This is a genomic window from Bradyrhizobium sp. BR14999, assembly GCF_056106085.1.
Genome location: NZ_CM148536.1, coordinates 5,574,203 through 5,629,939 on the forward strand (window position 1 = coordinate 5,574,203; position 55,737 = coordinate 5,629,939).

Annotated in this window: 52 protein-coding genes and 2 pseudogenes (1 of these 54 running past the window's edge); 22 read left to right on the forward strand and 32 right to left on the reverse strand. The window is 64.3% G+C overall.

All coding sequences use genetic code 11. The features are described 5' to 3' along the window. Positions 1–138: 138 nt before the first annotated feature. Together efp and ACR9YP_RS26085 are read left to right on the forward strand one after the other, a co-directional pair. On the forward strand, positions 139–705 hold the full coding sequence (gene efp, locus ACR9YP_RS26080) for an elongation factor P (protein WP_028177546.1): 567 nt from the start codon (positions 139–141) through the stop codon (positions 703–705). A 24-nt stretch (positions 706–729) separates the two neighbouring features. Continuing rightward, the gene (locus tag ACR9YP_RS26085) at positions 730–2,352 is read left to right on the forward strand and encodes a M23 family peptidase (RefSeq protein ID WP_474217495.1); all 1,623 of its coding nucleotides are present in this window, start codon (positions 730–732) and stop codon (positions 2,350–2,352) included. Positions 2,353–2,447: 95 nt separating this feature from the next. Here ACR9YP_RS26085 and ACR9YP_RS26090 read toward each other — a convergent pair whose 3' ends face one another. Together ACR9YP_RS26090 and ACR9YP_RS26095 are read right to left on the reverse strand one after the other, a co-directional pair. Next, positions 2,448–2,951 carry a cupin domain-containing protein gene (locus tag ACR9YP_RS26090; protein WP_474217496.1) on the reverse strand — a complete coding sequence of 168 codons (504 nt, stop codon included), beginning with the start codon at positions 2,949–2,951 and terminating at the stop codon, positions 2,448–2,450. Positions 2,952–2,972: 21 nt separating this feature from the next. Further along, entirely contained in the window at positions 2,973–3,452 is a 480-nt protein-coding gene (locus tag ACR9YP_RS26095; RefSeq protein ID WP_091887877.1) for a carboxymuconolactone decarboxylase family protein, read from the reverse strand. Between the two features lie 54 nt (positions 3,453–3,506). Between ACR9YP_RS26095 and ACR9YP_RS26100 the strand changes: the two genes are divergently transcribed. Next, positions 3,507–4,031, forward strand: coding sequence for a MarR family winged helix-turn-helix transcriptional regulator (locus tag ACR9YP_RS26100; RefSeq protein WP_370987430.1), 525 nt, complete (start codon positions 3,507–3,509; stop codon positions 4,029–4,031). On the opposite strand, the gene ACR9YP_RS26105 is transcribed toward ACR9YP_RS26100, so the two are convergent. Beyond that, a complete protein-coding gene (locus tag ACR9YP_RS26105; RefSeq protein WP_091887880.1) occupies positions 4,028–4,279 on the reverse strand; it encodes a hypothetical protein in 252 nt (83 codons plus the stop codon). The two genes, ACR9YP_RS26100 and ACR9YP_RS26105, sit on opposite strands and share 4 nt — an antisense overlap. 172 nt (positions 4,280–4,451) lie before the next feature. On the opposite strand from ACR9YP_RS26105, the gene ACR9YP_RS26110 reads away from it, so the two are divergent. Beyond that, positions 4,452–5,681 (forward strand): lytic murein transglycosylase, encoded by a 1,230-nt coding sequence (locus ACR9YP_RS26110; RefSeq protein ID WP_474217497.1) that lies wholly within the window; start codon positions 4,452–4,454, stop codon positions 5,679–5,681. A gap of 6 nt (positions 5,682–5,687) precedes the next feature. Here the strand turns inward: ACR9YP_RS26110 and ACR9YP_RS26115 are convergent, their stop codons facing one another. From ACR9YP_RS26115 to recJ, 3 genes are all read right to left on the reverse strand, one after another. Then, positions 5,688–6,479: an aldolase gene (locus ACR9YP_RS26115; RefSeq protein ID WP_164935127.1), complete on the reverse strand. Its 792-nt coding sequence runs from the start codon at positions 6,477–6,479 to the stop codon at positions 5,688–5,690. Positions 6,480–6,575: 96 nt separating this feature from the next. Next, positions 6,576–7,385 carry an SDR family NAD(P)-dependent oxidoreductase gene (locus ACR9YP_RS26120; protein ID WP_474217498.1) on the reverse strand — a complete coding sequence of 270 codons (810 nt, stop codon included), beginning with the start codon at positions 7,383–7,385 and terminating at the stop codon, positions 6,576–6,578. Between the two features lie 34 nt (positions 7,386–7,419). Beyond that, entirely contained in the window at positions 7,420–9,261 is a 1,842-nt protein-coding gene (recJ, locus tag ACR9YP_RS26125) for a single-stranded-DNA-specific exonuclease RecJ (RefSeq protein WP_474217499.1), read from the reverse strand. Between the two features lie 284 nt (positions 9,262–9,545). Between recJ and ACR9YP_RS26130 the strand changes: the two genes are divergently transcribed. From ACR9YP_RS26130 to ACR9YP_RS26145, 4 genes are all read left to right on the forward strand, one after another. Beyond that, positions 9,546–10,622, forward strand: coding sequence for a methyl-accepting chemotaxis protein (locus tag ACR9YP_RS26130; RefSeq protein ID WP_438108559.1), 1,077 nt, complete (start codon positions 9,546–9,548; stop codon positions 10,620–10,622). Between the two features lie 390 nt (positions 10,623–11,012). Beyond that, on the forward strand, positions 11,013–11,756 hold the full coding sequence (locus ACR9YP_RS26135) for an SDR family oxidoreductase (protein ID WP_474217500.1): 744 nt from the start codon (positions 11,013–11,015) through the stop codon (positions 11,754–11,756). A gap of 40 nt (positions 11,757–11,796) precedes the next feature. Then, positions 11,797–12,213, forward strand: a complete 417-nt coding sequence (locus ACR9YP_RS26140) for a cupin domain-containing protein (RefSeq protein ID WP_438108561.1) — start codon at positions 11,797–11,799, stop codon at positions 12,211–12,213. 265 nt (positions 12,214–12,478) lie between these two features. Then, positions 12,479–13,771: an adenylate/guanylate cyclase domain-containing protein gene (locus ACR9YP_RS26145; protein WP_474217501.1), complete on the forward strand. Its 1,293-nt coding sequence runs from the start codon at positions 12,479–12,481 to the stop codon at positions 13,769–13,771. A gap of 88 nt (positions 13,772–13,859) precedes the next feature. Here the strand turns inward: ACR9YP_RS26145 and ACR9YP_RS26150 are convergent, their stop codons facing one another. From ACR9YP_RS26150 to ACR9YP_RS26175, 6 genes are all read right to left on the reverse strand, one after another. Further along, the gene (locus tag ACR9YP_RS26150; RefSeq protein WP_474217502.1) at positions 13,860–14,864 is read right to left on the reverse strand and encodes a 4-hydroxythreonine-4-phosphate dehydrogenase PdxA; all 1,005 of its coding nucleotides are present in this window, start codon (positions 14,862–14,864) and stop codon (positions 13,860–13,862) included. Then, a complete protein-coding gene (locus tag ACR9YP_RS26155; RefSeq protein WP_474217503.1) occupies positions 14,861–16,399 on the reverse strand; it encodes a tripartite tricarboxylate transporter permease in 1,539 nt (512 codons plus the stop codon). The genes ACR9YP_RS26150 and ACR9YP_RS26155 overlap by 4 nt, the downstream gene beginning before the upstream one ends. A gap of 11 nt (positions 16,400–16,410) precedes the next feature. Continuing rightward, positions 16,411–16,893 carry a tripartite tricarboxylate transporter TctB family protein gene (locus ACR9YP_RS26160; protein WP_474217504.1) on the reverse strand — a complete coding sequence of 161 codons (483 nt, stop codon included), beginning with the start codon at positions 16,891–16,893 and terminating at the stop codon, positions 16,411–16,413. Between the two features lie 238 nt (positions 16,894–17,131). Continuing rightward, on the reverse strand, positions 17,132–18,124 hold the full coding sequence (locus ACR9YP_RS26165) for a Bug family tripartite tricarboxylate transporter substrate binding protein (RefSeq protein ID WP_370987442.1): 993 nt from the start codon (positions 18,122–18,124) through the stop codon (positions 17,132–17,134). 50 nt (positions 18,125–18,174) lie between these two features. Then, on the reverse strand, positions 18,175–19,428 hold the full coding sequence (locus ACR9YP_RS26170) for a CaiB/BaiF CoA transferase family protein (RefSeq protein WP_474217505.1): 1,254 nt from the start codon (positions 19,426–19,428) through the stop codon (positions 18,175–18,177). A 10-nt stretch (positions 19,429–19,438) separates the two neighbouring features. Then, complete coding sequence (locus ACR9YP_RS26175) at positions 19,439–20,233, reverse strand: enoyl-CoA hydratase/isomerase family protein (protein WP_474217506.1); 795 nt, start codon at positions 20,231–20,233, stop codon at positions 19,439–19,441. 116 nt (positions 20,234–20,349) lie between these two features. Here ACR9YP_RS26175 and ACR9YP_RS26180 point away from each other — a divergent pair, with 116 nt between their 5' ends. After that, on the forward strand, positions 20,350–21,015 hold the full coding sequence (locus ACR9YP_RS26180) for a GntR family transcriptional regulator (RefSeq protein ID WP_474217507.1): 666 nt from the start codon (positions 20,350–20,352) through the stop codon (positions 21,013–21,015). A 150-nt stretch (positions 21,016–21,165) separates the two neighbouring features. Beyond that, positions 21,166–21,276, forward strand: a pseudogene (locus ACR9YP_RS26185) (MBL fold metallo-hydrolase); the annotation flags it as partial. 46 nt (positions 21,277–21,322) lie between these two features. Here ACR9YP_RS26185 and ACR9YP_RS26190 read toward each other — a convergent pair. Then, positions 21,323–24,469 carry an efflux RND transporter permease subunit gene (locus tag ACR9YP_RS26190; protein ID WP_474217508.1) on the reverse strand — a complete coding sequence of 1,049 codons (3,147 nt, stop codon included), beginning with the start codon at positions 24,467–24,469 and terminating at the stop codon, positions 21,323–21,325. A gap of 5 nt (positions 24,470–24,474) precedes the next feature. Next, entirely contained in the window at positions 24,475–25,677 is a 1,203-nt protein-coding gene (locus tag ACR9YP_RS26195; RefSeq protein WP_474217509.1) for an efflux RND transporter periplasmic adaptor subunit, read from the reverse strand. A gap of 184 nt (positions 25,678–25,861) precedes the next feature. On the opposite strand from ACR9YP_RS26195, the gene ACR9YP_RS26200 reads away from it, so the two are divergent. Continuing rightward, a complete protein-coding gene (locus ACR9YP_RS26200) occupies positions 25,862–26,566 on the forward strand; it encodes a TetR/AcrR family transcriptional regulator (RefSeq protein WP_474217510.1) in 705 nt (234 codons plus the stop codon). Positions 26,567–26,593: 27 nt separating this feature from the next. On the opposite strand, the gene ACR9YP_RS26205 is transcribed toward ACR9YP_RS26200, so the two are convergent. The 6 genes from ACR9YP_RS26205 to ACR9YP_RS26230 form a co-directional block, all read right to left on the reverse strand. Next, positions 26,594–27,010 (reverse strand): ASCH domain-containing protein, encoded by a 417-nt coding sequence (locus ACR9YP_RS26205; protein ID WP_474217511.1) that lies wholly within the window; start codon positions 27,008–27,010, stop codon positions 26,594–26,596. Positions 27,011–27,077: 67 nt separating this feature from the next. Further along, on the reverse strand, positions 27,078–27,797 hold the full coding sequence (locus ACR9YP_RS26210) for a haloacid dehalogenase type II (RefSeq protein WP_474217512.1): 720 nt from the start codon (positions 27,795–27,797) through the stop codon (positions 27,078–27,080). A gap of 151 nt (positions 27,798–27,948) precedes the next feature. Beyond that, on the reverse strand, positions 27,949–28,950 hold the full coding sequence (gene glpX / locus ACR9YP_RS26215) for a class II fructose-bisphosphatase (protein WP_035703675.1): 1,002 nt from the start codon (positions 28,948–28,950) through the stop codon (positions 27,949–27,951). Between the two features lie 161 nt (positions 28,951–29,111). Further along, complete coding sequence (locus ACR9YP_RS26220; RefSeq protein ID WP_474217513.1) at positions 29,112–30,428, reverse strand: homoserine dehydrogenase; 1,317 nt, start codon at positions 30,426–30,428, stop codon at positions 29,112–29,114. 28 nt (positions 30,429–30,456) lie between these two features. Then, complete coding sequence (locus tag ACR9YP_RS26225) at positions 30,457–31,677, reverse strand: LL-diaminopimelate aminotransferase (protein WP_370987448.1); 1,221 nt, start codon at positions 31,675–31,677, stop codon at positions 30,457–30,459. 234 nt (positions 31,678–31,911) lie between these two features. Beyond that, positions 31,912–32,187 (reverse strand): hypothetical protein, encoded by a 276-nt coding sequence (locus ACR9YP_RS26230; RefSeq protein ID WP_091887926.1) that lies wholly within the window; start codon positions 32,185–32,187, stop codon positions 31,912–31,914. Between the two features lie 254 nt (positions 32,188–32,441). Here ACR9YP_RS26230 and ACR9YP_RS26235 point away from each other — a divergent pair, with 254 nt between their 5' ends. The 4 genes and pseudogenes from ACR9YP_RS26235 to ACR9YP_RS26250 all read left to right on the forward strand — a co-directional run bounded on the left by ACR9YP_RS26235 (position 32,442) and on the right by ACR9YP_RS26250 (position 36,120). After that, on the forward strand, positions 32,442–34,262 hold the full coding sequence (locus tag ACR9YP_RS26235; RefSeq protein WP_438108582.1) for a PHA/PHB synthase family protein: 1,821 nt from the start codon (positions 32,442–32,444) through the stop codon (positions 34,260–34,262). 134 nt (positions 34,263–34,396) lie between these two features. Beyond that, entirely contained in the window at positions 34,397–34,795 is a 399-nt protein-coding gene (locus ACR9YP_RS26240) for an MAPEG family protein (RefSeq protein ID WP_438108584.1), read from the forward strand. Positions 34,796–34,815: 20 nt separating this feature from the next. After that, positions 34,816–35,681, forward strand: a pseudogene (locus ACR9YP_RS26245) (ornithine carbamoyltransferase). An 88-nt stretch (positions 35,682–35,769) separates the two neighbouring features. Beyond that, entirely contained in the window at positions 35,770–36,120 is a 351-nt protein-coding gene (locus ACR9YP_RS26250; RefSeq protein ID WP_474217514.1) for a hypothetical protein, read from the forward strand. 86 nt (positions 36,121–36,206) lie between these two features. On the opposite strand, the gene argC is transcribed toward ACR9YP_RS26250, so the two are convergent. From argC to ACR9YP_RS26265, 3 genes are all read right to left on the reverse strand, one after another. After that, positions 36,207–37,190 carry an N-acetyl-gamma-glutamyl-phosphate reductase gene (gene argC, locus ACR9YP_RS26255; RefSeq protein ID WP_474217515.1) on the reverse strand — a complete coding sequence of 328 codons (984 nt, stop codon included), beginning with the start codon at positions 37,188–37,190 and terminating at the stop codon, positions 36,207–36,209. After that, a complete protein-coding gene (locus ACR9YP_RS26260; RefSeq protein ID WP_474217516.1) occupies positions 37,187–37,852 on the reverse strand; it encodes an FMN-binding negative transcriptional regulator in 666 nt (221 codons plus the stop codon). The genes argC and ACR9YP_RS26260 overlap by 4 nt, the downstream gene beginning before the upstream one ends. Before the next feature lie 226 nt (positions 37,853–38,078). Next, positions 38,079–38,609 carry a DedA family protein gene (locus ACR9YP_RS26265; protein WP_091887936.1) on the reverse strand — a complete coding sequence of 177 codons (531 nt, stop codon included), beginning with the start codon at positions 38,607–38,609 and terminating at the stop codon, positions 38,079–38,081. Positions 38,610–38,882: 273 nt separating this feature from the next. On the opposite strand from ACR9YP_RS26265, the gene parE reads away from it, so the two are divergent. From parE to ACR9YP_RS26285, 4 genes are all read left to right on the forward strand, one after another. After that, positions 38,883–40,931, forward strand: a complete 2,049-nt coding sequence (parE, locus tag ACR9YP_RS26270; protein WP_474217517.1) for a DNA topoisomerase IV subunit B — start codon at positions 38,883–38,885, stop codon at positions 40,929–40,931. 436 nt (positions 40,932–41,367) lie between these two features. After that, positions 41,368–42,144 (forward strand): outer membrane protein, encoded by a 777-nt coding sequence (locus ACR9YP_RS26275; RefSeq protein ID WP_091887940.1) that lies wholly within the window; start codon positions 41,368–41,370, stop codon positions 42,142–42,144. A gap of 314 nt (positions 42,145–42,458) precedes the next feature. Further along, on the forward strand, positions 42,459–42,644 hold the full coding sequence (locus tag ACR9YP_RS26280; RefSeq protein WP_091888160.1) for a hypothetical protein: 186 nt from the start codon (positions 42,459–42,461) through the stop codon (positions 42,642–42,644). 21 nt (positions 42,645–42,665) lie between these two features. Beyond that, complete coding sequence (locus tag ACR9YP_RS26285) at positions 42,666–43,436, forward strand: SDR family NAD(P)-dependent oxidoreductase (protein ID WP_474217518.1); 771 nt, start codon at positions 42,666–42,668, stop codon at positions 43,434–43,436. Between the two features lie 113 nt (positions 43,437–43,549). On the opposite strand, the gene ACR9YP_RS26290 is transcribed toward ACR9YP_RS26285, so the two are convergent. The 4 genes from ACR9YP_RS26290 to ACR9YP_RS26305 all read right to left on the reverse strand — a co-directional run bounded on the left by ACR9YP_RS26290 (position 43,550) and on the right by ACR9YP_RS26305 (position 47,936). Next, positions 43,550–44,311 (reverse strand): outer membrane protein, encoded by a 762-nt coding sequence (locus ACR9YP_RS26290; RefSeq protein ID WP_370987455.1) that lies wholly within the window; start codon positions 44,309–44,311, stop codon positions 43,550–43,552. Between the two features lie 180 nt (positions 44,312–44,491). Then, positions 44,492–45,739, reverse strand: coding sequence for an FAD-dependent oxidoreductase (locus ACR9YP_RS26295; RefSeq protein ID WP_474217519.1), 1,248 nt, complete (start codon positions 45,737–45,739; stop codon positions 44,492–44,494). A 181-nt stretch (positions 45,740–45,920) separates the two neighbouring features. Further along, on the reverse strand, positions 45,921–46,331 hold the full coding sequence (locus tag ACR9YP_RS26300; protein WP_474217520.1) for a hypothetical protein: 411 nt from the start codon (positions 46,329–46,331) through the stop codon (positions 45,921–45,923). A 90-nt stretch (positions 46,332–46,421) separates the two neighbouring features. After that, positions 46,422–47,936: a caspase family protein gene (locus tag ACR9YP_RS26305; RefSeq protein WP_474217521.1), complete on the reverse strand. Its 1,515-nt coding sequence runs from the start codon at positions 47,934–47,936 to the stop codon at positions 46,422–46,424. A 198-nt stretch (positions 47,937–48,134) separates the two neighbouring features. Between ACR9YP_RS26305 and ACR9YP_RS26310 the strand changes: the two genes are divergently transcribed. The 3 genes from ACR9YP_RS26310 to ACR9YP_RS26320 all read left to right on the forward strand — a co-directional run bounded on the left by ACR9YP_RS26310 (position 48,135) and on the right by ACR9YP_RS26320 (position 52,107). Next, positions 48,135–49,097: an AraC family transcriptional regulator gene (locus tag ACR9YP_RS26310; protein WP_474217522.1), complete on the forward strand. Its 963-nt coding sequence runs from the start codon at positions 48,135–48,137 to the stop codon at positions 49,095–49,097. A 298-nt stretch (positions 49,098–49,395) separates the two neighbouring features. Beyond that, a complete protein-coding gene (locus ACR9YP_RS26315; RefSeq protein ID WP_474217523.1) occupies positions 49,396–50,874 on the forward strand; it encodes a DEAD/DEAH box helicase in 1,479 nt (492 codons plus the stop codon). A 165-nt stretch (positions 50,875–51,039) separates the two neighbouring features. Beyond that, positions 51,040–52,107 (forward strand): GGDEF domain-containing protein, encoded by a 1,068-nt coding sequence (locus ACR9YP_RS26320; RefSeq protein WP_130219627.1) that lies wholly within the window; start codon positions 51,040–51,042, stop codon positions 52,105–52,107. A gap of 129 nt (positions 52,108–52,236) precedes the next feature. On the opposite strand, the gene ACR9YP_RS26325 is transcribed toward ACR9YP_RS26320, so the two are convergent. From ACR9YP_RS26325 to sufD, 5 genes are all read right to left on the reverse strand, one after another. Beyond that, complete coding sequence (locus ACR9YP_RS26325) at positions 52,237–52,671, reverse strand: TfoX/Sxy family protein (RefSeq protein ID WP_474217524.1); 435 nt, start codon at positions 52,669–52,671, stop codon at positions 52,237–52,239. Positions 52,672–52,852: 181 nt separating this feature from the next. Continuing rightward, entirely contained in the window at positions 52,853–53,251 is a 399-nt protein-coding gene (locus ACR9YP_RS26330) for a HesB/IscA family protein (RefSeq protein WP_091887957.1), read from the reverse strand. Positions 53,252–53,294: 43 nt separating this feature from the next. Further along, entirely contained in the window at positions 53,295–53,666 is a 372-nt protein-coding gene (locus ACR9YP_RS26335; protein WP_091887959.1) for an SUF system Fe-S cluster assembly protein, read from the reverse strand. Next, positions 53,663–54,910: a cysteine desulfurase gene (locus tag ACR9YP_RS26340; RefSeq protein ID WP_474217525.1), complete on the reverse strand. Its 1,248-nt coding sequence runs from the start codon at positions 54,908–54,910 to the stop codon at positions 53,663–53,665. The genes ACR9YP_RS26335 and ACR9YP_RS26340 overlap by 4 nt, the downstream gene beginning before the upstream one ends. Continuing rightward, positions 54,907–55,737: the 3' portion of a Fe-S cluster assembly protein SufD gene (gene sufD, locus ACR9YP_RS26345; RefSeq protein ID WP_438108605.1), read on the reverse strand. 474 nt of this gene lie beyond the right edge of the window; the window shows 831 of its 1,305 coding nt (coding positions 475–1,305); its start codon lies beyond the right edge, outside the window; the stop codon is at positions 54,907–54,909. The genes ACR9YP_RS26340 and sufD overlap by 4 nt, the downstream gene beginning before the upstream one ends.

Here is a 55,737-nt window from a genome sequence, read left to right on the forward strand (position 1 = left end):
AAAATGCTGGCATCCAACGGCAAAATCAGTATGTTGCGGCCCGAAACGGGCGCCGAGGTCTGATTTGAGGCCCCAAGTCCCCCATCGATTTGACCACGTCCTGGCCGGTGCCGGGCCAAGCAAGCAGGAAATACAGCTTTGAGAGTCATCGCCAGTTCTATTCGCAAGGGCAACGTGATCGAGCAAGACGGCAAGCTTTATGTCGTCGTGAGCGCCGAGAACATCCATCCCGGCAAGGGAACCCCGGTCAGCCAGATCGAAATGCGCCGAATCTCGGACGGGGTAAAGATCTCCGAGCGCTACAAGACCACCGACCAGGTCGAAAAGGCCACGATCGAAGAGCGCAACTACACCTACCTCTATGAGGACGGTGACGGCTACCACTTCATGAACCCGGAGACCTACGACCAGGTCCAGGTCTCCAAGGACGTCGTCGGCGACGCCGCTGCGTATCTTCAGGAGAGCATGACGGTCAAGCTGTCCATGCACGACACCAACCCGGTGTCGATCGCGCTGCCGCAGCGCGTGACGCTGGAAGTGGTCGACACCGAGCCCGTGACCAAGGGCCAGACCGCCTCCTCCTCCTACAAGCCTGCGGTCCTCTCCAACGGCGTGCGCACCACCGTGCCGCCGCACATCACGGTCGGCACCCGCGTCGTGGTGATGACCGAAGACGGCTCCTACGCCGAGCGCGCCAAGGACTAACGGGGAACAGAGCGATCGCAACAGGTGCTGCCGGGGGGCGAGACAGTGGTTGGGAACGGTTTCCGCTTTGTCTCGCAACTTCTGGCGTCGCTTTCGCTCCTCATTTCCACCCCGCTGGCTGCGGATGAATTTCGCAGCTCCTCGCTCACGGCCCTGCGCGTCGATTGGCGCGCAGCGCTGGACCAGCTCCGCTCGGAGATCACCACTCATCCCCGGATCGCGGACGATTTCATTTTCGCACCCCGCCGTTCGGTGCCGCGCTTTGATCCGCGCGCGATGCCGGCGCTGGTGCAGCTCAACGCGGTCTCCTCGCAATTCTTCACCGGCATCACCCGCAGCCCCGTGCCCGTACTGCTGCCGTTCGACGCCGCCGCCTACCTCGAGGCGCAGCGCAACGGTGCGCCGGCTACAACAGCGCTGTCGCGCTACCAGGCTGACTTCAATCCCGTCGACATGTTCGACGCCGGTCCCGCCGGCTACAGCGCGACCTTCTCGTTCGAACCTGGCGCCGGCGACGGCATGCCGAGCCGGGTGTTTGCAAGGCCGGTCGAGGTGCAGATCACGGGATCGGCGCTCGTCTATGACATCGCCGATCCCTCAGGCGGCAAGGGCGAGCTGATCAAACCTCTCACAACGCTTTATCCGGACCTGCGCAGGTTCATCAGGGAAGGCTATGTGCGTTACGCCTTCGCGCGTTTCGGTGTCGCCTATGTGGTGTCGGTCCAGTGCCTCGACAGCGTCGCAAAACCGCGGCGGCTCGCCTGCAAGGAAGCCTATCCGGTCGCAGAACGCTTCCTGAAGGCGCTGCGGGTCGCCGGCGGGCAACGGATGCGGCCTCTGATGGACGTTGCCTCCAACATCCTGGATCGTCCTGCCGCGCGTTCGCCGGATTTCAGCTACCGGCCGAGCGGCGACATCATCCCGAATACGGGTTATCGCAAGCAAGGCGGCCATCCCGACGTGATGGCCTATGCGCAGATCCGCTTTCCGCTCGAAAAGACGCCGGCCTTCGTGCGCTCGCAATCCTACCGCAAGCGTGACAAGAGCGACGACCCGACCGTCTATCCCTGGCGCGACAATTTCTGCGAGTCCCGCAGCTTCGAGGTCTGGCAGTGCGCCGGCGGATACGGCCACCAGGGCGAGGACATTCGCGCCGCCGATTGCCCGCCGCCCGGAGAAGGCCGCGAGCCCTGCGATCCGAAGCAGCGCGGTGTCGTCGCCGTGCGCGACGCGATCGTGATCCGCGCCGCCAAGGACCAGGCCGCGACGCTGCAAGTCAACAGCCGGACCGAACACATCCGCTTCCGCTACATGCACATGAATCCGCAGGCGATGAACGCCGATGGCCTCGTCAACGGCCGCATCGTCAGCGAAGGCGAGAAGATCGGCGTGGTCTCGAACTATCTCGACCATCCCGCTGGCACCTCGATGCATCTGCACTTCGATGTGCAGGTATTCACCCGCGACGGCTGGATCTGGGTCAGCCCCTACATCACGCTGGTCTCGGCCTATGAGCGCCTGATCCACGCCCGCGGCCGCGAGGTCGGTCCGGAGATCGCGGGCGCTCCGCTGCCCGTTGCACACGCGCTGCCGGAGGACGTGATCAAGCCGGACCTGCGCGAGGGATCGAGCGGCGAGGAGAATTGAGCTGCTCGTGCAAACGGATTGCTCTCATCACACATTCGGTGTCGTCCCGGCCTAGCGCGCAATTACGTGCGGGGGGCCGGGACGACGTTGAGGCACTACTCCAAATACGTTGTCAGCTGCGCACCCTCATCCGCCACGAACACGGCGATCAACTCCGCCGGCTCCATCGCACTGGCATTGGCCGACACCAGATGCGTCGAACCGGGCGGCTCGAAGAAGGACTGGCCGACACCAAACGTCTCGACCGGGCCGCCGCCGAGCTGCGAACGGATCTCGCCCTTGGTGATGTAGGCCGTCACCGAGCCTGCGTGACGATGTGGCCGCGAGAAACCGCCCGGACCGTAGGATACGCGCACGATGGTGACGCGCTTGCCAGGGACGTTCGGTAGCGCGTAGGAGCCGATCGGCTCGACCTTGTCGAGCGGCGAACTCTCCGCAGCGGTGGCGCAGAGCGGCGCCAGCGCGCCTGATACACTGTCGATCGTCACCGGCAGCGCCTTGCCGATCTCAAGCGCGCAGGCAAGCCCCGCCATGATCGCGAGCGCCGTCGAACGTGAGGGCGTCGGACGCTGCACGGCGGAAAAACTCATCGCTGTCATCGTGACCTCCCCTCAGCTTGATCAGGACGCTGCAGCATTCGCCGCCGCCGGCCGCTTTGCCGGCGTCCAGCGATAGGCCGCACCAAACCGGTTCCAGACGTTGATCGAGGCGACCGCCGAGGTCAGGTAGGTCAGCTCGGTTTCGGAGAACTCGCGCGTTGCCTCCGAATAGATCTCCTCGCTGACGCCACCGGGTAGCAGCGTCAACGCCTCCGCCCAGGCCAGCGCCGCGCGCTCGCGCGCGGAAAAGATCGGCGCCTCGCGCCAGACCGCAACCAGATGGAGCTTGTCGACGGGAACGCCGATCCGTTCCGACAGCAGGACGTGATGCTGCAAGCAGAAGGCACAGCCGTTGATCTGCGAGGCGCGCAGCTTGACGAGCTCGATGAGTTGCTTGTCGAGGCCGGCCTTGGCGGCAAGCTGACCGAGCGCCAGCACCACATCATAGACGTCGGGCGCCAGGCGCTTGAAATCCTCGTATTCGCTGCGGGCGTGTGACATTGCGGTTCACCTCGTACCATTGTAAGTGTACTTATATCGTATAAGAGCTCTGATATGCCACGCAAGACCGCTGCCATCACAAGATCGAAAACCGCGCGCACGGCGCCCGCCGACGACGGCGCCGTGCGTATTCCTGCGCCCGGCGAAGGCAAACGCGGCGAGCAAGGCTATCTCGGCTATCTGCTGCGCCAGGCTCACGCCGCGGTCCGGCTGAAAATGGAGCGCACCCTCGCCGATCTCGGCGTGACCTCGCCGCAATTCGCGGTGCTGACCATGCTCAACGCCTATCCCGGCCTGTCCGGCGCCGACGTCGCCCGCCTCACCTTCCTGACCCCCCAGACCGTCGGCGTCATCATTCGCAACCTCGAACGCGACGGCGCAATCGCGATGACGCCGCATCCGGTCCACGGCCGCATTCAGCAATGGACGCTGACGCCGCGCGGCGCGACGCTGCTGAAGGCGTGCCGCGAGCGGGTGATCGCGCTCGAGAAGCGCCTTGCTCTGGGTTTGGATGGCAAGGCGGAAACCACGATCCGGCGCTGGCTCGCCGGCATCGCGGCCGAGTTGCAGGAGGACTAGCCGCCCTTCAACGCATTCTTGACCTCGCCGTCGGGCCAGGCCTCGCCTGCGGCAATCACCCGCACGCGCGTTCGGTCCGCGGCATTGACCAGCACGTGCGAACTCACCCGGTCGCGGCTAGGCTCCAGGTGCAGATCGGTTTCGGGCTTCCAGCTCAGCGTGGTCGCGAGATCGCCGGGAAAGATCTGCCATTGCGATCCGTCGTCGAGCTCGACGACATGGCTTTCCGCATGTGCGTGAATCTTCATTCCACCCCGATTGCTATGGCGGCCGGATATTTCCTCATCTTCTCCTCCTCATCGTCGTGGGGGAATGCAGGACTGCGACAGTTTGTTCCGACGGAACGGCTGATCCGGCCGCGCGGAAATCAGGCGCCAGGAACCGACTCACACGTGCCATGTTTCGGGCTAGAATGTGCTCATGACGCACGCTGATTCCTCATCCCATCCAACGCGCCGCGCACTTCTCCACTCGACGTTCGCTGCAGCGGCGTTGCTTGCACTCCCGAAACGCGTCCTCGCCGCGCCTCCAGGCTTCGACGAATGGCGCGAAGCCTTTCGCGCACGGGCGATGGCCAAGGGCATTTCGGCCGCGACTTGGCAGCGCGCGATGGCGCGGGTCGAGCCGGACATGAGCGTGTTCAAGCAAATGCGCAACCAGCCCGAATTCCACGAGCAGGTCTGGCAATACATCAACCGCCGCGTCTCCGATTGGCGCATCATCAACGGCAAGATCGCGCTGAAGAACAACGAAGCGTTGTTTGCGCGCATCGAGCGCGATTTCGGCGTCGAGCGCGGCACGCCGCTGGCTTTGTGGGGCGTCGAGTCCGCCTATGGCGATCCGCTGGTGCAGCAGAACCATATGACGCCGGTGTTTCCCTCGCTCGCCGCGCTCGCCTGGAACGAGCCGCGGCGCAAGGCCTATTGGGAGACCGAGCTGATCAACGCGCTGCGCATCGTCGACAAGGGCTGGAGCACGCCGGAGCAGATGCAGGGATCCTGGGCCGGTGCAATGGGCCATTCGCAATGGATGCCGGAAGTCTGGCTCAATGTCGGCATCGACTATGACGGCGACGGCAAGGTCTCACCCTTCGGCAAGCCCGATGACGCACTCGGCTCGACCGCGAAGTATCTCGTCAATCGCGGCAAGTGGCATCGGGGCGAGCATTGGGGCTATGAGGTGCGCGCGCCCGGCAACATGAGCGGTAGCCGCACCTACGCCGCCTGGGCGTCGGCCGGCGTCACCCGTGCCGATGGCCAGCCATTCCCGCAGCCGAACGCAACCGCGCAGCTGTGGACGCCTGTCACGGGCGGGCCGAGCTTTCTGCTCGGACCGAATTTCTACTCGGTGAAGAGCTACAATCCCTCGATGAACTACGCGCTGGCGATCTGCCATCTCGGCGACCGCTGCCTTGGCGCGCCTCCCTTCATCCAGCCCTTCCCAGGCTCCGAGCGCGCGCTGACGCTCGCCGAGGTGCAGGAGATGCAGACGCGCCTGACCAAGGCCGGCTTCGACACCGGGGGCACCGACGGCCGCGTCGGCAACGACACGATGAAAGCGGTCAAGGATTTTCAGCAGCGCGCGGGAATCTCACCCGCGGACGGATACGGCGGGCTGAAGGTTCTGGCGAAGCTGCGGCAGGGGTCGTAGGCCACCTCAGTGCCGGTACTGCGGCTCTTCCGCGTCGAGTTGGCGGCGGATGGCGGCGAGATGCAGTCGCGCGGATTCGGTATCGCCTTCGCGCATCTGCCTGTAGGTTTCGGCCGCAACCGCGGGATCGACCGGCAGCACCTTTCGTCCGGTCGACATCGCCAGCACCTGCACCTCGGCGGCGCGTTCGAGGTAATAAAGATCGTCCCAGGCTTCAGCGATGGTCGGGGCCAGCACCATCACGCCGTGATGCTTCATGAAGACGATATCGGCATCGCCGACGGCGGACGCGATGCGCGCGCCTTCGCGGTTGTCGAGCGCGAGGCCGTTATAGTCGCGGTCGACCGCGGTGCGGCCGTAGAATTTCAGGGCGGTCTGGCCAGCCCAGATCAGGGGCTCGCCCTCGGTCATCGATAGCGCCGTCGCATAGGGCATGTGGGTGTGGAAGGCGACCTTGGCGCGCGGCAGGCGCTTGTGCATCTCGGCATGGATGTAGAAGGCGGTCGCCTCGGGCACGCCCTCGCCGTCGAGCACGTTGCCGTGGAAGTCGCAGATCAGCAGCTTTGACGCGGTCAGCTCGCGGAAGGCGTAGCCATAAGGGTTGACCAGGAAGAGATCGTCATGCCCCGGCACCACGGCCGAGAAGTGATTGCAGATGCCTTCCTCAAAACCGTTGCGCGCGGCCATGCGGAAGCAGGCGGCAAGATCCTCGCGCGCAGTGCGGATCGCATCGGTGGCGAGGTCCGGCCGGTTCGAACGATGGGGCGCGGATGAGGAAGCGTGAAGGCTATGCGCCATGGCGAAGGGCACCTCTGTCGGTCGGGAGCTGCCCGCGTTGTACAGGGGCTGCGCCTGCGCGTCAGCCCCTGCGAGTGCCACCCTGCCCTGCGCAGCTCAAGCGCGCCGCGGCACGCCGCCGGCATTCATGCCGCCATCGATGACGAGTTCGCTGCCGGTGACATAACGCGAGGCATCGGAGGCCAGATACAGCACGCCAGAGGCGATCTCCGCCGCCTGGCCGGCACGGCCCAGCGGCGTGACGGCCTTGGCGCGCTCCTCCGGATCGATCGGCGCGTTCTGGCCGGCGCCGGTCGCGCCGGTCGGGATCTTGCCCCAGATCGGCGTGTCGATGATGCCGGGATGCACCGAGTTGACGCGGATGCCGTCGCCGGCCGCCGCGCACTCCATCGCGATCGATTTCGCAAACAGCCGCACGCCGCCCTTTGTGGCCGAATAGGCCGACAGCCCGGGTGCACCGCGCAGGCCCGCCAGTGACGACATCATCACGATCGAGCCTCCACCGGTCTTGCGCATCAAAGGCAGGCAGTGCTTGACCGAGAGGAACACACCATCGAGGTTGATTGCGTTCTGCTTGCGCCAATCGGCCAGCGTCATGTCGACGATCGAGGGCACGGAAATGCCGATGCCGGCATTGGAGACCATGACGTCGAGCCGGCCATAGCGCTTTCCGACCTCGGCGACGACCTCGATCCAGCGTTCCTCGCTGGTGACATCCTGCTCCAGGAAAATTGCCTTGCCTCCGGCCTTGGTGATGCGCCTGGCGAGCTCGGGGCCGCGCAGCTCGTCGATGTCGGTTGCAATAACGGTGGCGCCCTCGCGCGCGAACAGCTCGACGATGGCCTCACCGATGCCGGAGGCACCGCCCGTCACCAGCGCGATCTTGCCCTCAACCTGCCCTGCCATGTTCACTCCCTTTCTTTTTTGTTGTTTGCGGCCGTTATCTAATCACGGATGGCCCCTGATCCGGTAGCGCGACGTCGACGACGCGGAATTGCACACGCTCGACGCCCTGGTAGCGATCGACCGACAACGATCCCGCGACATGCATTTGCTGACCGCGGTTGGCGAGCAGCGCATTGCCGAGCTTCTGGCCGACCGAACGGAACGCGATGCCGTTGACGATGGCGCCGTCGCCGGATTTGAAGCGCAGCCTCAAGTGCGCCTGCCCGACCTCGTCGGCATAGACGAGCTGGTGCGCCGGCAAGGCCAGCACCGGCTCCGGATTGCCGCTGCCGAACGGGCCGGCACGGTTGAGGGTGGTCGCAAGTTCCGGCGTCACCGCGCGCGCGGAGACCGCGCCGTCGACATAGAGCTCGTTGACGTGCCGCGCCTCCGCGACGTCGCGCGCCAGCGCGTTCTCCAGATAGGCGCGGAATTCGGCGAGCTTCTCCTTGCGCAGCGTCACGCCCGCAGCCATCGCGTGGCCGCCGCCCTTGAGCAGAATGCCATCAGTGACCGCCTGCCGCACGGCCTTGCCGAGATCGACTCCGGCGATCGAGCGGCCCGAGCCCGTGCCGATGCCGCCGGGCTCGAGCGCGATGGCAAAAGCAGGCCGCGAAAATTTCTCCTTCAACCGGGAGGCGACGAGGCCGACCACGCCGGGATGCCAGCCTTCGGAGGCCGTGACGATCACGCCGAGCTTGTCCTCCAGCCCGATCGAGGCGAGCGCCTCAGCTTCGGCCTGCGCTTCCGCCGCCTGTTCGATGATGCGGCGCTCGTTGTTGAGGCGGTCGAGCTCGGCGGCGATGCGCGCGGCCTCGACGCTGTCGCCTTCGAGCAAGAGCCGCACGCCGAGATCGGCACGGCCGATGCGGCCGCCGGCATTAACGCGCGGCCCCAGCATGAAGCCGAGATGCCAAGCCTCCGGCGGACCGTTGAGCCGCGCCACGTCCATCAGCGCGGTGTGGCCGATGTGGTCGCGTCGCCGCATCGCGATCAACCCTTTTGCGACGAAGGCGCGGTTGAGACCGATCAGCGGGGCGACGTCGGCGACGGTGCCGAGTGCGACGTGATGAAGCATGCCGAGCAGATCGGGCTCGGGCATCTCGGCGCGCCAGAAACCGCGCTGGCGCAGCTCGCGATTGACGGCGACCAGCGTGACCAGCACGAGGCCAACGGCGGCGAGATGGCCAAGGCCCGAGAGATCGTCAGAGCGGTTCGGATTGACCAGCGCATCGACCTCGGGCAGATCGAGGCCGCATTGGTGGTGGTCGATCACGACGACGGACATGCCGAGGCGCTTCGCCTCGGCCAGCGGCTCGATACTGGTGGTGCCGCAATCGACGGTGACAAGCAGCGTTGCGCCCTTCGCAGCGAGCGTGCGCACTGCTTCGGTGTTCGGGCCGTAGCCTTCGAAGATGCGGTCGGGAATGTGGATCAGCGGATCGAGGCCGCAATGGCGCAGATGCCAGGCGAGCAGTGCCGCCGATGTCGCGCCGTCGACGTCGTAATCGCCGAAGATCGCGACCTTCTCGCCTTTCGTCGCGGCATCAGCGATCCGCTGGGCAGCGGCTTCCATCTCCGTCACCGTGAACGGGTCCGGCAGCAGTTTTCGAATCGTTGGGTCAAGGAAGTCCGGCACGGTGTCGATGTCGACGCCACGGCCGGCCAGCACCCGCGCCAGCAGCTCCGGCAATTGGTGCCGCTGCACGATCGCAAGCGCCTTCGCCGCCCCGCGCCCGTCGAGCCGGTCACGCCAGAGCTTGTCGGTGAGCGAGCGCGTCACCCCCAGGAACGCTTGGGGCGCTTCGACGGGCAAGGCAGTGGCGGATGGCGTCATGATTCGAGAGCGATCTTGGGAACTCGGGGGCCGGACGAACACGCAAGGCGTCCGGGTCACTGGCGGATTGGCCGGCAAGCCGCCGGATTTTGCAACGGTCGCCAGGCACAAAGCGGTGGATGAGCCATCCTGGCGGCACGAGGTGACTATCATTTAGGCAACCCGCAAAACAGCAAATTAAGCGGGCGTTAGGCGGAATCCTCGAAAAGGAATCGTATTCGATCTGTAATTTGTTGTCCTGGGTTCATTGCAGATCAGACCTCATTGCCAAGGGAAGCTCCCCGATGTCCGCTGCGCTGGGTCTGAAAGCCAAGCCGATTGCCACTGAACCCGCTGATGATGATTCCGACATCTCTGCGCTGATCAACCGCCTGACTGCAGAGGTCAACCAGATCGCGGTCGACAAGACCAAGGCGATCCAACAGATCACCAACCAGATGAAGATGCTGGCCCTGAACGCGCTGATCGAGAGCTCGCGCGCCGGCGCGCAAGGCGCGGGCTTTGCGGTGGTGGCGCAGGAGGTGCGCGGCGTCGGCCAGCAGGTCGAGACCATCGCCCGCGAGCTCGAGACACAGCTGACGAAACGAACCGGCGACCTCGTCGCCTCGATCGACCGCATGAGCCAGCGCTCGCGCGGCGAGCGCATGGTCGATCTGTCACTCAATGCCATCGAGCTGATCGACCGCAATCTCTATGAGCGCACCTGCGACGTGCGCTGGTGGGCGACCGACTCCGCGGTGGTCGATTGCGCGGCTGCGCCGAGTGCGGCGGCCGTATCGCATGCCTCGCAGCGACTCGGTGTGATCCTCGGGGCCTACACCGTCTATCTCGACCTCTGGCTCTGCGACCTCGACGGCAACGTCATCGCCAATGGCCGCGCCGACCGATTCCGCGTCGTCGGCCAGAACGTCGCTCACACCAAATGGTTTCGCGAGGCGCGATCCTTGCGCTCCGGCGACGACTACGTCGCCGGCGACGTCGAGAACCAATCGCTGCTCGGCAACGCGCAGGTCGCGACCTATTGCGCCAGCGTCCGCGCCGGCGGCCAGGCCCACGGCGCGCCGATCGGCGTGCTTGCCATCCATTTCGACTGGGAGCCGCAGGCCCGCGCCATCGTCCAGGGCGTACGCATCGGCGACAGCGACAAGGCCCGCGTACTGCTGGTCGATTCGAATCTTCGCGTGATTGCCGCTTCCGACGGCCAGGGCATCCTCAGCGAGCGTATCTCGATCTCGCTGAATAGCCAGCGCTCCGGCTTCTATCACGACCGCACCGGTGCGCTGGTCGCATTCCATGCCACCCCGGGCTATGAGACCTATCGTGGACTCGGCTGGTACGGCGTGATCGTCTGCGGGGCGTGAGGCCCCGCAAAATCGGACGGGTAGCCAGCCAATATCAAAACTCGCGAAAACAACCCCATGCACAGTAGCAAGGGGTTGCTTTCATTGGTGTTTTCCGACGAGGCTTCCTTGCTGTTCTTAGGGGGCCGTCACAACGCTTTGACACGTCGGGCAAAACACTGGCAATCTGCGATCATCGCAGGATGTGTTCACGGCACGAGGGAATGATCCCTTAGCAGTTTTGTGAGATTGCACCCCGGCTTCTGAAGCATTTTCCGGCAAGCCACGCTCGTTACAGACAAGAGCCCCGCGCCAATGGTCGCGTAGAGTCGCTTCGCATCACGTTCATCGACGTGAGAGCGCGAGTTCGCATTGGTCATCTCGCGCTCCGAAATACCGAGGAGACATGCCATGAAGATCGTCGTGATCGGTGGGACCGGATTGATCGGATCCAAGCTCGTGGCGAAGCTCAAACAGCAGGGCCATGAGGCCGTGGCCGCCTCGCCGCAGTCAGGCGTGAATGCCGTGACCGGGGAAGGTCTCGCTGCCGCGCTGGCCGGCGCCGATGTCGTCGTCGACGTCGCCAACGCGCCGTCCTGGGAGCCGGCCGCCGTGCTCGATTTCTTCCAGCGCTCGAGCCAAAATCTCGTCGCGACAGAGGCTGCTGCGGCCGTGAAGCATCACGTGGCCCTTTCAATTGTCGGCACCGAACGGTCGCCCGACAACACCTATTTCCGTGCCAAGCTCGCCCAGGAGACCATCATCAAGTCCTCTTCGGTCCCCTACTCGATCGTGCGCGCCACTCAGTTCTTCGAATTCCTCGCCGCCATTGCCGAAACAAGCGTGATCGAGGGGAAGATCGTCGTTCCCACGGCCCAGTTTCAGCCGATCGCGGCCGATGACGTCGTTGCTCGCCTCGCGGAGGTCGCAACGGGCCGGCCGCTCAACGGCACGATCGATATCGCAGGACCTGAGAAGGCTCCCTTCAATGAATTCATCGCACGCCGCCTGAAGGCGGCCGGCGACACACGTCCCGTGGTCGGAGACCCGAAGGCGCTGTATTACGGCGCCCCCATCGACGACACATCGCTGAACCCGCTCGGCGAAGCGCGGCTCGGGAACACGCCGCTCGCAACATGGCTCGCCGACCTCTGAGACTTGCAATCATGACCACCACCGCAGTGAAGGACATCCCATGCGCAGATTGCTGATCGCGACAGCGGTTTATGCTGCCTCGTTGCTGACGGCTCATGCAGCCGAGCCGACAGCGCCATTGGCAAAGGTAACGGTCGTGTTCGACCAGGCTCTACCCAACGTCCCCGGCAAGAGCATGAAGGGCGTGCTGGTCGAGTATGGACCCGGAGGCTCCTCACCCGCGCACATTCATGCTCCCTCTGCCTTCATTTATGCCACGGTCCTGGAAGGCGCGATCCGCAGTCAGGTCAATGATGGCCCCGCCAAGGTCTTTCACAAGGGAGAGAACTTTTCCGAGCGGCCCGGCGACCGCCACGCCGTCAGCGCCAATGCCAGCGATACCGAGCCTGCGAAACTGCTTGCCGTGTTCGTGGTGGATACGGCCGACAAGGAGTTGACGACGCCGATCGCGAAATAGCGCCGGATCCGCAAGCGAGGCCCACAATCGTCGTGCCAATCGACGGGGTTATCGTGTACGGCACCCTTTGCTCATTCGACTGAAACCCTCCGCAGAGTTCCGTGTGCAAAGAAGCACGCTCATGCATTGCGCGACGGTGGAACCGGCCGAGGACCCGGTCAACGCCACTTGTCACGCGCCCAGCACGCCCCAAATGAACGGGGTGGTCGTCCGCTCGATTTCCGGAAGGCGGGACCCACCGAGGTTCTCCGCCGCGGAGACCAGCATGCCGTCACCGGCGCCCACAAACGAAGCTGAGAGGTTGGCCGCCCTGCGCGCGCTCGACATCGTCGATAGCGCGCCGGAAGTTGCTTATGACGAAATCGCCGAGCTCACGGCGCAGCTCTGCGGCTGCCCGGTCTCCTACATCAGCTTCATCGACGACGAGCGGCGCTGGCTCAAGGCACGATATGGTCTGCCGGCCGAAGTCACTGACGCTCCGCGCGAGAACGCTGTCTGCACAACGACGATTTGCGGCACCGAACTGCTCGTCGTTCCCGACCTGAAACGGGATCCGCGTTTCGAAAACAGCCCGATGGTCTCACTGAAGCCATCCTGCCGATTCTATTGCGGCATGCCGCTCATCACTGACGAAGGTTATGCGCTCGGAACGCTTTGCGTGATGGACTTCGAGCCGAGGCAGCTGTCTTTCGAGCAGACGGAAGCTCTTCGAATGCTGTCGCATCAGGTGCTGGCGCAACTGGAACTCCGTCGCAAGCTGATCGAGGATCGCCAGACCATCAAGCAACTGGAGCAAGCACGCCTCGAGGCCGCCGCTGAGCGAGCACGCGCCGAGGAATTGTTGCACAACGTCTTGCCGGCGCCGATCGCCGACGAGCTGACGCGACGCGGCAGAGTTCAGCCGAGATACACCCGGTCGGCCACCATTCTGTTCGCGGATATTCAGGGCTTTACCCTGCTCGCCGAACGGACCGAGCCAGCCAGGCTCATCCATCTCCTCGACGAATATTTCTCGGCCCTGGACGAAATCGGTGCCCGACACGGTCTGGAGAAGGTCAAGACCATGGGCGATGCCTACATGGCGGTTGCGGGCGTTATTTCGCCCGACCGGCGGCACTCGATCGATGTCTGCCTCGCGGCGTTGGAGATGCGCGCGCAGCTCGACCACCTGAGAGCGGAATGCGAAGCGATCGGCGAACATGCCCTGCAATTGCGCATCGGAATCCATGCCGGACCGGTCATCTCCGGTGTCGTCGGCAACCGCAGAATGACCTTCGACATCTGGGGTGATGCAGTCAACACCGCGTGGTTCATGGAGGCGTTCGGAGTCGCTGGCCGGATCAACGTCTCGGAAACCGTGGCCGGGCACGTCCACGGGCTATTCGACTTGGAATCGCGCGGCCCTGTCGAGGCCAAGCACGCGCGCGCACATGAAATGTTCTTTCTCAACGGCCTTAAGAGGGAATATTCGCGCAACGAAGACGGAAATCTGCCGAACGATCATTTTCTTTCCGAGTATCACCGTATCGGTGGTTCGCGGCTGGCCCACCAACGGTGAGAGCGCCTTCAGTGCCGCAACCGATGATCGCGGAAACGGTTTGCAGACGAACTGCCTGGCTCGCACACCTGATTTGCCGTCAGCTCGATCAGGCGGCGCGCCGCGCCGCCATCTCCGCGGCGAGCAGCAGAGCGGCGCGGCTGGCGCCGATCGAGGCGATGCCCTGCCCTGCAATGTCGTAGGCGGTGCCGTGCGCGGGCGTGCAGATCGGGAACGGAAAGCCGCCAAGTAAAGTTACGCCGCGATCAAAACCCATCAGCTTCATCGCGATCTGGCCCTGGTCGTGATACATCGTCAGCACCGCATCGAAGGCGCCGCCCTTGGCGCGCAGGAACACGGTATCGGCGGGGAACGGTCCCTCCGCGGCGATGCCCTCGCGCTGAGCGGTTGCGACCACGGGCGCGATGATTTCGATCTCCTCGCTGCCGAAATTGCCGCCGTCGCCGGCATGCGGATTGAGACCTGCAACCGCGATGCGCGGTCGGGCAAAGCCGGCATTGCGCATACAGGAATCGGTCAGCTTGAGCGCGCGATGGATGCGCTCGCTGGACAGCTTTGCAGCGACGTCTTTGAGCGGAATGTGGGAGGTGACCCGCGCGTTCCAGAGCCGGTCCAGCACGTTGAATTCGCTTGCCGCGGTCTTGAGACCGGCCACCTCGGCGGAGAACGCGATCTCGTCATCGTACTCGGCGCGGGCAAGGCGCATCGCCTGCTTGTTGAAAGGGGTGAAGCAGACCGCATCGACGCGTCCGTCGCGGCCGAGCTCGAGCGCGTGCCGGTAATTGGCCAGTGCGAATTTTCCGCCAGCAAGGGTCGCGGTCTTCGGCTCGACCTCCTTGGGATCGAGATGGCCGAGATCGACGAACAGCGTCTCGCCCTCCACCGCGCGAAGGTCGGCCCCCTGCTCCACCATCGCCAGCTTCGGCTTGACGCCGGCGACGCGCGCACCTTCGTCGAAGATGCGGCGGTCACCGATAACGACGAGCCGGCAGCTCGCGCGAATGTCGTCCTGCACGGCGAGCTTCGCCGTCAGTTCCGGGCTGATGCCGGCGGGGTCTCCCATGGCCAATGCAATCAGCGGCTTTGCGGTCATATGATCACCTTTTCCTCAGCTGTCGTCCGATCGGTAGACGGTGCGGGTTTGCGCCAGAGCCGCGCGAGCTGCAGCACCAGCGGAAGCAGCAACAGCGCGATCCCGGCCACGATCAGGCACGTCACCAGCTTGTTTGCAAAGAAGATCCCGAGTGATCCCTTGGAGATCAGCATCGACTGCCGGAACGCATCCTCGGCCTTGTCGCCGATGACGATCGCGAGCACGAGCGGCGCCAGCGGATAGAACAGCTTCTTGAAGAGATAGCCGACGATCCCGAAGCCGAGCATCATGACGACGTCGAGATAGGAGTTCGACACCGAATAGGCGCCGACGACGCAGATGATCACGATCAGGGGCGCGATCACCACGAAGGGAATCCGCATCAAGGCGGCGAAGACCGGAACGGTGAGCAGCACCAGCGCGACCGCAACGATGTTGCCGACATACATCGAGGCGATCAGCCCCCAGACGAAATCCTTGCTGTCGACGAACAGCATCGGCCCGGGATTGAGACCCCAGATCATCAGCCCGCCCATCATGACCGCCGCGGTCGCCGAGCCGGGAATGCCGAGCGAGAGCATCGGCAGTAACGCACTGGTGCCGGCGGCATGATCGGCCGTCTCCGGCGAGATGATGCCTTCGACCTCGCCCGTGCCGAAATATCGGCCGCGGCGCGAGAAACGCCGGGCGATGCCGTAGCTCATGAAGGATGCCGCGGTCGGGCCGCCCGGCGTGATCCCCATCCAGCATCCGATCGCCGCGCTGCGCAGAAGCGCCACGCCATGCTGCGGCAGGCGGCCGACCGCGCGGAACACTTCGCTCCAGTCGATCTTGGAGGACACCGCGCGGGCATGAAACTCCTCTTCGACGGCAACCAGCAGCTCGCCGATGCCGAACAGGCCCATCACGGCGACGACGAAGCTCACGCCCTTGACGAGCTCGTCGACGCCCATGGTGAGGCGGACGCTGCCGGAGACGGTGTCGATGCCGATGGCGGCGATCGCAAAGCCGATGGCCAGTGCCACGACGGTCTTGATCGGCGCCGCACCGCCCATGCCGACGAAGCTCGCGAAAGCAAGGAAATAGACCGCAAAATACTCGGCCGGCCCGAACGCGAGCGCAACCTGCGCCACCCAGGATGCGAGGAAGGTGATCAGGATGACGCCGATCAGTGCGCCGAACGCCGCCGAACCGAAGGCGGTCGCGAGCGCCGTCGTCGGCCGGCCGTCGCGCGCCATCGGGTAGCCGTCGAAGGTTGTCGCGACCGACGACGGCTCGCCGGGAATGTTGAAGAGAATCGAAGTCACCGAGCCGCCGAACAGCGCGCCCCAATACATGCTGGAGAGCAGGATGATCGCCGAGACCGGTTGCATGCCGAAGGTCAGCGGCAGGAGCAGCGACACTCCGTTCGGCGCACCCAGCCCCGGCAGCACGCCGACGAGAATGCCGAGCAGCACGCCGATTGCCATCAGCGCCAGATGCGGAACGGTGACCGCGATGGTGAAGCCGTGCAGGAGTTCTGCGAGATTATCCATCGGCCTCTCCGTCAGAACCCAAACGCGGCGGCGAGCGCGCCGTGCGGCAGACTGACCTGGAACATGCGCTCGAACACGACGTAGAGTGCGAGTGCCGTCGCCCCCGCCATGGCGAGCGCACGCGGCACCGATTGGTGCCGGGGGATCGCCAGCACTGCGAAGACATACAGCGCCGAGGCGACGTACATCCCGGCCAGCGGAATCGCGGCCACGAAGATCGCGGCCGGCACGAACAGGCCGGCGAGCCGGCGCAGCTCGATCGGCGTGATGGCGATGGGGACATTCGCCAGCGAGGCAACCGGTAATACGCCGCGCACCAGATTGTAGAGACTCCCAAGCACGATGATGATCCCGGTCAGGAACGGAAACGTCCCGGCGTCCACGCCCGCGCTCGACCAGCCGATGCCGTTGTCGAGGCTGGAGACGACGACGGCCACACCAAAGCTGCCGGTGAGTACGGCGGTCGCAAGTTCAAGCGCGCGGCGGGAGATCATTGGGGGCTCCGTTCGAGCGGCGGACAACGTCCGGCCGTGCATGACGCACGCGTTTTCTCCATCCACCGCGTCGTCCCGGCGAAGGCCGGGACCCATACCGCGTGATCTCTCGAGAGGCGTTGGTCGTCGTACCGATGTGGATCCGAGTCTTCATCAAACTCGTCCCTGTGGTTATGGGTCCCGGCCTTCGCCGGGACGACGCCGGAATTTGTGGCACCGCCGATGCAACAGCCCCGCCTCACTTGACGAGCCAGCCCTGCTCGCCCGCGACCTGCTTGACGTGCTCGAGGTCCTCCTTGATGAATTTGTCGAGCTCGGCGCCGGTCATGAAGGTGTCGACCTGCGAGGTCTTCTCGATGTAGTCCTTCCATTCCGGCGTCGCCTGCACCTTTTTCATGAGGTCGACATAGAACGCCGCCTGGTCCGGCGTGACCTTGCCGGGCAGCCACACCGTGCGCGGCTGCTCATATTGCTTGATGTCGAGGCCCTGCTCGATGCAGGTCGGAACGTCGCTCCAGCCTTCGGTCGCGGTGACCTTCGCGCCCTGCGGCAGCCGCTTCGGGCTGAAAACACAGAGCGGGCGCTGCGTGCCGCCGCGCCATTGCCCGAGGCTTTCGCTGGGGTTGTTGACGTGGGAGTCGAGATGTCCGCCGGCGAGCTGCACCGCGGTCTCGGCGCCGCTCTTGAAGGGGATGTAGGTCAGCTTGACCTTGCCGGCCTTCTCGATCATGCGCGTCAGCACCTCGTCGGTGTCCTTTGACTGCGCGCCGCCCATCTTGAATTCGCCCGATGCGGCCGCCTTCAGATAGTCGCCCGCCGTCTTGTACGGCGCGTCCTGCTTGACCCAGAGCAGGAACTCGTCCTGCGCCATCGCCGCGATCGGGGTCAGATCGGTGTAGTTGAAGGCGACCTTGGAGACGAGCGGCTGCTGCCAGGCGTTCGAGGTGCCGAAGATCACCTTGTAGGGGTCGCCCGCGGAGGCCTTGCCGTAGACATAGCCTTCGGCGCCGCTGCCGCCGCCCTTGTTGACGACGACGATCGGCTGCTCCGTCAGCTTGTGCTTGGCGATGATGTTCTGCACCGCGCGGGCAAGGTTGTCGGTGCCGCCGCCCGGCCCGGCAGTGGCCACGAACTCGATCGGCTTTTGCGGTTGCCAGGCGGCAAGCGCCGGCATCGTGCCGGCGAGCACGGTCGCGGCCGCGGAGAGCAGAAATGTTGACGTCCGACCCATGATTTCCTCCAGCTGATCTTGTCTTTTGTTGTTGTCGTATCGACGCCCGTTCAGGCGACGCGTTCCTCGCGTCTTCCTGCGGCCAGCACGATCGCGCCTTCTTTTTCGAGCGCTTCGATTCGCGACTGGTCGAACCCGTGCTCGGCCAGCACCTCGCTCGTGTGCTGACCATAGACCGGCGCACCTGATCGCACTTTGCCTGGGGTCTCCGAAAACTTGACGGGAAGACCGATCGTCTTGACGGGGCCGAGCGTGGAGTGCTCGACCTCGACGACCATCTCGCGCGCCAGCGTCTGCGGATCGCTGAGCGCCTCCAGCATGTCGTGCACGGGTCCGCACGGCACGCCCTTCTCGTCCAGCGCCGCGAGCCAGTGCGCGCGGGATTTGGTGCGGAAGCGTTCGCTCAGGACCGCTTCCAGCTCTTTCAGATTGGCCATGCGGTCGGCCCCGTTAACGAAGCGCGGATCAGCGGCGAGCTCGCTGGCGCCAAGCGCCTCCAACATCAAGAGCCAATGCTTCTTGTTGGCGCCGCCGACCACGAGCCAGCCATCCGATGCTTCAAAGGCCTGATACGGCGCGTTGAGCGGATGCGCTGACCCCATCGCGCGCGGCGCGGTGCCCGCGGCCAGTGCGATGGTCGATTGCCAGTAGGTCTGCACCAGGGCCGCTTCATAGAGCGATGTCTCGACCCACTGCCCTTCGCCGGTCTTGAGACGATGCGTATAGGCCGCGAGGATGCCCATGCTCGCGAGCAGGCCGGCGGTGATGTCGGACAGCGGCGGGCCGCATTTGACGGGTGGACCGTCCGGGCGTTCACCGGTGAAGCTCATGATGCCGCTCATGGCCTGCGCGACCAGATCGAAGCCGCGGCGATGTTTGTAGGGACCGGTGCGGCCGAAGCCCGACAGCGAGCAGTAGATCAGCGCCGGGAATTCGGCGTGCAGTGCCTCGTAGCCGAAACCGAGACGCTCCATCGCGCCGGGCGCAAAATTCTCGACCAGCACGTCGGCGCTCGCGATCAATCGCCGCAGCACCTGCTTGCCGCCATCGGTCTTCAGATCCAGCACGATGCCGCGCTTGTTGCGGTTCATCATCAGGAAGGAGGCCGCCTCGTCGCCGATCTTCGGCGGCACCGAATGGCGGGTATCGTCGCCGTTCGGCCATTTCTCGATCTTGATGACGTCGGCGCCCATGTCGGCGAGCATCAGGGTGCAGGTCGGCCCTGCCATGACATGGGTGAGATCGATGACCTTGAGACCGGCGAGCGGTCCCGAACGACGAGAGGTGGATTGCGAACTTTGCATCGGGCCCGTCCTATTGGCCGCGCCATTGAGGCGCACGCTTGTTGAGGAAAGCATCGAGCCCTTCGCGAAAATCCTGGCTCGTGTAGCACATCAGGATGAGATCTTCGCCCTCGTCCCGCGTCAGCCGCCGTTGCAGGCGCGCCACAGCCTGCTTGGTCGCATTCAGCGTCAGCGGCGCGTGACTGGCGACGAGCCGGGCGATCTCCTCAGTACGCCGCTCGAGCGCGGCAATATCCTCGACGACTTCGCCGAGCAGCCCGACACTTGCGGCCTCGGTGGCGTCGACAAGACGCGCGGTGAAGATCAGATCCTTGACGCGCGCGGCGCCGATGAGCGCGGTGAGACGGCTGACATTGGACATCGACAGGCAATTGCCGAGCGTGCGGGCGATGGGGAAACCGATTTTGGCGCTCCTGGTGCCGATGCGGAGATCGCAGGCTGCGGCGATGCCCGCCCCGCCTCCGGTACAGAACCCGTTGATCGCCGCGATCGTCGGCACCCGGCACAGCTCCAGCGTGGTGAGCACGCGATCGATCCGGTTCTCGTAGTCGATCGCGTCCTGCGGCGTCTTGAACTCGCGGAACTGGTTGATGTCGGTCCCCGATGCGAACGCCTTGTCGCCGGCCCCGCGCAGCACCAGCACCTTGATCGCATGGTCGCGGTTGGCCTCCTCGCAGATCGCGGCGAGCCGCTCGTACATCGCGAAGGTGAAGGCGTTGCGGGCCTGCGGACGGTTGAAGGTGATCCGCCCAATGCCGTCCTGGCGTTCGAAGACGAGGTCTTCTGCCTCCACTTGCAGGTCCATTTCCTCATGCCTTTCTGTTTTTTGCATTTTTGAATGCAAAATTTGGAATTTTCAAGCAGGAACTTGCAAATATCCGCACATGAGTTCATTTTTGAATGCAAATTGAGTTCAGACCCATGCTTCATGAAGAAGTCGTCGGCCGCATCCGCGCCATCCTGCTCGACGGCGAAATCCCGCCGGGCGCGCGGATTCCCGAGCGCGAGCTGTGCGAGCGGCTCGAGATCTCGCGCACGCCGCTGCGCGAGGCGCTCAAGGTGCTGGCCGCCGAAGGCCTCGTGCAGCTGCTGCCGCATCGCGGCTCGCGCGCGGCGAAGCTGACCGACAAGGACATGCGCGACCTGTTCGAGGTCTGCCAGGGCCTCGAGGCCCTCGCCGGCGAGCTCGCCTGCGAGCGCATCACCGATGCCGAGATCGACGAGATCGCCGCGGTGCATGCCGCCATGGTGCAGCATTATCGCGACGGCGATCTGATCCAGTACTATCGCGGAAACCGCGCCATTCACGAAGCCATCGTCAATGCTGCCGGAAACCCGGTGCTCGCGGGGCTTTACACGTCGGTGACCGCGCGCATCCGCCGCGCGCGCTACGTCACCCCGATGACGCCGCAGCGCTGGGCGCTCGCCGTGAAGGAGCATGATGCAATCCTGAACGCGCTGCAAAGGCGCGACGGCGCCGGCCTCGCCCACATCCTGCGTGCGCATCTGCGCCATAAGCGCGAAGAGGTTTTGCAGGCGGGTTTTGCTGAGACCGAAGCCAATGATCTCACGCTGAGAATTGCGTAAGGCGCAATTCTTGTTCCGCGTGCATCCGCGAATCAATTCTACTTGCTAGCTTGTCGTACCCGGCGCAGCATGGCTTCTGCCGACCTGCGGCCGCATGGCCGATAGGGCCGGTCGCAACGCGCGAACAAACTGCGCAAAACAAAAGACACGAACAAAACCCCGGTGATGTCCTATCACTTCGCCTGCCCGGGCTATGGCCATGTCGCGAAAGCAGGTGAAGGGTTCCACTATTATCCCGAGCCGATGCAGATGACGTTGTAGCTTTCAAGAGAAGGTCCGGGCGGCGCATGAGCGCCCGGACCGCGATCTATTCCGCGGGCTCCGCGACCGCTGGAGGATTCGAGCTCGCCGCTTCCGTTCGCGCGCCCGGAAAAATCCGCCGCACGAGTACGAACAGAGCGGGCACGAAGAAGATGCCGAGCACCGTCGCCGCGATCATGCCGCCGGCGCCCCCGATTCCGACCGCGTTCTGGCTGGCGGAGCCGGCGCCGGTCGCCACCGCCAGCGGCAGCACGCCGAGGATGAAGGCGAGCGACGTCATCAGGATCGGGCGCAGGCGCTGACGCGACGCATGCAGCGTAGCGTCGACGAGGCTCCGGCCGGCCGCGATCTGTTCCAGCGCGAATTCGACGATCAGGATCGCGTTCTTCGACGCAAGACCGATCGTGGTCAAAAGGCCAACCTGGAGATAGACGTCGTTGGCCTGGCTGAACAGCGTCGCCGCAAGCAGCGCACCGAGCACGCCGATCGGCACCGTCAGCATCACCGCGAACGGCACCGACCAGCTCTCATAGAGCGCCGCGAGGCTGAGGAAGACGATCAGGAGCGAGATCGCATAGAGATACAGCGTCTGGCTGCCGGTCAGCCGCTCCTGGAACGACAATCCGGTCCATTCGTGGCCATAGCCCTTGGGCAGCTTGGCCATCTGCTCCTCCACCGCCTGCATCGCGACGCCCGAGCTGATGCCCGGCCCCGCCTGCCCCTGCAGCTCGACGGCGGCAACGCCGTTGTAGCGCTCGAGGCGCGGCGAGCCAAAACTCCAGCGATCGGTGGCCACCGCCGAGAACGGCACCATAGAGCCGGCGGCATTGCGCACATACCAGCGGCCGATGTCGCTGGTGTCCATGCGGAACGGCGCGTCGCTTTGCACATAGACCTGCTTGACACGGCCGCGGTCGATGAAGTCGTTGACATAGGCGCCTCCCCAGGCCGCCGACAGCGTGGTGTTGAGATCACTCAGGTTCACGCCGAGTGCGGTGGCCTTGGCCTGATCGACGTCCAGGTTGAATTGCGGCGTATCGTCCTGACCGTTCGGCCGCGCCTGCGCCACGCGCTTGTCCGCCGCAAGCTGGCCGAGCAACTGGTTGCGGGCCTGGATCAGCGCCTCATGACCGTTGCCGCCGGTATCCTGGAGATAGACGTCGAAGCCGCCGGCATTGCCAAAGCCCGGAATCGACGGCGGCAACACCGCAAACACCATGGCGTCGCGGATCTTCGCGAACGCGCCCATCGCACGGCCGACCACGGCCTGCGCCGAGCTCGCCGGATGCTTGCGCTCATCGAACGGTTTTAAGCTGACGAAGGCCAATCCGACATTCTGGCCCTGCCCCGCAAAGCTGAAGCCGTTGACCGCGAACACGCCGTCCACGGCGTCCTTCTCGTTGTCGAGATATTGATGCTCGACCTGCTTGATGACGTCGAGCGTGCGCGCCGAGGTCGCGCCGACCGGAAGCTGGATCAGGGTCATGATCGTGCCCTGGTCCTCCTCAGGCAGGAACGAGCTCGGCAGCCGCTGGAACAGGACGACCATGCCGGCGACGATCGCCACGAACGCAATCATCATCCCGGCAACGCGCTTGATCGCGCCAGCCGCGCCGCGCTGGTAGCCATCGGCCATGCGGTCGAAGCCGCGGTTGAACAGGCCGAAGAAGCCGCGCTGCGTGCCGTGATGCAGCGGCGGCTTCAGGATGGTGACGCACAGGGCCGGCGTCAGCACCAAGGCCACCAGCACCGAGAGCAGCATCGCCGTGACGATGGTGAGCGCGAACTGCCGGTAGATGATGCCGACCGAACCGTTGAAGAACGCCATCGGGATGAACACGGCCGAGAGCACGACGCCGATTCCGACCAAGGCACCTGTGATTTCGCGCATCGATTTCTCGGTTGCCTCGCGCGGCTCGAGATGCTCCTCGGCCATCACGCGCTCGACGTTCTCGACCACGACGATGGCATCGTCGACCAGCAGGCCGATGGCCAGCACCATCGCGAACATCGTCAGCGTGTTGATCGAATAGCCCGCGAGCGAGAGCACGCCAAAAGTCCCGAGCAGCACCACCGGCACGGCGATGGTCGGAATGATGGTGGCCCGCCAGCTCTGCAGGAACACGAACATCACGACGAAGACGAGGACGATCGCCTCGAACAGCGTGTGCACCACCTTCTCGATCGACAGCTTGACGAACGGCGTGGTGTCGTAGGGATAGATGACGCGAAGGCCCTCCGGCATGGTGCCGCTGAGCTGGGCAATGCGCGCCTTCACCGCTTCCGCGGTTGCGACTGCATTGGCGCCGGTCGCAAGGCTGATGCCCATACCGGCGGCCGGCTTGCCGTTATACCGCGCGGCTGAATCATAGGACTTCGAGCCGAGTTCGACACGCGCGACGTCGCCGACGCGCACGGACTGGCCGGACGATGCCGTGCGCAGGATGATGTCCTTGAACTGCTCAACGGTCTGCAGGCGACTCTGCGAGGTGATGGTGGCATTGAGCTGCTGCCCGCCGACGGCCGGCAGGCCGCCGAGCTGGCCCGCCGTGACCTGCGTGTTCTGGGTCTGGATCGCCGCGATCACGTCGCCGGGCATCAGATTGTATTTGGCCAGCTTGTCGGGATCGAGCCAGATGCGCATGGCATATTCGGCGCCGAATAACGTCACCTGGCCGACGCCGGCGACGCGGCTGATGGGATCGTTGATCGAGGACGCCACGTAATCGGCGATGTCGCTGGCGGCGAGTCGGCCATCCTCGGAGACGAAGCCGAGCACCATCAAAAAGCTCGCCGACGACTTCACGACCTTGATGCCCTGCTGCTGCACGACCTGCGGCAGCAGCGGGGTCGCGAGCTGGAGCTTGTTCTGCACCTGCACCTGCGCGATGTCGGCATCGGCCTCGTTGGTGAAGGTCAGCGAGATCTGCACGACGCCGGTCGAGGTGCTCGACGACGACATGTACTGGAGATAGTCGAGGCCGGTCATGTTCTGCTCGATGACCTTGGTCACCGAGTTTTCCGCGGTCTCGGCGTTGGCGCCGGGATAGGTCGCCGTGATCGTGACGACGGTCGGTGCGATCTGCGGATATTGCGCGATCGGCAGGCGCATGATCGCGAGCACGCCGCCGAGCATGATCAGGATGGCGATGACCCAGGCGAAGATCGGCCGCTTGATGAAGAAATGCGACATGACGATTACCGCTCGGTTGTGGCGGCCGCGGGCCGCGCATCGGCCTGCCGCGTCGGGCTCACGGTGAGGCCGGTTGCCGGATCGACGGTGACTTCGACGGTCTTGACGGGCGCGCCGGGGCGAGCCTTCTGCGTTCCCTCGACGACGAGGCGATCGCCGGGTCTGGCGCCGGACCGGACGAGCCAGTTGCCGTCGACGTCCTCGCCGAGATCCAGCACCCGCTGCTCGACCTTGCCGTCCTTGTCGACGAACATCGCCACCGCCTGCCCCAACGGATTGCGCGAGACCGCCCGCTGCGGCACCAGGATCGCGGCCGGATCGACGCCGGCGACGACGCGCGCGCGGACATACATGCCGGGCAGCAGCGCGCGCTCCGGATTGGCGAAGATCGCACGCGAGCTAACTGAGCCGGTGCTCTCGTTGACGCTGGCGTCGGTGAAGCCGTACTTGCCCTTGTGGCCGTAAGCCTTGCCGCTCTCCATCAGCAGTTCGACCTGCACGCCGTCGGTTGGGCGCTTGAGCTTTCCGCTGGCGATCTGGTTGCGCAGGCGCTCCATCTCGGAGGTCGACTGGTCGAGATCGACATAGACGGGGTCGAGCTGCTGGATCGTCGTCATCGCGGTCGTCTGGCTCGCCGTGACGAGCGCGCCGGGCGTGATGGTCGACTTCCCGATCCGGCCCGAGATCGACGCGGTGACCTTGGTACGGTCCAGCGAGATCGTGGCAGTGTCGCGGTTGGCCTCGGCGGCCTTCAGGTCGGCTTCGCCCTGCTTGTAGGCGGCAACGGCATCGTCGACGTCCTGCTGGCTGGCGGCATTGGTCTGGAGCAACTGCGTCTTGCGCGCGGCCTTGAGGCGCACGCTGACGAGCGTTGCCTCCGACCTCTGCACCGCAGCCTCGACGCTTGCCAGCGCCGCCTTGTACTGCACCGGGTCGATCTCATAGAGCAGGTCGCCCTCCCTAACCTCGGCGCCCTCCACGAAGTCGCGCTTGAGCAGGATGCCGGTGACCTGCGGCCTGACCTCGGAGACTTGGTAGGCGACGACACGGCCGGGCAGCACCGTCGAAATCTTCGCCTCCTGCGGCTTCAAGGTGACGACGCCGATCTCCGGCACCATCTGAGGGAATGCCGCTTGCTGGCTCTGCTCCCCGCAAGCTGCAAGCAGCAGGGCAAACAACGGAACAGCAGGGGCGATCGGGGGACGCATGATGACGATCCATGGGTGAGTTGCGGCCCTTTGATGGGGGCGCACACGGAAACATTTGGAAACTCTTCAGTTTCCGCCTGGAAACTTGGTAGTTTCCTTCCCCGAAGTCAAGTGCTAGGCTGTGCAGCCCAACTTCATTCAAGCAGTCGTGAAGCGGCGGCTCAGATTTGGCGGCAGGTTTAACATGGCAAGAGAATTCAGCAGGCGCGCTGATGGCAGCGCGCCGTCGGAACGCAACAGGCGAGAGGCCAACCTTCCCGCCCCTGACGCGCGGATGGCGCAATTGCTGGCGGCGGCGAAGGACACCTTCACCAACAAGGGTTTTGCCGCGACGACGATGGACGACATCGCTGGCGCCGTCGGAATGTCGAAGAAGACGCTCTACAAATTGTTCGAGAGCAAGACCGAGCTGTTCCGCGCCATGCTGCTGCGCAGCCTGCCCGAAGCCGATTACGCAGACGCTCCTTTGGAAGGATCACCAACGGACCGGCTTCGAAACACACTTAGGGAAGCCGCAGACGTGGCGCTGTCGCCGGGCGAAATCGCGCTGCAGCGCCTGATCATCGGCGAACGTCAGGCCTCGCCTGCGCTGGGGCGCATGTTCGCTGAGGTCATCATGGAGTCGGGCACGGAGCATATCGTCGACCTGCTCAAGTCGGTTCGCCTGGAGCCTCGTTTCGAGGGCGTGCCGCTCCGCCTCATCGCCGAAATGCTGTTCGGCATGGTGTTCGGCCACGATCATTTCAGGCTGCTGACCGATACCGGATTCAAGCTCAACCGCCGCGTCCTGGACCGGCGGATCGATCTTGCGATTGCGACGTTCTGTGCGCCTGAGGATCGGACCGGCGAACCGCATGCCCAAATCGCACCCACGGTGTCACCGCGCTGAGCCTTGCAGCGGCGTCGACTGCCCAAGCTATGAATCCTGGCGTGGAATGTCGCCAAAGACCTCGACGAGGCGAAAGCGCTCGCACATCAGCATCATGTCGTCGCTATATCGTCCAAGCCTACCGAAATACGCCTGATGGGCGCGGCGCCAATAGGCCAGGCTCCGGTCACCTTCACCCTCATCATATGCAAAGGCTGCGTCGACCTCATTGAAGCGCCGATATGTTACGTCGATGGATTCGATGACGCAGCGCGCCTCTCCTCGCCCGTCGAGCACGACCCAGCGCTCACCGGGCGTGGACGTGTTCGGCTCGTCTTCGGTGCTGCACGTCGCGGTCTTGATGCCCTTGATGACGAGTTCGATCAATTCATCTGCGAGTGCGGGGCTGTCCCCGAACGCAAACGTCCGGAGGTTCCGATAGCGCTCGGGAATCGGTTTGCTCATAGGTCTTCAGGCCTTCACGTCCCCTCGTCGTGCGCAAGCAGACTTTACTGGGTCATGAAGACACGGCCTAACAGCCCAGCCTGTCGGCGATGCCGCCAAAATCCTTGGCGACGATGTCCCAATTGCCGGTCGCTTCGAAATCGACCTTCTGAAGCGGACCGTATTCGGTCGGCCGCGCCACGAAGGCGGTCTTCAGCCTGTTCTTCTGGGCGGCCGCGAGATCGCCGTTGTGGGCGGCGACCATCATCACCTCTTCCGGCTTGAGACAAAGCAGGCGCGCGGCACCGAGATAGGTCTCGGGATCGGGCTTGTAGTGCTCGAACAGCTCGGCCGACATGATGAGGTCCCACGGGAGCCCTGCAAACTTCGCCATGTTGGTGAGCAGCGCGACATTGCCGTTCGACAGCGGCGAGATCACGAATTTCGATTTGAGCCGCGTGAGGCCGGCGACGCTATCGGGCCAGGGATTGAGACGATGCCAGCCTTTGGTGAGATAGTCGAGATCGGCTTCGGTGAGACCCTTGATCGAGAATCGATCGACCAGCTTTTCCAGCGAGCGGCGGTGCAGATCATCTAACATGACATAGCCGCGCTCGGGATGTTTCCGTACGTCGTCCATCGAGGCCATGTACATGCCGCGCCAGCCGTCGACCAAAGCGGTCCAGTCGGCGCCGATGCCGCGCTGCTTGCTCCACCACATGAAGTCGGTGATGAGGCTAGTGCGCCAGTCGACCACGGTGCCGAACACGTCGAAGACGAGGGCTTTGACGGCGGAGAGATCGGACATGGGCGCTTCCCGTGATGATTCTTCTTGTCATTCCGGGGCGCGCGGAGCGTGAACCCGGAATCCATTTCACCTCAGACTCTGTCGCTCGATGGATTCCGGGCTCTCCGGGCCGCGCGTTGCGCGGTCCCGTCGCCCGGAATGACAGGGAGCATCAATCCAAATGGAACTTCGCCAGCTCGCGGTGCTCGGCCTTGATGTAGCGCACGGTGCCGGTGACCGAGCGCATCACCACCGTCTCGGTTTCAATCACGCCATCCTTGCGGAACTTGACGCCCGACAGCAGCGAGCCCGTGGTGACGCCGGTGGCCGCGAACAGGCAGTCGCCGCGCGCCATGTCCTCGATGCCGTAGATCATCTTGGGATCGTTGACACCCATCTTGGCGGCGCGCTCGCGCTTCTCCTCGGAGTCGAGGATCAGGCGGCACTGCATCTGGCCACCGATGCAGCGCAGCGCCACGGCGGCGAGCACGCCTTCCGGCGCACCGCCGGTGCCGAGATACATGTCGACGCCGGTGTTGTCGGGGTCGGCGCAGTGGATCACGCCGGCGACGTCGCCGTCGGTGATGAGGCGCACGGCCGCGCCGGTCGAGCGCACGCTCGCGATGATGTCGGCATGGCGCGGACGGTCGAGCACGAGAACGGTGATGCCTTCCGGCTTGACGCCCTTGGCCTTGGCGAGGCGGCGGACGTTGTCGGCGGGCGAGGCATCGAGATCGACGACGCCCTTGTCGTAGCCCGGTCCGATCGCGAGCTTCTGCATGTAGACGTCGGGGGCGTGCAGCAGGGTGCCGCCATCGGCCATCGCCATGGTCGCGATCGCACCCGGCATGTTCTTGGCGCAAAGCGTGGTGCCTTCGAGCGGATCGACCGCGATATCGACCTGAGGACCGGCATTCATGCCGACCTTCTCACCGATGAAGAGCATCGGCGCCTCGTCGCGCTCGCCTTCGCCGATCACGATGGTGCCTTCGATCGGGAGCTTGTTGAGCTCGCGGCGCATGGCGTCCACAGCGGCCTGATCAGCCTGCTTCTCGTTGCCATGCCCGCGCAGTCGCGCCGACGACACCGCCGCCCGCTCCGTCACCCGCACGATCTCCAGCGTGAGAATGCGCTCGAGCAACGCTTGCGGCGGGACTGAAATATGGGTCGACATTGGCTCACTCCTTTAAAACGGCTCGGCGGACACCTCTGTCCGCGTCAACTCGCAACGCCCACGGTTCGTTCGAACCGTCCTCTTCGATTGAGCATGATCTCTTTTCCGGAAAACCGCCACATGCGTTGCGCTAACGCGGCCTTCCGGGTCCGGATCATGCTCTAGTTCTTCTCGATCCGGATCACCTGCGGCCGTCCACTGATTACCTTGTCGTGCTGAACGGCGGCGAGCGCGCGGCGCACCGCGTCTTCATGGGTCGCATAGGTGATCAGGATGACGGGCACGGGCACCGCCTTGCCGTCGCTGGGCGCAGCGCCGCCATTGGGATGACGCTGCACGATCGACTCGATCGAAATCTTCTGTTCTGCAAGCCGGGTCGCGATCGCGGCCGCTGTACCCGGGAAATCGCGCGCGAGCAGGCGGATGTAATAGCCGCCCTCATGCCGCTCCATCGGCGCTTTCTTGGTGTCGTGCAGTTGCGCGATGGGCCGGCCGAACGGATTGGCGCGGATGCCGCGCGCAACATCGGCGATGTCGGCGACCACGGCGGACGCGGTCGCGGCACCGCCTGCGCCGGGGCCGACCAGCGTGATCGGCGGAATCCCCTCGCCGTCGATCGTGACTGCATTGGTGACACCCATCACCTGCGCGATCGAGGAGGATTTTGGCACCATGGTCGGATGCACGCGCTGTTCGATGCCCTTGGCGGTGCGAACCGCAACGCCGAGGAGCTTGACGCGGTAACCGAGATCGGCCGCCGCACGAAGATCTTCCGGCGCGATGGATGAGATGCCTTCGACATACACTGCGCTTTGAGCAACTTTTGTGCCGAAAGCGAGGCTGGCGAGAATGGCGAGTTTTTGCGCGGTGTCGTGGCCGTCGACGTCGAAGGACGGATCGGCCTCGGCATAGCCGAGCCGCTGCGCGTCCTTCAGGCATTCGGCAAAGGACAGCCCCTCCTGCTCCATCCGGGTCAGGATGTAGTTGCAGGTGCCGTTGAGGATGCCATAGACGCGGTTGATGCCGGTTCCGGCAAGACCTTCACGTAACGTCTTGATGACAGGGATCGCGGCGCCGACCGCTGCCTCGAAATTCAGCGCGCCGCCGTGCTTTTCAGCCGCCTTGGCGAGCTTGAGGCCGTGCTTGGCGAGCAGCGCCTTGTTGGCGGTGACAACGGACTTGCCGGCATTGAGCGCGGTTTCCACCGCCGACAGCGCGGGATCACCGGCACCGCCCATCAACTCGACGAAGCAATCGACCTCGGGATGGGTGGCAAGGGCCATCGGATCCTTCGCCCATTCGACGCCGCGCAGGTCGACGCCGCGCTTTTTCGCCTTCGACCGCGCGGTGACGGCAACGACGCGGATGCCGCGGCCGCTGCGCCCCGTGAGCACGCGCGCTTGCGTTTCGATCAAACGGACAACTTCGGCACCCACGGTGCCGAGCCCCGCTATGCCCACTTTCAGGGGTGCGACCATGATACTTCAGAAAACCTGCAGAAGAGAACTAGCGCCGATTGGCGAGCGGAACGATGTTGTGCAACGTTTCGATGCCGCTTTCAAGGAAGCGGCGCACGCCGCGCGCGGCCTGCCTGATCCGTTGCTCGTTTTCCACCATGGCGATGCGGACATATCCTTCACCATACTCGCCGAAGCCGACGCCGGGCGACACCGCGACGCCGGATTTCTCCACCATCAGGGTCGCGAATTGCATGCTGCCGACGCTGCGGAAGGCCTCCGGCAGCGGCACCCAAGCGAACATCGAGGCCTCCGGTGGCGGAATCTCCCAGCCGGCGCGGCCGAACGATTCCACCAGCGCGTCGCGGCGCTTGCGGTAGGTGTCGCGCATCTCCTTGATGCAATCGTCGGGTCCATTCAGCGCCGCGGTCGCGGCGACCTGCACTGGCGTGAACGCGCCGTAGTCGAGATAGGATTTGACGCGGGCGAGTGCCGCGATCAGGCGCTCATTGCCCACCGCAAAGCCCATGCGCCAGCCGGCCATGGAATAGGTCTTCGACATCGAGGTGAACTCGACGGTGACGTCCATCGCGCCGGGCACCTGGAGCACCGAGGGCGGCGGGCTATTCTCGTCGAAATAAACCTCGGCATAAGCGAGATCGGACAGGATCAGGATTTCGTGCTTCTTCGCGAAGGCGACGAGATCCTTGTAGAAGTCGAGGCTCGCGACATAGGCGGTCGGGTTCGAGGGATAGCAGACGACGAGCGCCAGCGGCTTGGGGATCGAATGGATGATCGCCCGCTCCGCCGCCTCGAAGAATTGCGGCGTCGGCTCCGAAGGTACCGAGCGGATCACGCCGCCCGCCATCAAAAAGCCGAACGCGTGAATCGGATAGCTCGGGTTCGGACAGAGGATGACATCGCCCGGCGCGGTGATGGCCTGCGCCACGTTGGCAAAGCCCTCCTTCGAGCCCAGCGTCGCTACGACCTGGGTGTCCGGGTTGAGCTTCACGCCGAAGCGGCGGTCATAATAGGCGGCCTGGGCCCGGCGCAGCCCCGGGATGCCGCGGGAGGCCGAGTAGCGATCGGTGCGAGGCTTGCCGAGCGTCTCCTTGAGCTTCTCGAGCACATGCGGCGGGGCCGGCAGGTCCGGATTGCCCATGCCGAGGTCGATGATGTCGGCGCCGGCATTCCGCGCGGCCGCCTTGGCCCGGTTGACCTGTTCGAACACGTAAGGCGGCAGGCGGCGGATGCGGTAAAATTCTTCCATGGCTCTCTGGGCTCCGGGCAGCCGGTCAGGACAGAATCGACAGGCCACAACGGCCGTTCGGAAACGCGCCCAGCCCCTCGCGAAAACTACTCAAAATCAAATACTTAGAGCAATCATCGACAATGGCGACTGAAGTCGTTCGCCCTGACTCTCGGCTGAACTGAGGTCTTTTAGCACGGCAAGACGGGGGCGCCAGCGATTACCTTGCACCGTCTCACTTGCTCACTTGGCTGCTCACTTGGCGTCCTTGGCGGCCACGGCCTGACGATCGCGCGCCGCGGCGAGCTCAGCCTCGATCTTGGCGCGCTGGTCCGGCGGGATGGTCGCCTGATCGCGATCCGGCGGCAGATCATGCACCGGCAGATAGCTGCCGGGCTCCTTGGGATGCGCCTGCGCATCCGCAGGTGTCATATCCGCAAGCTGGCTCGAGCAGCCGCCGAGGGCGAGCGCCGCGATCAACAGCGCGCCGCGGATCGGCAGCGTCTTTTGCAGGTCCCATAACGCCAACACTTGGGAAATCCCCTACTCGTCCCAAAGCACGGCCCCGGGCAAACCTTACCCAAGACCGCGCCCAAGCTCAAACCATTGCTGCCCAAATGGTGTGAGCGAGAAAATAGCCCGGCACTACCAAGCCGAGCGGTGCGGCTCGATTGTGACGAAACCAAGAAAATTTGTCGCACTGCAGCACATCTTCGAGAGTGTTTAACGCCAAAGATGCGAGCTTCGCGGTGACGAATACGGAATGAATCGTTACTGTTCTGCGCATGAGTACCATCACAACCGACACGCCCAAATCCGGCAACACGTTCGAGACGAAGTTCGATGCCGAAGCCTTCGCGATGAATGTCGCGCGAGCGATGGAGAGTGGTGGCAAGGCGCTCGCTGCCTATCTCAAACCGCGCGAAAGCGGCGAGGTGCAGGATCGCCCGCCGGCCGAGCTTGCCGAGGTCGTCAAGACCTTCACCTCGGTCGCCGAATACTGGCTGTCGGACACGTCCCGCTCCTCCGATCTCCAGACCAAGCTCGCCAAGGATTATCTCGACCTCTGGGGCTCTGCCGTCCGCCGCATGGCTGGCCAGGACGCTCCGCCCGCGATCGCGCCTTCGCCGCGCGACAAGCGCTTTGCCGATCCGGAATGGAAGTCGAACCAGTTCTTCGATTTCGTGATGCAGCTCTATCTGCTCACGACCAAATGGGCGCAGGAACTGGTGCGCGACGCCGAAGGGCTCGATCCGCACACACGCCGCAAGGCCGAGTTCTACGTCCAGCAGGTCACCAACGCGCTGTCGCCATCGAACTTCGTGCTGACCAATCCGGAGGTGTTGCGCGAGACGGTGGCCAGCAGCGGCGACAACCTCGCGCGCGGCCTCAAGATGCTCGCCGAGGACATCGCGGCCGGCAAGGGCATGCTGAAGATCCGCCAATCCAATCCGGACAATCTCGTCGTCGGCGTCAACATGGCGACGACGCCGGGCAAGGTGATCTACCAGAACGAGATGATGCAGCTGATCCAGTATTCGCCGACCACGGAGAAGGTGCTGCGCACCCCGCTCCTGATCGTGCCGCCCTGGATCAACAAGTTCTACATCCTCGATCTCAAGCCGGAGAAATCCTACATCAAGTGGTGCGTCGATCAGGGCATCACCGTGTTCGTGATCTCATGGGTCAATCCCGACAAGCGGCTCGGCAACAAGGGCTGGGAAGACTACATGAAGGAAGGTCCGCTCACGGCGATGGACGTGATCGAGAGGGTCACTGGCGAGATGAAGGTGCACACCGCCGGCTATTGCGTCGGCGGCACGATGCTCGCGACCACGCTGGCCTGGCTCGCCGAGAAACGCCGCCAGCGCGTTGCATCGGCGACGTTCTTCGCCGCCCAGGTCGATTTCACCCATGCCGGCGATCTCCTCGTGTTCGTCGACGAGGAGCAGATCGCAGCCCTCGAGCATGACATGAAGACGGCCGGCGTGCTCGAAGGCTCGAAGATGGCGATGGCCTTCAACATGCTGCGCTCCAACGATTTGATCTGGTCCTACGTCGTCAGCAACTATTTGAAGGGCCAGCAGCCGAGCGCGTTCGACCTGTTGCACTGGAATTCCGATGCGACGCGCATGACCCAGGCGAACCATTCCTATTATTTGCGCAACTGCTATCTGGAGAACCGGCTGTCGACCGGCACGATGGTGCTCGACAACACCCTGCTCGATCTCTCCAAGGTCAAGGTCCCGGTCTACAACCTCGCCACCCGCGAAGACCACATCGCGCCGGCGGAATCGGTGCTGTACGGCTCGCAGTTCTTCGGGGGCCCGGTGAAATATGTGCTGTCGGGCTCCGGCCACATCGCCGGCGTGGTCAATCCGCCGGCCTCGAACAAATATCAGTACTGGACCAACGACAACATCAAGGACGTCAACGTCGCGCAATGGATGAAGGGCGCCGTCGAGCACAAGGGCTCGTGGTGGCCGGACTGGCGGCAATGGCTGGGTGCACTCGATCCGGAGGAGGTCCCGGCGCGCGCGGCCGGCAGTGACGCCCTGCCTCCGATCGAAGACGCGCCCGGCAGCTATGTCACGGTCCGCGCATAGCGCATGATCCGGAAAAGTGCGAAGCGGTTTCCGAAAGCATCATGCGCAAACAAGGCTTCCATGCGCATGGCGCAATCTTGCGCGCTTTCGTATAGACTCGCTCTCACCACCGTGACGACAGAGGGGACCGGACTATGACGCGCGAATTGTTCTGGCTGACACTGACGGTGATCCTGACCGGCATCCTCTGGATCCCCTACATCATCAACCGCTGCCAGGTCCGCGGTCTTTCCGGGGCCATGGCCAATCCCTCGCGCAGCGACAAGCCGCAGGCCGAATGGGCCACCCGGCTGATGTTCGCGCACGACAACGCGGTCGAGAATCTCGTGATCTTCGCGCCACTGGTGCTGATCCTGAATGCGATCGACTATTCCACCAAATGGACCGTGCTCGCCTGCGCCGTCTATTTCTGGTCCCGCGTCGCGCATCTGATCGTCTACGCGATCGGGATCCCGGTGTTCCGCACGCTCGCCTTCACCGTCGGCTTCTTCGCCCAAGCCGTGCTGGCGCTGGCGATCTTTAGGGCGCTTTGAGCACGTGATGGCTCGTAGTAATGGACAACGAAGCCGCCCGGGATTTTCTTGAATTCCACGACCTCGGCGCGGAAGCGATCCTGTCCATCATCGACCGCGCGCAGGTGCTCGCGGCGGCATGGAACGACCGCGCCATGCCTCAGCGCCTCGCCGGCAAGCGCGTGGCGCTGATCGCCGACGACAGCGGCTGGCGGAATACGACCGCCTTCGAGCTCGGCGTGAAGGCCATGGGAGCATCTGTGTAAGCGCGCCAGTCAGATTCAACACCGGCGAGGCGACGGCCGATCTCGCCAAATATCTCGACAACTGGTTCGATGTCCTGATCGTGCGCACCAGGGAGCTGTTGGCTCTGCGAGAGCTCGCGTCCCACGCCGATGCGCCGGTCGTCAATGCGCGAACGCGATCGAACCACCCTTGCGAAACGCTCGGCGATCTCGCCTATGTCAGGAGCAGGAGGGCGAGCCTGGACGGACTGAAAGTCGTCGGCGTGGCTCCGGCCGCGAACATCCTGAGGTCATGGGCCGAAGCCTCCATCGCGCTGCCACTCCGGGTGACCCAGATCTGTCCGGAAGACCGCCATATCAAGGACGTCGCGGCTCCGAACTTCACCGCCAGCACCAGCCTGGATGCGTTGTTCGATGCGGACGTGATCGTCACGGATTGCTGGCCTGACGACGCACGTGCGGATCAACTCCTTGAGTACCAGATATCGGGATCGCTGCTCGACAAATGCCGTCCCGACGTCATTTTTCTGCCCTGCCCGCCAGTCACGCGAGGCCGTGAGGTTAACCTTGATGCGATGTCGCATCGCGCCTGCCAGAGCCCAACCGCAAAGGCCTATCTCCTGCACGCGCAGAACGCATTGCTTGAATGGATCGTCGGCTAGCGGGCATCCGGCGACAACGGCCAAACTGTACGCGTTGGCCCTCCGGGGATATGATCGCCACGGCGGTCCACCAGAATGGGGAATCCCGATGCGGCCCCTTTTGCCAATCATGACGATGATCTTGCTTGCCGGATCTGGCGGCGCAGCCAACGCACAGGCGCAATGCCCCGAACTGACGCGCCTGCGCGGTGAGGCCATCGAGGCCACAAAGCCGATGAACCGTGGATTGATGCCGGGCCGCTGTGACGCCTACATCCGCGCATCGCTCGCCTGGAGCTCCCTGCGCGCCTACGCGCGAGACCATCAGGAGGCGTGTGACATCTCCAGCCGCTCGCTGGGTGACATCGAAAAGTCTCACCACGACGCGGTGGTGGCACGCGACAATGTCTGCGCCGGCCGCCCCGTTCGGCCGTTTCCGGCGGACGTGATCCTGCGCTGAAGCGACGAAGCAATCCAGACCGCTTCCGCGCGGACATTTCTGGATTGCTTCGCTTCGCTCGCAATGACGGTGGATAGGTTCGTGCCCTACTCCTCCGGCAATCCCAGCATCAGCCGCATGTTCTGCACGGCTGCGCCCGAGGCGCCCTTGCCGAGATTGTCGAGCCGGGCGACCAGCACGGCCTGGTGATATTTGTCGCTGGCGAAGACGTAGAGTTCGAGCATGTTGGTTTCGTTGAGCGCCTCCGGCTCGAGCCGGCCGCCCTTGGTCGCCTCGTTCTGGAGCGGCATCACCTTGACATATTTCGAGCCGGTGTAGCGCTTGGCGAGCGCGGCCTGGAGATCGGATCCGCTGGGCTTGCCCGGCAGCGTGTCGAGCTGGAGCGGTATCGAGACCAGCATGCCCTGACGGTAATTGCCAACCGAGGGAATGAAGATCGGCCGCCGCGTCAGGTTCGAGTAGAGCTGCATCTCAGGCAGATGCTTGTGCTCGAAGCCGAGACCGTAGAGCTCGAAGGACGGCGCGCTGCCGTCTTCGAAGCTCGCGATCATCGACTTGCCGCCGCCGGAATAGCCGCTCACCGCATTGACGGTGACGGGATAATCCTGCGGCAGCAGGCCGGCATCGACGATCGGCCGCAATAGCGCGATCGCGCCGGTCGGATAGCAGCCGGGATTGGAGACCTTTTTCGCGGCCTTGATCTTGCCGGCCTGATCCGGCGTCAGCTCGGGGAAGCCATAGGCCCAGTCCGGCGCGACCCGGTAGGCGGTGGAGGCGTCCAGCACCTTCGGCGCGGAGGCGCCCATGCTGTCGACGAGAGCGACCGTCTCCCTGGCGGCATCGTCGGGCAGGCAGAGGATGACGAGATCCACCTCCTCCATCAGCGCTTTCTTGGCCGCGGGGTCCTTGCGCTTGTCGTCGGCGATGGTCTTCACCGCAACGTCGCCCTGAAGCTTCAGCCGCTCGTTGATGCCGAGCCCGGTGGTGCCGGAGCCGCCGTCGACGAAGACGGTTGCGGGCTTCTTCGCCGCACTGGAGGTCGGGGCTTTGGTGGTGTCAGCGAGGCTCATGGCGCGCTCCCTTCGAGCATGTTCGTATCGTTTGCAAAAGCTTGCGGCCGGGCCTGCCGCATCAAATGTGCGATCTGCTTCGCATCGGCATCGTCGGCGCCAAGCGCGTTGGCGATCGCCGTATAGTCGGCGTCCGATTTGTGCTGGTTCAGCTTGAAGCTGCCTTCGACCTCCTCAACCGTCATCACCAGACCCACGATCGCCTTCTTCATTGTCTCGAGCCGGCCCGCCGTCATCTTGCCTGATGTCCAGGGCTTTTTCGGCAGCAGCCGAGTCTCGAACTTGTCGCTGAGCGTGTCGATCTGCAGCGCCAGTTCGTCGTCCGATAGCAGCCACACCGGCCCGCTCAGATGCACCGACTGGTAGAGCCAGGTCGGCACCTGATCGGGCGAGACGTACCAGTCCGGCGATACATAGGCATCGGGACCATTGACCGCGAGCAGCCAGGACGCATCACCGCCCGCAAGCTTTAGCAGCGGATTGTGACGGGCTACATGGAAGGCGGCCTGCGGCGTGCCGTCAGCGGCGTAGGTCAGATAGAACGGCAGCGGGGACGCGACCGGCTTGTGGCCATCGAAGGCGCACATGGTGCCGAAGCCGCGCTCCTCGGCGAATTTCAGGCTCGCGGCGCGGTCCTGCTTGAAAAAGGGTGGCGTGTACATCGTGGTCTCCTGCTGGGCCTCCTTGGGAAGCCGCCGGATCAGATCGCGCTGACAGGAGAGAAAATGCCGCGGACCGGATCCAGCGGCAAAGACGATGATCTCAAACGCGATCGACCGCCCAAACCGCTAAAGAGCGGCGGCGGCGACGGGCGAACAGGATGGTCGCGGCGTTGATCATGGCGCGCGGCTATAAGGCCAGATCCGGTTCCCGTCAAGGTTCACGGTCTCAGAGGAGACGCCAGATCCATTCCATCAGCTTTGCGATCACGTCGCCGAACAGCAGCAGTGCCGCGGACCAGACCAGTGCCGAGACGAAATTGGCGACCTGGAAGCTCCAATAGGGCATCTCGAAGATGCCGGCTGCGAGCGGCACCGAGGCGCGCAAGGGGCCGAAAAAGCGGCCGATGAAGATGCTGGGCACACCCCAGCTCCGCACGAAGACCTCGCCCTTGGGCAGGAGTTCCGGATAGCGCGAGAGCGGCCACATCTGGGCGACGCTCTCCTTGTAACGGTAGCCGAACCAGTAGGAGACCCAGTCACCCAGCGCCGCGCCAAGGCCGCCAGCGATCCAGACCGGAAAGAAGCTGATGCCGCTCACCCCGATCAGCGCACCAATCCCCACCAGCGCGCCCCAGGCCGGAACCAGCAGCGAGATGAAGGCAAGCGACTCCCCGAAGGCGAGCAGGAACACGATCGGCGCCGCCCAAGCCTGGTGAGCGCGCACGAAGTCGGCAAGGGCGTGCGCAAACTGCTCCATTCCAGATTAGCCTTCCGCCCTGTCTCAAGGTGCTGCTCGATGAAAAGGACTGGTAAGCCAAGGGCTTGTGTGACATCAAGTCACAAAGCCCGGTTAGGGATGGGTCCGGACGTCAAATTGCCGGGACTTGGCGGGTCTGCGGCGTAAAATCGCCGAGATTGGCAACCAACCACACGGCCCGACAGGCCCAGCTGTAACCTTTCCGAGTCAGAAGTGGCATAGTCGGCCTAACCAATTCGCCGCTCCTGCGGCCCTCAAAACGTATCAAGAAATATGTCCAAGCAGTTGAAAACCAAAGCGAAAGACGATCTGTTCGGCGCCGACGGGCCAAGGTCCCGCGCGCCCGCCGCCAAGACGGCCTCGCGCGGAAGCGGCGGGGAAGCCGACTACACGGCGGCCGACATCGAGGTGCTCGAGGGCCTGGAACCGGTGCGGCGCCGACCCGGCATGTATATCGGCGGCACCGATGAGAAGGCGCTGCATCACCTCTTCGCCGAAGTCATCGACAACTCCATGGACGAGGCGCTGGCTGGGCACGCGACCTTCATCGAGGTCGATCTGAGCGCGGACGGGTTCCTGACCGTGACCGACAACGGCCGCGGCATCCCGGTCGATCCGCATCCGAAATTCCCGAAGAAGTCGGCGCTCGAAGTCATCATGTGCACGCTGCATTCGGGCGGCAAGTTCGACTCCAAGGTCTACGAGACCTCGGGCGGTCTGCACGGCGTCGGCATCTCCGTGGTGAACGCCCTCTCCTCGCGCCTCGAGGTCGAGGTCGCGCGCAGCCAAAAGCTCTACCGCATGACGTTCGAGCGCGGGCACCCCAAGGGCAAGCTCGAGGATCTCGGCAAGGTCAACAACCGCCGCGGCACGCGCGTGCGCTTCAAGCCCGATACCGACATTTTCGGCGCCAAGGCCTCGTTCAAGCCGCAGCGCCTGTTCAAGATGACGCGCTCGAAGGCGTATCTGTTCGGCGGCGTCGAAATCCGCTGGAACTGCGCGCCCGAGCTACTCAAGGGCGTCGAGGACGTGCCGGCGGAGGCGACGTTCCACTTCCCCGGCGGTCTCAAGGATTATCTCGCTGCGGCGATCCACGCCGACACGCTCGTGCATCCCGACATCTTCTCCGGAAAATCCGGCCGTAACGGTGCCCATGGCGCCTGCGAATGGGCGGTGGCGTGGACCGCCGATGCCGACGGTTTTCTCTCCTCCTACACCAACACCGTGCCGACGCCCGATGGAGGCACACATGAATCGGGTTTGCGCAGCGCGCTGCTGCGCGGCCTGAAGGATCACGCCGAGCGCGTCGGTCAGGGCAAGCGCGCGGCGTCCGTCACCTCCGAAGACGTGATGGTCGGCGCCGCCGTGATGCTCTCGGTGTTCGTGCGCGAGCCTGAATTCCAGGGCCAGACCAAGGACCGCCTCGCCACGGCAGAAGCGCAGCGCATCGTCGAACAGGCGATGAAGGATCCGTTCGACCATTGGCTGTCGGGCAATCCGAACATGGCCAACAGGCTGCTCGACTTCGTGATCGATCGCGCCGAGGAGCGGTTGCGCCGGCGCCAGGAAAAGGAGACCGCGCGCAAGACTGCGGGCAAGAAGCTGCGTCTGCCTGGCAAGCTCGCCGACTGCACCGATGCCGGCACCGAAGGCTCCGAGCTCTTCATCGTCGAGGGCGACTCGGCCGGCGGTAGCGCCAAGCAGGCGCGCGATCGCAAGACCCAGGCCGTGCTGCCGTTGCGCGGCAAGATCCTCAACGTCGCCTCCGCCGGCAAGGACAAGCTGACGGCGAATGCCCAGCTCTCCGATCTCGTGCAGGCGATCGGCTGCGGCCAGCTCTTGCATTATCGCGAAGAGGATTTGCGCTACCAGCGCATCATCATCATGACCGACGCCGACGTCGACGGCGCGCATATCGCTTCGCTGCTGATCACTTTCTTCTACCGGCAGATGCCGCGGCTGATCGACGAAGGGCACCTCTTCCTCGCGGTGCCGCCGCTCTACAAGCTGACCCACGGCACCAAATCGGTCTATGCCCGCGACGACAAGCACAAGGAAGAGCTGATCAAGAGCGCGTTCAACGCCAACGCCAAGGTCGAGGTGAACCGCTTCAAAGGCCTCGGCGAGATGATGCCGGCGCAGCTCAAGGAAACCACCATGGATCCGGGCAAGCGGACGCTGCTCAAGGTGGTGCTGCTTGCCGACGATCGCGACACCACGGCGGATTCGGTGGAACGCCTGATGGGCACCAAGGCCGAGGCGCGCTTCGCGTTCATCTCGGACAAGGCCGAGTTTGCCAGCGAGGAACTGCTGGACGTCTGACCCGCCAGCCTCACGCTGCCGCGTCCCATCAAGAGCCCCGGTTTGACCGCCGGGGCTCTTTCGTTTGTGAGGACGACCTTGCCGGTGGTCCGCCAGGTCGCGGTTGATTCCCGCCCTTCGCGCTGCGACTCGGCCAACGACTCACGGGAACCAAAGCTGAGGCAGGATTGCCTCCATTCCGGACGAAGCAGATTTCGTTAACGAGAGGTTGCCAGACTCCAAGTTTACACCACCAGCATCCAACTCATTGATAGAATGTAGTTATTTTATGAAATAGCCCTCTCAAATCAGATCTCTGCCGATAGGCGTTTTCCGGCGAGTGTGCCTGCCCAGCAACAGCATTTCGGCAGGAAACGTCTATAGTCCGGGTATCAGATCACACGAACTTACAGCGCGCTCGCGCCGGCTACGATAGACCAAGGTTGGGGATTTTAACATGAAGAAGACTTTGCTCGCTCTGACCGCGGTTGCGGCAATGACCGGTTCGGCCTCGGCCGCTGACCTTGCTGCCCGTCCCTACGTGAAGGCTCCGGTGCCCGCGCCGGTCGCCAATTGGACCGGCTTCTACATCTTCGGTGGCGCCGGCGGCGGCGTCTGGGATGCGGACTCCCACACCAACTTCGTTGGCGTTCCCGTGACGATCGATCAGCGTGTCGGCGGCGATGGCTGGTTTGGAACGGTCGGTGCCGGCTACGACTGGCAGTTCTCCGGTACCTGGGTGGCTGGCGTGTTCGCCGATGGTCAGTTCGGCAGCCTGCGCGGCAGCATCAACGATGAGTTTGCTGCGCTGACCGGCCGCATCAAGATGCAGGACGCTTGGGCTGCGGGTGTTCGCCTCGGCTATCTGGTTGCTCCGAATGTTCTCTCCTACGTCAATGGCGGTTACACTGGATCGCACTGGTCGGGCGCTGGCTTGACGAATCTCGCCGGGACGGCTTCGGGCTTCCACACCGACTCGTTCAACCGCAATGGCTGGTTCGTCGGCGGTGGCGTCGAGAACAATCTGAACATTTTCGGCATCACGGCGCCGGGCTGGTTCATGAAGACCGAATATCGTGCTGCCTACTACGATCGTAAGGACATTGCCGTCCGCACCGACGTCGGCAACCTCGTGACCACCGACTCCATCAGCTTCAAGCCCTTGGTGCAGACCATCAGCACCTCGCTGGTCTACCGCTTCAACTGGACCGGTCCGGTCGTCGCGAAGTACTGATCTGACCTCCCGTTCAGACGTCAAAGCCCCGGCATCGTCCGGGGCTTTTTCGTTGTGGGCCTGTCAACGGCCGACGCACGCCTCAGTGAGGTGTATCGACGAGGCCGCGCTTCCACCACCGCCGATCGGCATCCCTGATCGCCTTTGGCTCGAGTGCTTGTCCAGAAGCATAGCCTCCTCCCCGCACGCCGGCTTGTCCCGGCACCGCCATTGTATCCGAACCGAAGCTACGGTTAGTGTGCGCTCAAGCTTCGCGGCGGCGGCGATCCTTCATCGCCGTGTCGCGACAGAAGCGGATCGATGGGGAGGAATGCATGCGCAGATTTCTGCTGATCGCAGGCCTGTTTGCGACTGCCGTCGGGCTGCTCTGGATCGGACAGGGCACGGGCACGCTTGCCTGGCCGCGATCGAGCTTCATGGTCAACCAGCTACAATGGGCCGGCTATGGCGCAGCCATGGCCGGCTTCGGGCTGGTGCTGATCTGGCAAAGCAACCAATAGAAGAAACCAGGGAATAAAAGCATGACATCCAGCCGGTTCGATCTTCGCGGCAAGGTCGCTGTCGTAACAGGAGGCAATGGCGGCATCGGGCTCGGCATGGCCCGCGGCCTTGCCGACGCCGGCGCCGACATCGCCGTGGTCGGACGCAACGAAGCCAAGTCCGCCGCCGCCGTGGCCGATCTCAGCCAGCGCGGCGTAAAAGCAATCGCCATCACCACCGACGTGACCGACACGGCCGCCGTCGCGGCCATGGTCGACCGCGTCATCAGGGAGCTCGGCCGCATCGACGTCCTCATCAACAATGCCGGGATGAGCATCCGCAAGCCCCCGCACGAGCTCGAGCTCGACGAGTGGAACAAGGTGATCGACACCAACCTCACCAGCGCGTTCGTGTGCTCGAAGCTGGCCTATCCAGCCTTGAAGGCGTCCGGCAACGGCAAGGTGATCAACATCGGCTCGATGATGTCGATCTTCGGTGCGAGCTTCGCGACCGCCTATGCGGCGAGCAAGGGCGGCATCGTGCAGTACACGCGCGCCTGCGCCAACGCCTGGGCGCCCGACAACATCCAGGTCAACGCCATCTTGCCGGGCTGGATCGACACCGACCTCACCCGCGGCGCGCGGCAGCAAGTCTCGGGGCTGCACGAGCGCGTGCTCGCGCGCACGCCCGCGGGGCGTTGGGGTGACATCGACGACTTCGCCGGCATCGCCGTATTCCTCGCCTCGCCCGCGTCGAACTTCGTCACGGGAACCGCGATCCCCGTCGACGGCGGCTTCTCGGTGATGGCCTGACGCCAGGCCTGCACCACAACACTGCACGCAAAAAGAAGCCCCGGTGGAAGCCGGGGCTTTTGAATTTTTGGCAGTGCTCTTTTTTGATCGTTGGTCGCGTTGCGTCGACGTGCTCAGTAGCGGGCGATGGTCGGCGCGTCGAACTTGTAGCTCGCGCGCACGACGGCCCACTGGATGTCACGCGGCTTGGCATCGAAGGTGTAATTGCCCGCCGTGCCGCCGAGTTGATAGGTCTGGCTGCCGAAGGCCGCGTAGTTGTATTCGAGGCCGACGATCCAGTTGCGGGTGATGCCGTATTCCCAGCCGGCGCCGACGGTCCAGCCATTGGCCCAGTGAGTCTGTCCGCCCGTACCCGCTACGACCGGGTCGGTGACCGAGAGTCGGTTGTTGACCCCCGCATAGCCGCCCTTGATGTAGAAGAGGTTGTTCTGCACGGCAAAGCCGGCACGACCGACGACCGTCGCCAGCACATTGGCCCGCCAGGAGAACACGTCGTTCGCCGGCGCGAACGCGGTGTTCACGACCGTACCCTTGTTGTCGAGGCCGGAGATCGTACCTTCCATGCCGAACACAAAGTTGTTGGCCTGCCAGTTGTAGCCGATCTGCGCGCCGCCCATGATGCCCGAGTTGCGCTGACGATAGCCCTCTCCCGGGAGCAAATCGCCGAACGCCGCGCCGGTCCCGTTGTTGATGAACTGCTCGTTGGTCCATGCGCCACCGATGTGGCCGCCGACATAGAAACCGGTCCAGTTGAACAGCGGCTCGACATAGGCGGGCGCCTTCGTGTAGCGCGCAGCAAGATCGGCGGCGGAAGCGGCGCCGGTCGAAACCAGAGCGGTCGTGCAAGCGAAGGCGGCAATCAATTTGTTACGCATGGTACACCCCGTGTCCTTTGATGGGCGCACGGTCACAGACGGCTCTTACTAAAATTGAAATCAACACGGTTAACGTGACAAGATCGACACGCGGTGGCCCGAGAATCCGTTTGTGCTGTTGCACGTGCGCAACGCGCCGCGCGCGCTTTAACGCAGCGTTATCCCTAGCGATGTCTTGCGCTACGATGGCGGCGCGGCCTTCGACTGGACGTGCTCGGGCCGAACGCCGAGCGCAAGCAGGCGCGCCGGAATGCCCTGGAGCCAGGGCACTGCGGTGATGAGGCGCAAGATCAAGGGTACCTTGAGCGGCCGATCGCCCGGCTGCAAGGCGCCGCTGATGATGTTGTTCTGCATGATGACCTGCATGCGCTGCGTCATCTTCACCGGGAACTCGCGCCGGCGTCGCACCGCATCGAGCTCGTTCTCCGATGGACAACCGTGCTCCATCTTGTCGGCCAGCAGGTTTGCGGTCGCGACCGCGTCCTGCACGGCGAGATTGACGCCGACGCCGCCGACTGGCGACATCGCGTGCGCGGCATCACCGATGAGAAGCAGGCCTGGCAATGTCCAGCGCGTCAGGCGGTTGATCGCGACGGTGAGCAGCTTGATGTCGTCAAAGCTCTTCACCTCCGCGATGCCGGATCGAAGGATCGGCGCCATGCGCACGACGTCATCGAGCAGCGCCTGCAGTCCCCTCGCCTTCACCGCATCAAATTGCCCCTTGGCGATGACATAGGCGCATTGCCAATAATCGCCGCGGTCGAAGGTGATCATCATCTTGCCGGGCTCGATCCGCGCGAACACACTCTCCGTCTCGTCGGGCCTGCGGCCGGCGCGGAACCACAGCACGTCCATTGGCGCGCCGATCTCCTCGACCTTAAGGCCGGCGCGCTCGCGCACCGTCGAATGCCGGCCGTCGCAGGCAATGGTGAGATCGGCCGCGATGTCGATGATGCCCTCGGGCGTCTTCGCCCGCACGCCGGTCACCGTCTCGCCGCGGCGGATCAGATCGACGGCCTCCGTGCTCATCATCACCCTGAGCGAGGTAAAACGCTTGCCGGCCTCGCGCAGGAAATTCAGGAAGTCCCATTGCGGCATGAAGGCGATGAAGGGGTACTTGGTGTGAAGCCGGCTGAGATCGGCGATGCGCACCGGCGTGCCGCCGAACAGGCCATCCATCTTCTGCAAGCGCTGGTGCGGCAGCTTCAGGAAGCCGTCGATCAGGCCGAGCTCGTCCATCACCTGAAGCGTCGAGGGATGCACGGTGTCGCCGCGGAAGTCGCGGAAGAAATCCGCGTGCTTCTCCAGCACCACGACGTCGATGCCGGCGCGGCCCAGGAGATAGCCCAGCATCATGCCCGCCGGGCCGCCGCCGACGATGCAGCAGCGGACCTTCATGCTCCGGTTTGGTTGTTGGTCGGATGTCATTGCCGCAGCGATCCGCGATGTAAGTATCGATCAAGATATGCCGGACGATACTAACGCGATTCAAGCCGAGCGCAGTCTCAATTTGCAGGCAAAAGCCCGTCGCGCCCGGTTTGCACCAGCAAACAAGCGCCTGATAAAAAAGGCCCGCAGAGCGCGGGCCTTGCCTGAAATCGGGACCAGACTATTTCTGGTCCTCGTTGCTGGTCCCGGTGCCGGGACTGCCGATCGGCAACCCATTGGTCGCATGACCGACCCCCATGTTTCGCTCGGCTTGCGCTGCTGCCGGCGTCTTAGCGTTTGCGGTTGGAGCTTGAACGTTCGGATTGGGCTGACCGATGTTGGTGTTGACGTTGGCCCCCGTGGTGGTGCCATGCGTCCCCATCCCGGAGGGAGCCGACCCGGAGTTGGCGCTGCTGGACGACGTGCCCATTCCGGCACCCGGGCTGGCCGCAGATCCCGCGCTGGCGCCGCCGGTACCTGTACCTGCCGCTGCGCCTGCACCTCCGCCGCCAGCACCACCTCCCCCTTGAGCGAGGGCCGCCGTCGACAATGCAACGCAAGCGATCGTTACGAAGATGGATCTGCGGAACATGAATCGTCTCCCTGGTTTGACAGACAATCCAAGTCAGGTCAGCAGGAGTTGTTCCGTCTTCTGCTCATCACGCCGCGGCCGACGAAGACCTCAATTATTGCTGCGGTTCGCGCTGCGAAAACTCTTGATCTCCGAGACGCTGCCGTCGCGATAGGTCAGCTCCACCGAGACAAACTGCGTAGCCGGGGCGAGCTTCATGTAGAGCGGCATGCCGGCGCTGATCGCGCTGGGATCGCGCATGTCGCAAGCGGGCATCTTCAGCACCTGGCTGGGCACGGCGGTGTCGATGCCGATGCGCACCTCGCGGATGGCGCAGCGGTAGGACACGAGATGCGTGTAGTAGACCAGCAGCCCATTGAACTCGCGGAACGACAGCCAGCTCGTCGAGGTCATGTCGAGGATCTTGCGCTGGTCGCGGATCAGCGCGGCCTCGGGATCGAACCTGATCGGGAACGGCCCCTGCATGTCGCCGGACTGATCGACATAGCGGACCTCGATGGTGCCGGCTTGCGCGTCCGACGGCAATTCGATCGACGGGTTCGGCATTCGCTTGCGCGTGCGCGGATCGAGGGTGTCGATGAAGCCGGTCTCGCGGAAATCGCCCTTGCCGGCCATGCGCCAGGAAATGCCGAGCGTCGGGTCGGCGAAGGAAAACACCACGCTCCAGCCGCCATTGTGCCGCGAGAAGCTCGCGATCGGCGCGTTGGTGGTCTCCTCCTTCGGCAGGTGCGGCACAGACACCGGCGGCAGCGCCGCGAGCTTCTGCGGCGGCGGAACGTCCGGTTGCGCGGCGGCATCCTTGGCGAGGCCGCTGAGGAACACGTCGTCGACCATCTGGTCGAAATAGACCGGCACCTGCTTGTGCTTCACGGTATCGGCCATCTCACTGACGGCGCGGCGGGTGCGCTGCGCCACCTGCACGAGATTCTCGCCAGGCTTGAGCAGCTCCCTGGCGAAGGTGCGCGTGAACACCGAATTGGGATTGGCGTCGTCGTTGGAGAGGCGATCGAGCGCGGTCTGGCGGGGACCTGCCGAAAACACCGAGAACACGCCTTCCGGCAGTTGCGTCATCGGCGCGAGCCCGCCGCCGCCGGCGACCGCGCGGGTTCCTTTGCGCTCGAACGGATTGTTGCGGCAGGCGTCGAACACCAGGATCGAGGTTCGCGCCTTCTTGTTCTGAAGGCGCTCGACGATGCGGTCGGCCAGGATGGAGGCGTCGCGCACCAGCTCTTCCTGCCCCTCCGTCGCCGCCGGAACGTCGGTCGGCAGCAGATAGTTCTGGCCGGCGATCTCGAAACCGTGGCCGGCATAGAAGAAGAACGCGGTGTCGCCGGGCTCAATCGCCTTGTCGAAGGCAAGCAGCGTCTCGGAGAATTGCTGCCGGTTCTGGTTCTCGGCGAGCATCACGGAGAAGCCCAGCTGCTTCAGCGTATCGCCCATGGTGCGGGCGTCGTTGACCGCCTTGAGCAGCTTCGGCACGTTCTTGTAGTCGTTGTTGCCGATGACGAGCGCGACGCGCTTCTCGGCATGCGCGGGAAGCGCCAGGCCGCTCAGGCCCGCTGCGAGGCCGAGTGCCGCCAGAATTCTGAAAAGCCGACGCGTCATCGCAATATTTCCCGTTGCAGAACGGCCCCACGCCGGTCCCCTCGAACGGTCGTTCATGGCAAACCCGGCCGTTGATGTGATAGTCGGCCCAGCCATATCGACGGTTCAAGGGCCTTGGTCCCCGATTCCATCATCGGCCCTATGGCAGATTCCGTCGGAATCTGCTTTTTCTTTTGCATTCCGTTGAAGGGGGCTGCCGTGTATCGCTGGTGCACCGACGAGGTCGAGCCGCACGACCGCTTCGACTATTGGCGCGAGGTGCGTGCCAAGGGATTGTTCGGCGTCACCGCCGAGCTCGCGCGCGAACGCCGCGCCGACTTCTTCGGCGAATTCTCGCTGCGCCAGCTTGGCGGCGCCGGCCTCGTCGAGCTGAAGGCCTCACCCTACACCGTCGAGCGCAGCGCATCCGACATCGCCTCCGCGCCGGGCGACGCTATCTGCGTCTACCAGCAGCTCGGCAGCGGCGGCTGGTTCGGCGGCATGCGCGGCAGCGACTTCGCGATCGCAAACGGCAGCTTCGCCACCAGCCATACCGACCTGCCTTATCGCACTGCGCCGCTGGGCGCAGGCGGCTTCCATTTGCGGATCCTGAAGATCCCGGTGAGCAGCATCCCGGCGCGGGACAAGCGCATGCGCGAGCTTGCACCGCGGACCTTTGACGATCCTACCCTGGCGCCCCTGCTCGGCGCCTGCTTTGCCGATCTCGACGAGGCCGCGGCGGATGGCGGCGCTGCCGATGCGACCTCCCTCGTCCAGGCACTCGCCCATCTGGCGCTGATCGAGCGCGGCATCCTGCGGCCCGGCAGCCGCCGCGGACAGGCCGCACTGCGGACCGCCCGCCACTCGCAGGCCCGGCGCCTGATCGCGCGCCACCTGCAAGACCCCAAGCTCGCGCCGACCATGGTGGCCGACCTGCTCGGCATTTCCGTGCGCCACCTGCACATGCTGTTCGAGACGGCGGAGAAGAGCTTCTCGCAGACCGTGACCGACGAGCGCCTGAAACAGAGCCGCCGCCTGATGCGCGAGGCCCCGGAGCGGCTGATCGCCGACATCGCGACCTCCTGCGGCTTCGAGAGCCTGGCAACCTACTACCGCGTCTTCAACGCCGCCTATGGCATGGCCCCCGGCGACTTCCGGGCCCAGGATCGGGAGGGGCATTAGCCGCCGTTTGCCGGCTCCGCCAAGCCCCCGGGGTTGGGCGGAAAACCCCAGCCGCGCCCGCTATTTGGGCAAAAACCTCAGGCTTTTTAGGGTCTTCCCGCGCCCGCTCCATTGACTTTGGCGGATTCCCGCCTATGTTCCGGGGCGACGCGGCTCAGATCGAAGACCGATTCCCGAGCCTGGCGCTTTGTTCGCGTGAGTCAGCACCCCCAGCTTCTTTGAGAGCGCGCCGTTTCGGGGTGGAACGCGACAGCCTTATTACCCTCGATTCCGAACGGCGGTTTCGACCAGAGGCTCAATGTCCTTTTCAAATCTCGGACTGTCCGAAAAAGTCCTCGCCGCAGTGGCGGCCACCGGTTACACCAACCCCACCCCCATTCAGGAACAGGCGATCCCCCACGTCCTCGCACGCAAGGACGTGCTCGGCATCGCCCAGACCGGCACCGGCAAGACCGCCGCCTTCGTGCTGCCGATGCTCACCATCCTCGAAAAGGGCCGAGCCCGGGCGCGCATGCCGCGCACGCTGATCCTCGAGCCGACCCGCGAGCTCGCGGCGCAGGTGAAGGAAAACTTCGACCGCTACGGCGCCGGCCAGAAACTCAACGTCGCCCTCCTGATCGGCGGCGTCTCCTTCGGCGATCAGGATGCCAAGCTGATGCGCGGCGTCGACGTGCTGATCGCAACGCCGGGCCGCCTGCTCGACCATACCGAGCGCGGCGGCCTCCTGCTCACCGGCGTCGAGCTGCTCGTCATCGACGAAGCCGACCGCATGCTGGACATGGGCTTCATCCCCGACATCGAGCGCATCTGCAAGCTCGTTCCCTTCACGCGGCAGACGCTGTTCTTCACCGCGACCATGCCGCCGGAGATCCGGCGTATCACCGAGGCCTTCCTGCACAATCCGCAGAAGGTCGAAGTCTCCCGGCCCGCCACCACCGCCGTGACCGTCACCCAGGCCCAGGTGCCCGCCGGACGCGAGGCGCACGAGAAGCGCGAGCTGCTCCGCCGTCTGTTGCGCGAGGCCAAGGACCTCAAGAACGCGATCATCTTCTGCAATCGCAAGCGTGAAGTCGCCATCGTTCACAAATCGCTTCAGAAGCACGGCTTCAGCGTCGGCGCCCTGCACGGCGACATGGACCAGCCGGCCCGCATGGCGGCGCTGGATCAGTTCCGCAAGGGCGAGCTGCCGCTGCTGGTGGCCTCCGACGTCGCCGCCCGCGGCCTCGACATTCCCGAGGTCAGCCACGTCTTCAATTTCGACGTTCCCCATCACGCCGACGACTACGTTCACCGCATCGGCCGCACCGGCCGCGCCGGCCGCACCGGCACCGCGATCTCGATCGTGACGCCGCTCGACCAGAAATCGATGGCGGCGATCGAGAAGCTGATCGGCCAGAACATTCCGCGCGCCGAGGGCGACTACGAAGTCCACGCTGAGGTCGCCGACGGGACCGAGCGTCCGCGCGAGCAGCGCGGCCGTGAACGTTCACGCGGCGGACGCGGCAAGCCGCAGCGCGGCGAGCGGCGCGGTCACGACCGTGAGCGCAGCCACGAGCCGCGCGAGGCGCGACAGCCGTCCGAAGCAAGGCATCGTCCCGAAGAGAAGCGCGGATCCGAGCCGCGTCACGGCGCGCGTTCGCAGGCCAATGCGTCGCATGTGCCCTCGATCGGCCGTCCCGAGCCGCGCCGCCAGCGCGAGGTCGACAGCGAGCCGGGCGATCACTCGCACCTGCCGGCCTTTCTGCTGCGGCCGGTCCGCTCCCCCGCCGGCGCCTGAAGCGCCGACGCGCTCCAGTTTCGGTTGCAAAAATACTGCTCCACACTTTTTTAGACGGTTCGTGAACGTATATTTACGGGGCGTTCACGATCGTCCGTTAGCCTACGAACATAATTTAAGCATTGCTGCGGTCGCGGGCGCACCGACCGCTGTGGGGTATGTTCCGTGGTCAAGGTTCTCGATGAACACGAACGCACGATGGCGTTCGCCGAGGTAGCGCTCGGTCAGATCCGATCGCTTCGGCAGACGGCAATCCCCCGCAACTACGAGATCTGGTACGTCTACGCCACCGGCTACAACGCACCGCTCAACAAGATCATCAACGAGACGCTGGCGCGTAACGGCAAGCTGACCGAAGCCGATCTCGAGCAGATCTACGAGACCTATCTCTCCCACATCAAGACCACCGATCGCATCGACAAGGTCGGCGCGCGCGTCATCGGCGAGATCGACGACGTGATGAAGGTTCTCGGCGATGCGCTTGGGATGAGTGGCGCCTACGACGCCAGCCTGTCGGGTGCGACCGAGAAACTGTCGTCAGCCAAGAGCCGCGACCAGATCAAGGCGATTGTCGAGACGCTACTGCGTTCGACCAGCGAGATGCGCGAGGCCAACAAGGCGCTGGAAGGTCGCCTGACGCTGTCGAAGAACGAGATCAGCAACCTCCAGCAGAGCCTGGAGGCAATCCGCGCCGAGAGCCTGACCGATCCGCTCACCGGCCTCGGCAACCGCAAATATTTCGACCGCATGATCGGCATGGCCGTGCAGAGCGCGCTCGCCTCCGGCGAGCCGCTGTCGCTGCTGCTGTTCGACATCGATCATTTCAAGTCGTTCAACGATTCCTACGGCCATCTCACCGGCGACCAGGTGCTGCGGTTGGTCGGCCTGTCGCTGAAGCAGACCATCAAGGGCCAGGACATCACGGCGCGCTATGGCGGCGAGGAATTCGCGGTCGTGCTGCCCAACACCGCGCTGCGCCAGGCGCTCACGGTGGCTGACCACATCCGCCGCGCAGTGATGGCGAAGGAATTGAAGAAGAAGTCGACAGGCGAGATCCTCGGCCGCGTCACCATCTCTGTCGGCGTCTCCCTGCTCAAGCAGGGCGACGACACCGACGCGCTGATCGAGCGCGCGGATGCCTGCCTCTACGCCGCCAAGCGCAACGGCCGCAACCGCGTGATCTGTGAAGTCGATCCGGAATACGCGGTCGAGACGCACAACCGCGTGGCGTAGGTCTTCAGCAGCTGCTGTAGGGTGGGCAAAGGCGCATCGCGCCGTGCCCACCAGTTCCCACACTGTCGTCCTGAATGGTGGGCACGCTTCGCCTTCGCGCTTCGAGCTACGGCGGACGCTTTGCCCACCCTACCGCACCGTCTTCTTGGCTGCCTTCTTGGCCGATCGCTTCTTCGCCGCGGATTTCTTCGTGGCGACCTTCTTCGCCGGCTTACCTGCCGCCTTCTTCCCCTTCGGCCGCTTCTTCACCTTGGCGCGCTGGGCGGCGGCGAGTGCTGCCCTCGCCCATTGCGCCAGCTCCTCGGAATCGTCGAACAGCCGCGCCGGCAACTCCCAATAGGAATTCACCAGCACGGTCTTGGCACGGGTCGAATACTGGAACGGCTTTGAGCCTTCGGCCTCAAACTCAGGAATGGTCACCTCGTCGGCCCGGAAGAACAGGCCGGCGCGCAGGGCCAGCGCGAAATTGATGCCGTCGGCGGAGATACCGTAGCCGGAGAACATTTTGCGGATGGTGACCGGGCCGAAATCGGCGAACAGGTCGATCAGGAATTCGCGGTCCATGGCCCAACTCTCTCCCCACCGTCGTCCTGGCGAAAGCCAGGACCCATTACCCCAGGGAGTAGTTTAGCGAAGAGTAAAAGTTACGCCACGCGGTACGGATACCTCCCACGATCGAGGCATCACGCGGTATGGGTCCTGGCTTCCGCCAGGACGACAGCGGTGGGGGTTGCGAAAGCCGGGCTTACCCCTCAACCTTCGCCGGCCGCAGTTCGACCGACTCGCCGCAGCCGCAGGCGGAGACCTGGTTGGGGTTGTTGAAGACGAACTGGGCCTGCATCTTGTCGGCCTTGTAGTCCATCTCGGTGCCGAGCAGGAACAGCACGGCCTTGGGATCGACCAGGATCTTGACGCCCTTGTCCTCGACGACCTCGTCGGTCGGGCGGATCTCGTGGGCGTATTCGACGGTGTAGGACTGGCCGGCGCAGCCGCCGTTCTTCACGCCGACGCGCAGGCCGACGATCTCGGAGTCCGCGCGCTGGGTCAGCTCCGTGATCCGCTGCGCGGCGGCATCGGTCAGCCGCATCACCTGCGGGCGCGGCCGCCGGGGCTTTGGTGTCGAAGCTGGTGTCGCCTGGGTCATGTTATCTATGTGGTCCGTTGCGAAGCGAATTCAATGCGAGCCGTCACCACATGTTCAGCACGAGGCGCGCCTCGTCGCTCATGCGCTCGGGCGACCACGGCGGTTCCCAGACGACCTTGACGTCGACCACGCCGACGCCGGGAACGCTGGCGACCGCGTTCTCGACCATGGTCGGCAGTTCGCCGGCGGCCGGACAGTTCGGCGTCGTCAGCGTCATCAGCACGTCGACCGAGCGGTCGTCCTTGATCTCGACCTTGTAGATGAGCCCGAGCTCGTAGATGTCGGCCGGGATTTCCGGATCGAACACGGTCTTGAGGCCCGCGATGATCTCGGTGGTCAAGCGCTCGGTCTCCTCCGGCGGCAGCGCCGAATGGGTCTCCATCGGATTGGCTTTGACGTCGGCCATGTCACTCATGCGAACAAATCCCGCGCTTTCAGAAGCGCCTGTGCCAGATGATCGACTTCTTCCCGTGTATTATACATGCCGAACGAGGCCCGGCAGGTGGCGGTGACGTTGAACCGCTCTAAAAGCGGCATCACGCAATGGGTGCCGGCGCGCACCGCGATGCCCTGGCGATCGATCACGGTGGCGACGTCGTGGGCATGCGCGCCCTTGAGCTCGAAGGAGATCACTGGCCCCTTGCCGCGCGCAGTACCGATCAGCCGCAGCGAGTTGATCTCGCGGAGCCGATCCTGGGCGTAGGTGACGAGGTCCTGCTCGTGCGCGGCGATGCGCTCCTTGCCGATCGAATTGACGTAATCGATGGCGGCACCGAGGCCGATCGCTTCGACGATGGGCGGGGTGCCGGCTTCGAACTTGTGCGGCGGATCGCCATAGGTGACCCAATCCTTGGCAACCTCGCGGATCATCTCGCCGCCGCCGTTGAACGGCCGCATCGCGACAAGGTGCTCGTGCTTGGCATAGAGCGCGCCGATGCCGGTCGGACCATAAATCTTGTGGCCGGTGAAAGCGTAGAAATCGCAGTCGAGATCCTGCACGTCGACGGGCAGATGCACCGCGCCCTGCGCACCGTCGACCAGCACGGGAATGCCGCGATCGTGGGCCAGCCGCACGACCTCTTTGATCGGAACGAAGGTTCCGAGCGCGTTCGACATCTGGGTGATGGCGACAAGCTTGGTCTTCGTCGTCAGCAGCTTCTCGAACTCGTCGATCAGGAAATTGCCTTCGTCATCGACGGGCGCCCATTTGATCACCGCGCCGTGGCGTTCCCTGAGGAAATGCCAGGGCACGATGTTGGAATGGTGCTCCATGATCGAGAGGACGATCTCGTCGCCCTGCTTGATGTTCGGCTCGCCCCAGGACGACGCCACGAGGTTGATGGCCTCGGTGACGTTGCGGGTGAAGATGATCTCCTCTGTGCGGCGGGCGTTGACGAACTGCGCGACTTTTGCTCGCGCGCCCTCATAGGCTTCCGTCGCCGCATTGGCGAGATAATGCAGGCCGCGATGCACGTTGGCGTATTCGCTGGTATAGGCCTGCGTCATGCGGTCGAGCACCGCGCTGGGCTTCTGCGCCGAGGCGGCGTTGTCGAGGTAGACCAGCGGCTTGCCGTAGACCTGCATGGCGAGCGCCGGAAAATCCTGGCGCACGCGCGCAACGTCGTAGGCGCCATTCTTGACGGCCGGATGCGTGCTCATGACCGCCGCTCCAGCCAGCGCTCGGCGATGCCGATCACATGGTCGCGCAGGCCGTCATCGGCGATCAGCTCGATCGCCTCGCCCACGAAGGCCTGGATCAGCAGCGCCTGGGCCTGCTTCTCCGGCAGGCCGCGCGCCTTCAGATAGAACAACAGGCTCTCGTCGAGCGCTCCGGCGGTGGCGCCGTGGCCACAGGAGACGTCGTCGGCAAAGATCTCGAGCTCGGGCTTGTTGTCGGCCTCGGCTTCATCCGAGAGCAGCAGCGCGCGGGTCATCATCTTGCCGTCGGTCTTCTGCGCGTCGGGACGAACGATGATGCGGCCCTGGAACACCGAATGACTGCGGTCGTCGATCACGGCGCGGAACGTCTCGCGGCTGACGCAGTTCGGCACGGCATGGTCGACCAACAACGTGGTGTCGCCATGCTCGGTCTTCTGCAACAGATTCACGCCGTTAGCCGAGAGCTCGCTGCCCTCGCCCGCCAGCGTGATGAAGCCCTGCAAGCGGCTGACGGCAGCGCCAGTGGTCATGTTGAAGAAGTTGAGCTTCACATTGGCGCCGACCGTGACGAACTGCGAGGTGACGTTCACCGCGTCAGGCGCATCGTCCATCAGGCGAATATGTGCAACATCGGCGCCGTCGCCGACCGTCACGAGCACGGCATCGTTGACCTGGTAGGCCTTGGCATCGGCCGCAACGAAGCTTTCGACGATGGTGGCGCGAACGCCCTTCCCGATCACAACCTGCGAACGGGTGAAGGTCGACGCGGAAGCCGCGGCTGCGATGTGGATGATCTGGATCGGTGAGGACAGCTGTGCGCCGTCAGC

Bases quoted from the DNA above. Each gene is read 5' to 3' on its own strand.
- ACR9YP_RS26200 (WP_474217510.1), top strand. From the start codon at position 25,862: ATGGCAAGAGAATTCAGCAGGCGCGCTGATGGCAGCGCGCCGTCGGAA.
- ACR9YP_RS26175 (WP_474217506.1), bottom strand. From the start codon at position 20,233: ATGGACCTGCAAGTGGAGGCAGAAGACCTCGTCTTCGAACGCCAGGAC.
- ACR9YP_RS26145 (WP_474217501.1), top strand. From the start codon at position 12,479: ATGCCGTCACCGGCGCCCACAAACGAAGCTGAGAGGTTGGCCGCCCTG.
- ACR9YP_RS26130 (WP_438108559.1), top strand. From the start codon at position 9,546: ATGTCCGCTGCGCTGGGTCTGAAAGCCAAGCCGATTGCCACTGAACCC.
- ACR9YP_RS26280 (WP_091888160.1), top strand. From the start codon at position 42,459: ATGCGCAGATTTCTGCTGATCGCAGGCCTGTTTGCGACTGCCGTCGGG.
- ACR9YP_RS26110 (WP_474217497.1), top strand. From the start codon at position 4,452: ATGACGCACGCTGATTCCTCATCCCATCCAACGCGCCGCGCACTTCTC.
- ACR9YP_RS26290 (WP_370987455.1), bottom strand. From the start codon at position 44,311: ATGCGTAACAAATTGATTGCCGCCTTCGCTTGCACGACCGCTCTGGTT.
- ACR9YP_RS26170 (WP_474217505.1), bottom strand. From the start codon at position 19,428: ATGCAAAGTTCGCAATCCACCTCTCGTCGTTCGGGACCGCTCGCCGGT.
- ACR9YP_RS26100 (WP_370987430.1), top strand. From the start codon at position 3,507: ATGCCACGCAAGACCGCTGCCATCACAAGATCGAAAACCGCGCGCACG.
- ACR9YP_RS26340 (WP_474217525.1), bottom strand. From the start codon at position 54,910: ATGAGCACGCATCCGGCCGTCAAGAATGGCGCCTACGACGTTGCGCGC.
- ACR9YP_RS26285 (WP_474217518.1), top strand. From the start codon at position 42,666: ATGACATCCAGCCGGTTCGATCTTCGCGGCAAGGTCGCTGTCGTAACA.
- ACR9YP_RS26190 (WP_474217508.1), bottom strand. From the start codon at position 24,469: ATGTCGCATTTCTTCATCAAGCGGCCGATCTTCGCCTGGGTCATCGCC.
- ACR9YP_RS26090 (WP_474217496.1), bottom strand. From the start codon at position 2,951: ATGACAGCGATGAGTTTTTCCGCCGTGCAGCGTCCGACGCCCTCACGT.
- ACR9YP_RS26120 (WP_474217498.1), bottom strand. From the start codon at position 7,385: ATGGCAGGGCAGGTTGAGGGCAAGATCGCGCTGGTGACGGGCGGTGCC.
- ACR9YP_RS26300 (WP_474217520.1), bottom strand. From the start codon at position 46,331: ATGTTCCGCAGATCCATCTTCGTAACGATCGCTTGCGTTGCATTGTCG.
- ACR9YP_RS26180 (WP_474217507.1), top strand. From the start codon at position 20,350: ATGCTTCATGAAGAAGTCGTCGGCCGCATCCGCGCCATCCTGCTCGAC.
- argC (WP_474217515.1), bottom strand. From the start codon at position 37,190: ATGAGCCTCGCTGACACCACCAAAGCCCCGACCTCCAGTGCGGCGAAG.
- parE (WP_474217517.1), top strand. From the start codon at position 38,883: ATGTCCAAGCAGTTGAAAACCAAAGCGAAAGACGATCTGTTCGGCGCC.
- ACR9YP_RS26165 (WP_370987442.1), bottom strand. From the start codon at position 18,124: ATGGGTCGGACGTCAACATTTCTGCTCTCCGCGGCCGCGACCGTGCTC.
- ACR9YP_RS26140 (WP_438108561.1), top strand. From the start codon at position 11,797: ATGCGCAGATTGCTGATCGCGACAGCGGTTTATGCTGCCTCGTTGCTG.
- glpX (WP_035703675.1), bottom strand. From the start codon at position 28,950: ATGTCGACCCATATTTCAGTCCCGCCGCAAGCGTTGCTCGAGCGCATT.
- recJ (WP_474217499.1), bottom strand. From the start codon at position 9,261: ATGACGCCATCCGCCACTGCCTTGCCCGTCGAAGCGCCCCAAGCGTTC.
- ACR9YP_RS26155 (WP_474217503.1), bottom strand. From the start codon at position 16,399: ATGGATAATCTCGCAGAACTCCTGCACGGCTTCACCATCGCGGTCACC.
- ACR9YP_RS26315 (WP_474217523.1), top strand. From the start codon at position 49,396: ATGTCCTTTTCAAATCTCGGACTGTCCGAAAAAGTCCTCGCCGCAGTG.
- ACR9YP_RS26260 (WP_474217516.1), bottom strand. From the start codon at position 37,852: ATGTACACGCCACCCTTTTTCAAGCAGGACCGCGCCGCGAGCCTGAAA.
- ACR9YP_RS26240 (WP_438108584.1), top strand. From the start codon at position 34,397: ATGACGCGCGAATTGTTCTGGCTGACACTGACGGTGATCCTGACCGGC.
- ACR9YP_RS26225 (WP_370987448.1), bottom strand. From the start codon at position 31,677: ATGGAAGAATTTTACCGCATCCGCCGCCTGCCGCCTTACGTGTTCGAA.
- ACR9YP_RS26295 (WP_474217519.1), bottom strand. From the start codon at position 45,739: ATGACATCCGACCAACAACCAAACCGGAGCATGAAGGTCCGCTGCTGC.
- ACR9YP_RS26105 (WP_091887880.1), bottom strand. From the start codon at position 4,279: ATGAAGATTCACGCACATGCGGAAAGCCATGTCGTCGAGCTCGACGAC.
- ACR9YP_RS26265 (WP_091887936.1), bottom strand. From the start codon at position 38,609: ATGGAGCAGTTTGCGCACGCCCTTGCCGACTTCGTGCGCGCTCACCAG.
- ACR9YP_RS26325 (WP_474217524.1), bottom strand. From the start codon at position 52,671: ATGGACCGCGAATTCCTGATCGACCTGTTCGCCGATTTCGGCCCGGTC.
- ACR9YP_RS26220 (WP_474217513.1), bottom strand. From the start codon at position 30,428: ATGGTCGCACCCCTGAAAGTGGGCATAGCGGGGCTCGGCACCGTGGGT.
- ACR9YP_RS26210 (WP_474217512.1), bottom strand. From the start codon at position 27,797: ATGTCCGATCTCTCCGCCGTCAAAGCCCTCGTCTTCGACGTGTTCGGC.
- ACR9YP_RS26115 (WP_164935127.1), bottom strand. From the start codon at position 6,479: ATGGCGCATAGCCTTCACGCTTCCTCATCCGCGCCCCATCGTTCGAAC.
- ACR9YP_RS26195 (WP_474217509.1), bottom strand. From the start codon at position 25,677: ATGCGTCCCCCGATCGCCCCTGCTGTTCCGTTGTTTGCCCTGCTGCTT.
- ACR9YP_RS26235 (WP_438108582.1), top strand. From the start codon at position 32,442: ATGAGTACCATCACAACCGACACGCCCAAATCCGGCAACACGTTCGAG.
- ACR9YP_RS26335 (WP_091887959.1), bottom strand. From the start codon at position 53,666: ATGAGTGACATGGCCGACGTCAAAGCCAATCCGATGGAGACCCATTCG.
- ACR9YP_RS26305 (WP_474217521.1), bottom strand. From the start codon at position 47,936: ATGACGCGTCGGCTTTTCAGAATTCTGGCGGCACTCGGCCTCGCAGCG.
- ACR9YP_RS26160 (WP_474217504.1), bottom strand. From the start codon at position 16,893: ATGATCTCCCGCCGCGCGCTTGAACTTGCGACCGCCGTACTCACCGGC.
- ACR9YP_RS26205 (WP_474217511.1), bottom strand. From the start codon at position 27,010: ATGAGCAAACCGATTCCCGAGCGCTATCGGAACCTCCGGACGTTTGCG.
- ACR9YP_RS26095 (WP_091887877.1), bottom strand. From the start codon at position 3,452: ATGTCACACGCCCGCAGCGAATACGAGGATTTCAAGCGCCTGGCGCCC.
- ACR9YP_RS26135 (WP_474217500.1), top strand. From the start codon at position 11,013: ATGAAGATCGTCGTGATCGGTGGGACCGGATTGATCGGATCCAAGCTC.
- ACR9YP_RS26330 (WP_091887957.1), bottom strand. From the start codon at position 53,251: ATGACCCAGGCGACACCAGCTTCGACACCAAAGCCCCGGCGGCCGCGC.
- ACR9YP_RS26250 (WP_474217514.1), top strand. From the start codon at position 35,770: ATGCGGCCCCTTTTGCCAATCATGACGATGATCTTGCTTGCCGGATCT.
- ACR9YP_RS26150 (WP_474217502.1), bottom strand. From the start codon at position 14,864: ATGACCGCAAAGCCGCTGATTGCATTGGCCATGGGAGACCCCGCCGGC.
- ACR9YP_RS26275 (WP_091887940.1), top strand. From the start codon at position 41,368: ATGAAGAAGACTTTGCTCGCTCTGACCGCGGTTGCGGCAATGACCGGT.